This window comes from Laspinema olomoucense D3b, from assembly GCF_025370785.1.
Taxonomy (GTDB): Bacteria; Cyanobacteriota; Cyanobacteriia; order Cyanobacteriales; family Laspinemataceae; genus Laspinema; species Laspinema olomoucense.
The window spans coordinates 1-56,760 of sequence record NZ_JAMXFA010000008.1 but is presented as its reverse complement, the minus strand read 5'-3'; the positions used below and the strand labels follow the sequence as shown (position 1 = coordinate 56,760).

Annotated in this window: 64 protein-coding genes, 1 tRNA gene and 1 CRISPR repeat array (1 of these 66 only partly in view); of the genes, 18 read left to right on the top strand and 47 right to left on the bottom strand. The window is 42.8% G+C overall.

All coding sequences use genetic code 11. The annotated features are described in order from the left end of the window. The 4 genes from NG792_RS07830 to NG792_RS07815 form a co-directional block, all read left to right on the top strand. Positions 1–87 carry the final stretch of a hypothetical protein gene (locus NG792_RS07830; RefSeq protein WP_261235050.1) on the top strand. Its footprint begins 234 nt before the window's first position, so only the last 87 of its 321 coding nucleotides appear in the window; the start codon falls outside the window, past its left edge; the stop codon is at positions 85–87. Further along, the gene (locus NG792_RS07825; protein ID WP_261235049.1) at positions 72–449 is read left to right on the top strand and encodes an aspartyl protease; all 378 of its coding nucleotides are present in this window, start codon (positions 72–74) and stop codon (positions 447–449) included. Before NG792_RS07830 ends, NG792_RS07825 begins: the two co-directional genes overlap by 16 nt. 349 nt (positions 450–798) lie before the next feature. After that, the gene (locus NG792_RS07820; protein ID WP_261235048.1) at positions 799–4,260 is read left to right on the top strand and encodes a helix-turn-helix domain-containing protein; all 3,462 of its coding nucleotides are present in this window, start codon (positions 799–801) and stop codon (positions 4,258–4,260) included. Between the two features lie 296 nt (positions 4,261–4,556). Then, a CRISPR array of direct repeats spans positions 4,557–6,535; the repeat unit is 35 nt; unit sequence GTTTGACCCTTATTAAAGGGAAAAGGTGCTGAAAC. A 330-nt stretch (positions 6,536–6,865) separates the two neighbouring features. Further along, positions 6,866–8,221: an IS200/IS605 family accessory protein TnpB-related protein gene (locus tag NG792_RS07815; RefSeq protein ID WP_261235047.1), complete on the top strand. Its 1,356-nt coding sequence runs from the start codon at positions 6,866–6,868 to the stop codon at positions 8,219–8,221. Between the two features lie 391 nt (positions 8,222–8,612). Here NG792_RS07815 and NG792_RS07810 read toward each other — a convergent pair whose 3' ends face one another. The 31 genes from NG792_RS07810 to NG792_RS07660 all read right to left on the bottom strand — a co-directional run bounded on the left by NG792_RS07810 (position 8,613) and on the right by NG792_RS07660 (position 25,162). Further along, positions 8,613–9,551 carry an AcrVA2 family anti-CRISPR protein gene (locus NG792_RS07810; protein WP_261235046.1) on the bottom strand — a complete coding sequence of 313 codons (939 nt, stop codon included), beginning with the start codon at positions 9,549–9,551 and terminating at the stop codon, positions 8,613–8,615. A 42-nt stretch (positions 9,552–9,593) separates the two neighbouring features. Next, positions 9,594–10,331: an antirestriction protein ArdA gene (locus tag NG792_RS07805; protein WP_261235045.1), complete on the bottom strand. Its 738-nt coding sequence runs from the start codon at positions 10,329–10,331 to the stop codon at positions 9,594–9,596. 301 nt (positions 10,332–10,632) lie between these two features. Then, a complete protein-coding gene (locus NG792_RS07800) occupies positions 10,633–10,956 on the bottom strand; it encodes a hypothetical protein (protein ID WP_261235044.1) in 324 nt (107 codons plus the stop codon). Positions 10,957–10,993: 37 nt separating this feature from the next. Beyond that, positions 10,994–11,209 carry a DUF2997 domain-containing protein gene (locus NG792_RS07795; protein WP_261235043.1) on the bottom strand — a complete coding sequence of 72 codons (216 nt, stop codon included), beginning with the start codon at positions 11,207–11,209 and terminating at the stop codon, positions 10,994–10,996. Between the two features lie 81 nt (positions 11,210–11,290). Further along, positions 11,291–11,569 carry a hypothetical protein gene (locus NG792_RS07790; protein ID WP_261235042.1) on the bottom strand — a complete coding sequence of 93 codons (279 nt, stop codon included), beginning with the start codon at positions 11,567–11,569 and terminating at the stop codon, positions 11,291–11,293. 146 nt (positions 11,570–11,715) lie between these two features. Then, on the bottom strand, positions 11,716–11,931 hold the full coding sequence (locus NG792_RS07785; RefSeq protein WP_261235041.1) for a hypothetical protein: 216 nt from the start codon (positions 11,929–11,931) through the stop codon (positions 11,716–11,718). A 3-nt stretch (positions 11,932–11,934) separates the two neighbouring features. Further along, the gene (locus NG792_RS07780) at positions 11,935–12,528 is read right to left on the bottom strand and encodes a GIY-YIG nuclease family protein (protein ID WP_261235040.1); all 594 of its coding nucleotides are present in this window, start codon (positions 12,526–12,528) and stop codon (positions 11,935–11,937) included. Positions 12,529–12,580: 52 nt separating this feature from the next. Beyond that, positions 12,581–12,937 carry a hypothetical protein gene (locus tag NG792_RS07775; protein WP_261235039.1) on the bottom strand — a complete coding sequence of 119 codons (357 nt, stop codon included), beginning with the start codon at positions 12,935–12,937 and terminating at the stop codon, positions 12,581–12,583. 52 nt (positions 12,938–12,989) lie between these two features. Beyond that, positions 12,990–13,442 carry an ASCH domain-containing protein gene (locus NG792_RS07770; RefSeq protein WP_261235038.1) on the bottom strand — a complete coding sequence of 151 codons (453 nt, stop codon included), beginning with the start codon at positions 13,440–13,442 and terminating at the stop codon, positions 12,990–12,992. Between the two features lie 46 nt (positions 13,443–13,488). Next, complete coding sequence (locus tag NG792_RS07765) at positions 13,489–13,785, bottom strand: hypothetical protein (RefSeq protein ID WP_261235037.1); 297 nt, start codon at positions 13,783–13,785, stop codon at positions 13,489–13,491. Between the two features lie 89 nt (positions 13,786–13,874). After that, the gene (locus NG792_RS07760; protein ID WP_261235036.1) at positions 13,875–14,195 is read right to left on the bottom strand and encodes a hypothetical protein; all 321 of its coding nucleotides are present in this window, start codon (positions 14,193–14,195) and stop codon (positions 13,875–13,877) included. Continuing rightward, on the bottom strand, positions 14,176–14,472 hold the full coding sequence (locus NG792_RS07755) for a hypothetical protein (RefSeq protein ID WP_261235035.1): 297 nt from the start codon (positions 14,470–14,472) through the stop codon (positions 14,176–14,178). The genes NG792_RS07760 and NG792_RS07755 overlap by 20 nt, the downstream gene beginning before the upstream one ends. A 40-nt stretch (positions 14,473–14,512) precedes the next feature. After that, a complete protein-coding gene (locus tag NG792_RS07750) occupies positions 14,513–14,785 on the bottom strand; it encodes a hypothetical protein (protein WP_261235034.1) in 273 nt (90 codons plus the stop codon). After that, positions 14,782–15,012, bottom strand: coding sequence for a hypothetical protein (locus NG792_RS07745; RefSeq protein WP_261235033.1), 231 nt, complete (start codon positions 15,010–15,012; stop codon positions 14,782–14,784). Before NG792_RS07745 ends, NG792_RS07750 begins: the two co-directional genes overlap by 4 nt. Positions 15,013–15,059: 47 nt before the next feature. Further along, on the bottom strand, positions 15,060–15,449 hold the full coding sequence (locus tag NG792_RS07740) for a DUF3846 domain-containing protein (protein ID WP_261235032.1): 390 nt from the start codon (positions 15,447–15,449) through the stop codon (positions 15,060–15,062). Between the two features lie 44 nt (positions 15,450–15,493). Further along, a complete protein-coding gene (locus NG792_RS07735) occupies positions 15,494–15,676 on the bottom strand; it encodes a hypothetical protein (RefSeq protein WP_261235031.1) in 183 nt (60 codons plus the stop codon). Between the two features lie 33 nt (positions 15,677–15,709). Further along, positions 15,710–15,988, bottom strand: coding sequence for a hypothetical protein (locus tag NG792_RS07730; protein WP_261235030.1), 279 nt, complete (start codon positions 15,986–15,988; stop codon positions 15,710–15,712). A gap of 54 nt (positions 15,989–16,042) precedes the next feature. Beyond that, on the bottom strand, positions 16,043–16,261 hold the full coding sequence (locus NG792_RS07725) for a hypothetical protein (protein ID WP_261235029.1): 219 nt from the start codon (positions 16,259–16,261) through the stop codon (positions 16,043–16,045). Positions 16,262–16,271: 10 nt separating this feature from the next. Next, complete coding sequence (locus NG792_RS07720; protein WP_261235028.1) at positions 16,272–16,742, bottom strand: hypothetical protein; 471 nt, start codon at positions 16,740–16,742, stop codon at positions 16,272–16,274. Positions 16,743–16,793: 51 nt separating this feature from the next. Then, complete coding sequence (locus NG792_RS07715; RefSeq protein ID WP_261235027.1) at positions 16,794–17,120, bottom strand: hypothetical protein; 327 nt, start codon at positions 17,118–17,120, stop codon at positions 16,794–16,796. A 55-nt stretch (positions 17,121–17,175) separates the two neighbouring features. After that, positions 17,176–17,436: a hypothetical protein gene (locus NG792_RS07710; RefSeq protein WP_261235026.1), complete on the bottom strand. Its 261-nt coding sequence runs from the start codon at positions 17,434–17,436 to the stop codon at positions 17,176–17,178. 71 nt (positions 17,437–17,507) lie between these two features. Next, entirely contained in the window at positions 17,508–17,879 is a 372-nt protein-coding gene (locus NG792_RS07705) for a DUF1257 domain-containing protein (RefSeq protein WP_261235025.1), read from the bottom strand. Between the two features lie 150 nt (positions 17,880–18,029). Beyond that, complete coding sequence (locus NG792_RS07700; protein WP_261235024.1) at positions 18,030–18,431, bottom strand: hypothetical protein; 402 nt, start codon at positions 18,429–18,431, stop codon at positions 18,030–18,032. A gap of 173 nt (positions 18,432–18,604) precedes the next feature. After that, the gene (gene iscB, locus NG792_RS07695) at positions 18,605–19,891 is read right to left on the bottom strand and encodes an RNA-guided endonuclease IscB (protein WP_261235023.1); all 1,287 of its coding nucleotides are present in this window, start codon (positions 19,889–19,891) and stop codon (positions 18,605–18,607) included. 297 nt (positions 19,892–20,188) lie between these two features. Next, positions 20,189–20,413, bottom strand: coding sequence for a hypothetical protein (locus tag NG792_RS07690; RefSeq protein ID WP_261235022.1), 225 nt, complete (start codon positions 20,411–20,413; stop codon positions 20,189–20,191). An 81-nt stretch (positions 20,414–20,494) separates the two neighbouring features. After that, positions 20,495–20,872: a hypothetical protein gene (locus tag NG792_RS07685; protein ID WP_261235021.1), complete on the bottom strand. Its 378-nt coding sequence runs from the start codon at positions 20,870–20,872 to the stop codon at positions 20,495–20,497. Positions 20,873–20,913: 41 nt separating this feature from the next. Further along, on the bottom strand, positions 20,914–21,168 hold the full coding sequence (locus NG792_RS07680) for a hypothetical protein (protein ID WP_261235020.1): 255 nt from the start codon (positions 21,166–21,168) through the stop codon (positions 20,914–20,916). 73 nt (positions 21,169–21,241) lie between these two features. Further along, complete coding sequence (locus tag NG792_RS07675) at positions 21,242–22,768, bottom strand: AAA family ATPase (RefSeq protein ID WP_261235019.1); 1,527 nt, start codon at positions 22,766–22,768, stop codon at positions 21,242–21,244. A gap of 56 nt (positions 22,769–22,824) precedes the next feature. Next, entirely contained in the window at positions 22,825–23,112 is a 288-nt protein-coding gene (locus NG792_RS07670; RefSeq protein ID WP_261235018.1) for a hypothetical protein, read from the bottom strand. Positions 23,113–23,182: 70 nt separating this feature from the next. Beyond that, a complete protein-coding gene (locus NG792_RS07665) occupies positions 23,183–24,298 on the bottom strand; it encodes a hypothetical protein (RefSeq protein ID WP_261235017.1) in 1,116 nt (371 codons plus the stop codon). A 444-nt stretch (positions 24,299–24,742) separates the two neighbouring features. Next, positions 24,743–25,162 (bottom strand): helix-turn-helix domain-containing protein, encoded by a 420-nt coding sequence (locus NG792_RS07660; RefSeq protein ID WP_261235016.1) that lies wholly within the window; start codon positions 25,160–25,162, stop codon positions 24,743–24,745. A 131-nt stretch (positions 25,163–25,293) separates the two neighbouring features. Between NG792_RS07660 and NG792_RS07655 the strand changes: the two genes are divergently transcribed. The 7 genes from NG792_RS07655 to NG792_RS07625 all read left to right on the top strand — a co-directional run bounded on the left by NG792_RS07655 (position 25,294) and on the right by NG792_RS07625 (position 31,349). Next, complete coding sequence (locus tag NG792_RS07655; RefSeq protein ID WP_261235015.1) at positions 25,294–25,482, top strand: hypothetical protein; 189 nt, start codon at positions 25,294–25,296, stop codon at positions 25,480–25,482. A gap of 144 nt (positions 25,483–25,626) precedes the next feature. After that, a complete protein-coding gene (locus NG792_RS07650) occupies positions 25,627–25,920 on the top strand; it encodes a hypothetical protein (RefSeq protein ID WP_261235014.1) in 294 nt (97 codons plus the stop codon). After that, positions 25,874–29,347 (top strand): DNA primase family protein, encoded by a 3,474-nt coding sequence (locus NG792_RS07645; protein WP_261235013.1) that lies wholly within the window; start codon positions 25,874–25,876, stop codon positions 29,345–29,347. The genes NG792_RS07650 and NG792_RS07645 overlap by 47 nt, the downstream gene beginning before the upstream one ends. Positions 29,348–29,353: 6 nt before the next feature. Next, positions 29,354–29,650, top strand: coding sequence for a helix-turn-helix domain-containing protein (locus NG792_RS07640; protein ID WP_261235012.1), 297 nt, complete (start codon positions 29,354–29,356; stop codon positions 29,648–29,650). Continuing rightward, complete coding sequence (locus tag NG792_RS07635) at positions 29,643–29,966, top strand: hypothetical protein (RefSeq protein WP_261235011.1); 324 nt, start codon at positions 29,643–29,645, stop codon at positions 29,964–29,966. Before NG792_RS07640 ends, NG792_RS07635 begins: the two co-directional genes overlap by 8 nt. After that, positions 29,966–30,631 carry a hypothetical protein gene (locus tag NG792_RS07630; protein ID WP_261235010.1) on the top strand — a complete coding sequence of 222 codons (666 nt, stop codon included), beginning with the start codon at positions 29,966–29,968 and terminating at the stop codon, positions 30,629–30,631. The genes NG792_RS07635 and NG792_RS07630 overlap by 1 nt, the downstream gene beginning before the upstream one ends. 418 nt (positions 30,632–31,049) lie before the next feature. Continuing rightward, a complete protein-coding gene (locus NG792_RS07625) occupies positions 31,050–31,349 on the top strand; it encodes a hypothetical protein (protein WP_261235009.1) in 300 nt (99 codons plus the stop codon). Here NG792_RS07625 and NG792_RS07620 read toward each other — a convergent pair. After that, the gene (locus tag NG792_RS07620; protein ID WP_261235008.1) at positions 31,346–31,741 is read right to left on the bottom strand and encodes a hypothetical protein; all 396 of its coding nucleotides are present in this window, start codon (positions 31,739–31,741) and stop codon (positions 31,346–31,348) included. The two genes, NG792_RS07625 and NG792_RS07620, sit on opposite strands and share 4 nt — an antisense overlap. 130 nt (positions 31,742–31,871) lie before the next feature. Here NG792_RS07620 and thyX point away from each other — a divergent pair, with 130 nt between their 5' ends. Next, complete coding sequence (gene thyX, locus NG792_RS07615) at positions 31,872–32,594, top strand: FAD-dependent thymidylate synthase (protein WP_261235007.1); 723 nt, start codon at positions 31,872–31,874, stop codon at positions 32,592–32,594. Here the strand turns inward: thyX and dut are convergent. Next, entirely contained in the window at positions 32,583–32,966 is a 384-nt protein-coding gene (gene dut / locus NG792_RS07610; RefSeq protein ID WP_261235006.1) for a dUTP diphosphatase, read from the bottom strand. The two genes, thyX and dut, sit on opposite strands and share 12 nt — an antisense overlap. Positions 32,967–33,034: 68 nt before the next feature. Between dut and NG792_RS07605 the strand changes: the two genes are divergently transcribed. Further along, positions 33,035–33,487: a deoxycytidylate deaminase gene (locus tag NG792_RS07605; RefSeq protein ID WP_435387568.1), complete on the top strand. Its 453-nt coding sequence runs from the start codon at positions 33,035–33,037 to the stop codon at positions 33,485–33,487. Between the two features lie 36 nt (positions 33,488–33,523). Here NG792_RS07605 and NG792_RS07600 read toward each other — a convergent pair whose 3' ends face one another. The 5 genes from NG792_RS07600 to NG792_RS07580 form a co-directional block, all read right to left on the bottom strand. Next, positions 33,524–34,660, bottom strand: coding sequence for a site-specific integrase (locus tag NG792_RS07600; RefSeq protein WP_261235005.1), 1,137 nt, complete (start codon positions 34,658–34,660; stop codon positions 33,524–33,526). A gap of 127 nt (positions 34,661–34,787) precedes the next feature. Continuing rightward, positions 34,788–34,861 (bottom strand) — tRNA-Met (locus NG792_RS07595). A 227-nt stretch (positions 34,862–35,088) separates the two neighbouring features. Further along, positions 35,089–35,817 carry a TIGR00266 family protein gene (locus NG792_RS07590; RefSeq protein ID WP_261235004.1) on the bottom strand — a complete coding sequence of 243 codons (729 nt, stop codon included), beginning with the start codon at positions 35,815–35,817 and terminating at the stop codon, positions 35,089–35,091. A gap of 36 nt (positions 35,818–35,853) precedes the next feature. Beyond that, positions 35,854–36,540: a TIGR00266 family protein gene (locus NG792_RS07585; protein ID WP_261199268.1), complete on the bottom strand. Its 687-nt coding sequence runs from the start codon at positions 36,538–36,540 to the stop codon at positions 35,854–35,856. 25 nt (positions 36,541–36,565) lie between these two features. Further along, positions 36,566–37,291: a TIGR00266 family protein gene (locus tag NG792_RS07580; RefSeq protein WP_317619409.1), complete on the bottom strand. Its 726-nt coding sequence runs from the start codon at positions 37,289–37,291 to the stop codon at positions 36,566–36,568. A 144-nt stretch (positions 37,292–37,435) separates the two neighbouring features. Between NG792_RS07580 and NG792_RS07575 the strand changes: the two genes are divergently transcribed. Further along, the gene (locus tag NG792_RS07575; protein ID WP_261235003.1) at positions 37,436–39,475 is read left to right on the top strand and encodes an NACHT domain-containing protein; all 2,040 of its coding nucleotides are present in this window, start codon (positions 37,436–37,438) and stop codon (positions 39,473–39,475) included. Between the two features lie 319 nt (positions 39,476–39,794). Next, entirely contained in the window at positions 39,795–40,196 is a 402-nt protein-coding gene (locus NG792_RS07570; protein ID WP_261199270.1) for a fasciclin domain-containing protein, read from the top strand. Positions 40,197–40,290: 94 nt separating this feature from the next. On the opposite strand, the gene NG792_RS07565 is transcribed toward NG792_RS07570, so the two are convergent. From NG792_RS07565 to NG792_RS07550, 4 genes are all read right to left on the bottom strand, one after another. Next, complete coding sequence (locus NG792_RS07565; protein WP_261199271.1) at positions 40,291–41,586, bottom strand: CO2 hydration protein; 1,296 nt, start codon at positions 41,584–41,586, stop codon at positions 40,291–40,293. 173 nt (positions 41,587–41,759) lie between these two features. Beyond that, positions 41,760–43,268, bottom strand: a complete 1,509-nt coding sequence (locus NG792_RS07560) for an NADH-quinone oxidoreductase subunit M (RefSeq protein ID WP_261235002.1) — start codon at positions 43,266–43,268, stop codon at positions 41,760–41,762. A gap of 63 nt (positions 43,269–43,331) precedes the next feature. Continuing rightward, positions 43,332–44,057: a carbonic anhydrase gene (locus NG792_RS07555; protein WP_261235001.1), complete on the bottom strand. Its 726-nt coding sequence runs from the start codon at positions 44,055–44,057 to the stop codon at positions 43,332–43,334. 161 nt (positions 44,058–44,218) lie between these two features. Further along, positions 44,219–46,078: an NAD(P)H-quinone oxidoreductase subunit F gene (locus NG792_RS07550; protein WP_261235000.1), complete on the bottom strand. Its 1,860-nt coding sequence runs from the start codon at positions 46,076–46,078 to the stop codon at positions 44,219–44,221. Positions 46,079–46,946: 868 nt separating this feature from the next. Between NG792_RS07550 and NG792_RS07545 the strand changes: the two genes are divergently transcribed. Beyond that, positions 46,947–48,455: a WD40 repeat domain-containing protein gene (locus tag NG792_RS07545; protein ID WP_261234999.1), complete on the top strand. Its 1,509-nt coding sequence runs from the start codon at positions 46,947–46,949 to the stop codon at positions 48,453–48,455. Between the two features lie 40 nt (positions 48,456–48,495). Here the strand turns inward: NG792_RS07545 and NG792_RS07540 are convergent, their stop codons facing one another. The 4 genes from NG792_RS07540 to NG792_RS07525 form a co-directional block, all read right to left on the bottom strand. Beyond that, the gene (locus NG792_RS07540) at positions 48,496–49,500 is read right to left on the bottom strand and encodes a tetratricopeptide repeat protein (RefSeq protein ID WP_261234998.1); all 1,005 of its coding nucleotides are present in this window, start codon (positions 49,498–49,500) and stop codon (positions 48,496–48,498) included. A 285-nt stretch (positions 49,501–49,785) separates the two neighbouring features. After that, a complete protein-coding gene (locus NG792_RS07535) occupies positions 49,786–50,253 on the bottom strand; it encodes a DUF2141 domain-containing protein (protein ID WP_261199277.1) in 468 nt (155 codons plus the stop codon). 650 nt (positions 50,254–50,903) lie between these two features. Then, positions 50,904–52,115 (bottom strand): hybrid sensor histidine kinase/response regulator, encoded by a 1,212-nt coding sequence (locus NG792_RS07530; protein ID WP_261234997.1) that lies wholly within the window; start codon positions 52,113–52,115, stop codon positions 50,904–50,906. A gap of 591 nt (positions 52,116–52,706) precedes the next feature. Further along, positions 52,707–52,952, bottom strand: a complete 246-nt coding sequence (locus NG792_RS07525; RefSeq protein WP_261234996.1) for a hypothetical protein — start codon at positions 52,950–52,952, stop codon at positions 52,707–52,709. A gap of 954 nt (positions 52,953–53,906) precedes the next feature. On the opposite strand from NG792_RS07525, the gene NG792_RS07520 reads away from it, so the two are divergent. After that, complete coding sequence (locus NG792_RS07520; protein ID WP_261199280.1) at positions 53,907–54,629, top strand: response regulator transcription factor; 723 nt, start codon at positions 53,907–53,909, stop codon at positions 54,627–54,629. A gap of 615 nt (positions 54,630–55,244) precedes the next feature. On the opposite strand, the gene NG792_RS07515 is transcribed toward NG792_RS07520, so the two are convergent. Next, entirely contained in the window at positions 55,245–55,469 is a 225-nt protein-coding gene (locus tag NG792_RS07515) for a DUF2811 domain-containing protein (protein WP_015150167.1), read from the bottom strand. A 941-nt stretch (positions 55,470–56,410) separates the two neighbouring features. Here NG792_RS07515 and NG792_RS07510 point away from each other — a divergent pair. Continuing rightward, positions 56,411–56,665 carry a hypothetical protein gene (locus NG792_RS07510; protein ID WP_261199281.1) on the top strand — a complete coding sequence of 85 codons (255 nt, stop codon included), beginning with the start codon at positions 56,411–56,413 and terminating at the stop codon, positions 56,663–56,665. The last annotated feature ends 95 nt before the right edge of the window (positions 56,666–56,760 follow it).

Sequence of the window (56,760 nt, the reverse complement as noted above, 5' to 3'; positions counted from 1 at the left end):
GCAGAGAGAAAAGCTCGGGAAAAACATCCAGAGGCAGCCTGTCTCATTCTCTGCATTAATGAGACGGGAGTTTGTGGACGAGCATGATTGATGGGAGATTCAACCACAAGGGGGAGTTAATTTTTGAAATTGGATTAATTGCAGCAGATGAAGCATTAATCTCTGTACCCGCACTTTTAGATACAGGATTCACCGATTGGTTATTACTTAATAATGAAATGGCTCTGGATTTGGGGTGGGTGCAAACTCAGAGTCAAAAGCGAATGCAGACGGCTGGAGGCATTATAAATTTTAGCATTTATCAGGGTATTATTCTCTTTGATACAGAGGAGTTGATTATTAGAGCGTTAGGGGGAGATGAAATTCTAGATATTCTGTTAGGGGTGAAATGGCTCCAAATCAAACGGCTAGTCGCAGATTATTCCCACAACATTTTAACATTAGGGTAATCAAAATTCGATTTTCGTGACATGACTGAAGCCATGTCACGAGAAGGGTAGGGATTTTCATAAAAAAAATCAGGTATTAGGAGGTTTTAAGAAATTATTAAAGCCCGCCTTAATAACGCCAATCGGTTGGGGGTATCTCTGATTGAAGATTCTATTTTTTGGAGTTCCCTTACTCAATCATGAAATGGTTTTGGAATTATTAAAGCCGCCCTTAATAACGCCAATCGGTTGGGGGTATCTCTGATTGAAGATTTTATTTTTTGGAGTTCCCTTATGATTTTTTATATGACTTTTGGTACAATCCAGCTATGACTTAATCGGCAGACTCAGATTTTCATTGGGGGTGCTCATGCCAAGACGCAGTTTGCAAGCCTCGATCGCTGGATTACAACTCGTGCGATCGGCACTGGAGCGCAAAAATTTAACCCAATCCATGTTGGCGGACCGCAAAGAATACGATTTGGCGTCTTGGTCTACGATTAACAACTTCTTTACTGGCAAAAGGGTCGATCGCAAAATCTTTATCAAAATCTGTGAAGCGTTAGACCTGGAATGGGAGGATGTGGTCAATATGGGTCCCCCTCCAGAACCCATTGACGATTTAAAAGCGGCAGTCTTGCGACAAGCACAGTTACGACGAGAAGCGTTGAATCCTCGCATTTTAGAACGCATTGACCGCGAGATAGTTGACTCAAAATTCACGGGAGCAATCCAACGGGGACTCGAAGGAATTCAACGCATTATCCCCATTGTCGCACCTGCCGGTTATGGAAAAAGCACGATTATTGGCAGCCTCTATGACAAATTGCTTGTCCATCCAAACTGTTGGACTGGCTTGATTTTATGCAATTCTCTGACGCTGCCAGATTCTCCGACTGCGGAAAACTTAGCAGTCGCCTTGGGAGAGAGTGTTGCCGGTATGCAGCGTTCCATTGTGGAAATTGCCACCCAGTTGAATGCCAGCGAGCGCGGATTGTTGCTCATCGACACCTTAGATTTAATCCTGGACCGCACCCTGGTTCCGCCCTTGAGTCGGGTTTTTGCCTCACTCCTGGAAGCGGGTACAACCCTGGTCTTTACCTGTCGCGATCGCGAATATCATGATTTCCTAGAACCCACGGCGGAAAAACTGCCTGGATTGGCCCCTGCTGTGGACCGCTATCACCTGCCAGAGTTTACCCGAACCGAAGTCTACCAAGCTGCCACGGCTTTTGTCCAGAAGCAACCGGCAGTAGAAAATCACAATTTTGCGGATAAAATTTTAGCTTTATCTGCGGATAATCGGTCTTTAGGAGAAATCGTCTGCAATCCTTTACTTTTGGCCTTGTTGTGTGATTTATTTGCCAAAGATGGCCGGGTCCCCCAAGATTTAACCGTCAGCAAACTGTACAAAAAATATTGGCAGGAGAAAGTCGCCTATAGCCGGGTCGATCGCAGTCATTCCGCTTTACTGGCGATTGAGAAAGAAAAGTTTTGTTTGAACATTGCCAAAGCCTTATTTGACCTCTCCGGTGAACGGCTGTGCGAATCGGCTTATTTGGATGAGTTGGGGATAGACTTTACCGAAACCACTGCCTCCGCTTATCGGGATTTGCTCAGTGAGGGAGTCTTGGAACGACTGCCTTCTCAAAAAATCCACTTCTTTCACCAAACTTTACTGGAATATGCGATCGCCTACTGGTTACTGCGACAATCCAGCTTACCCCAACGGCAACAGTTAATCGCCACCCTCACTCAACCGGAAACTGGGCGATCGTTGTGGAGTTGGTGGTCTGTCATGCGACAATTGTTAACCATTGCCGACGATGGGGAATTTGAAACGGTCGCGCAACAACTCAACACCGACAGCTTGGAAGCGTTTCGCGCCGTTATCTTTGCAGCGGCTTCCCGGGACACCCCAGCCATGCTGCGCCAACAACTACCACTCGCCTTGACGAAAACTGGAATCTATCAAAAAATTCTCCGTCAAGCCTTGGAATCGGCATCCACAGCTTTAGCGGAAACTGCCTGGGATGCCACAGTTGAGCAGTTAAAGTCGAGCGATCGCACCACCGCCTCAACCCTAGCGCAACATCTCGGGTCGTTACTCACTCCTTGGCCAACTCAGCTTGGCAGTCGCCTCCGGCAAGTCTTGAGGGCAGTCGGGCAACGTACCGCAGAATCAGAAGAGAGAGAACAAGCATTTTTATGGGGTGCGGTGGTCGAATCTTGTACGCCATTGCTCCGGGAATCCGCCGATGACGAGGCATTCTCGATACTTTGTGAGTATTATCCCAGCTTTGCCGAAGGAACGCAAACCACAGTAATCCGCTTACATCTGGAGCGAGGATTGCCCGATGCAGCCTATTTAAAATTGTGGGAAACCTGTATCCAATTTCCCTTACCCAAACGTCCCAGTAATTCATTGAAACAGCAACTCATCCAACTCACTGTCCGCGTGTTTCCCCAGTTACTCACTAACGAAAATCATCCTTGGTTTGGCTCAGTTTTGGCAGTGATTCACTACCCTATTCAAACGGGATGGGACCGGGTTTGTGCCGCTGCGGTTGGACGATATGCTTGCCAGTCTCCTGAAATTCTGGATGAACTCTTGACCGATTTATTGACGGGAGACCCCCGGCATACCAGCAGCAATTTAATCGCTTTAGACGAAGCCAGTTTATCCGGTGTCGCTGCTGATATTGCTAAGAAACTGGTGCAATTTCAGGGGACTCACTTGGAGCGCCTTTCTGCTTTGGCGGCTGTCATCAAATCAATAGGCAATGAACTAACCGAAACCCAGAAAGAGCAACTGATTGACTGGTGTAATCAACCCGCCTCCCAAGAACCGGAACGTTGGTTACCCATCCTGATTCCCCTTGCCAAAAATGCGCCAACGGTGCAAGAAAAATTGGTCAATCTGCTCGAACAAATTTCTGAACTTTCAGTGGCAGACGCGCAACTGCAACAACTGCTCCGAGTGGCTCCCGAGGTCAAAAGTCGATGGGAATTGAACTCAGAAATTGTCAAAGATGAGTTAGCCACAGTGGAAATCAATCGCCTGGAAGCAGTTACTTCCAATCTGGCTTTATCGCGATTAATTGTACTGGCACAGTCCCCGGAGCGAAAACCAGCCCTTGAAGCGTCCAAAGCCTTGCTAAGTCTAGCCTCTCAGCAAGATTTTCCCCAACTGTTAGACAGTTTAGCCTTAGTCAAATCCCCCTATCCCGGTGTTCGACTCAATGCCTTAGAAATAATTCAAATTCAAATTCAGAAACATCAGCGTCTTCTGTCCGAGAAAGAGTTAGCTGAAATCTGCACAACCTTTGAAGTAGAAACTCAGCCTAAAGTCATTCAAAAGTTGTGTGAAATCGTGACAGCATGGATTGACGATTCTCGAACTATTCCGTCTTGCATTTCGGATCAAGTTGATAAATTAGTCAGACGCGCCACTACCCATCCCAACTTAGAGGGGGGAGTCGCTGGAGCATTACTTGATACCCTCAATGTTATCGCCCAGTTAGAAGATAACACCCAAACTGAACGACTCAGCCAATGGACGAAGTTATTGCTGCATTCTATTGATTTTAAACGAGTACAGGAATCGAAAGCGATTGATTTAGTCGCGGCGATCGCCCGAGTTGAGGGACAATTTTTTCCTCAACTCCTCACCAGCGAATTCTACCGCCTGCCTTGGCGAAACCAGCGCACCATCATTCTGTCCATCCGGCGAGTAGAGGGCGTCGATTCACCTTGGTTGAATCATATCCTGCAACAGAGTGGCGATCGGGACGAAATTGCCAGTTTGATTTTAGAGATGAGAGGGGCCTAAGCAAAACCCGCCTTGAACAAGGTAAAATTAAGGAGTAATCTGAAGTGAAGCCCTCCCAATAGTTATTACTAAAAATTATAACTTTCTATCCAATGATAAGCATCTGAGGGGGGTAGGCTAGTCCTGAAACCCGCATTCTTTCGTTACCCCCCTCAGATTAAGCTCAGGAAAAGGCTTTGAACCAATGATTTTCCCCAATTTCAGACCCAAATCATGAAACTGTTGCTACGAAAACTTGACCCCCTCAGATTCAATGGTGTAGAATTAGCTCTATGCCCGGGTCTCAGGACTTAAGGGTTTGACCCTTATTAAAGGGAAAAGGTGCTGAAACATGGACTGCGTGAAATCCGTCATTTGTACGAGCTAGAAGTTTGACCCTTATTAAAGGGAAAAGGTGCTGAAACAAGCAGTAGATGCGCCAAGAACGAGCAAAGCAACAGTGTTTGACCCTTATTAAAGGGAAAAGGTGCTGAAACTAACAATTCTTCAGCCATTTCTTGGTTCAAAATATGGGTTTGACCCTTATTAAAGGGAAAAGGTGCTGAAACCGTCAAAAATACGGTAAAAATTTTGTCCGAAGAAGTTTGACCCTTATTAAAGGGAAAAGGTGCTGAAACAATAAATGACTCCAAATCCATATCCGCAAACTCATTGTTTGACCCTTATTAAAGGGAAAAGGTGCTGAAACAATTCATGCCGTTAATGGCGTTAATGGTTAGATTATCAGGTTTGACCCTTATTAAAGGGAAAAGGTGCTGAAACTTAGCACCTTCAATGGTTTCAGATCCTGTGGGAACGGTTTGACCCTTATTAAAGGGAAAAGGTGCTGAAACTTGCACCAGTTGCACCTTTAGCCTCGAACTCTACACTGTTTGACCCTTATTAAAGGGAAAAGGTGCTGAAACACTTGGGCACCCGAACTGTTAACAGAACCGACCGCAGTTTGACCCTTATTAAAGGGAAAAGGTGCTGAAACTCTACTTCGAGAGCTGCACTCCAAATGCGTCCGTCAACTGTGTTTGACCCTTATTAAAGGGAAAAGGTGCTGAAACTTTTCCAACGAAAGAATACAGCACATCACGGTTCAAACCGGTTTGACCCTTATTAAAGGGAAAAGGTGCTGAAACTGGCAATATCAATTGCTATTGGTACACCGACAACTGTTTGACCCTTATTAAAGGGAAAAGGTGCTGAAACTTTCCGGTCTCAAGGAATAAATTTCCGATATTGCGTTTGACCCTTATTAAAGGGAAAAGGTGCTGAAACTGTCAGGGAACCGTTGTTCCCGGTTACTCGAACAGTGTTTGACCCTTATTAAAGGGAAAAGGTGCTGAAACTTGGGGCTTGAGCGGATAACGTTTCGATCCGTATTCCAAAAGTTTGACCCTTATTAAAGGGAAAAGGTGCTGAAACTACTTGCGAACGAACTGGGGTAGCAGTAAAAAAAGTTTGACCCTTATTAAAGGGAAAAGGTGCTGAAACAACTACCTAGAGCTACAAGAGCCCCTAGCAAAAATGGAAGAGTTTGACCCTTATTAAAGGGAAAAGGTGCTGAAACCATCTAGAAACCGTTACATTGGCATCGATTTGACCACTGTTTGACCCTTATTAAAGGGAAAAGGTGCTGAAACACTTTTATGATGGCATAAACGGCATCAGTGTCAGGTTTGACCCTTATTAAAGGGAAAAGGTGCTGAAACCATACACATTAAGCTGTGCAGCTTGGACGGTAACGCCAGTTTGACCCTTATTAAAGGGAAAAGGTGCTGAAACACGACCTCCTCACCGCCTTCCCCGATGGGAAGGACGTTTGACCCTTATTAAAGGGAAAAGGTGCTGAAACTTCGTGTTGCCAATGTAAATAGAGGCATTCGCATTTGTTTGACCCTTATTAAAGGGAAAAGGTGCTGAAACAAGACAAAAGAATGTTGGTAGCAGTCCGAAAAGAAATGTTTGACCCTTATTAAAGGGAAAAGGTGCTGAAACACTAAGTAGCTATGAAAAAAGGAAAAGGCTAATCAATTGTTTGACCCTTATTAAAGGGAAAAGGTGCTGAAACTGGATTAAAAACTCCAGCAGCAATAGATAAAGACAAGTTTGACCCTTATTAAAGGGAAAAGGTGCTGAAACAATAACAATAATTTTTACTGTGAAGATAGCATCTGGTGTTTGACCCTTATTAAAGGGAAAAGGTGCTGAAACCCAGGAGAAACAGGTAACAGAGAAAAAGTAACAGAAGGGTTTGACCCTTATTAAAGGGAAAAGGTGCTGAAACAAAGTAGTTGATTGTATTTTGACTACTTTTTTAATGCGGTTTTTTTGAAAAACTTGAAGGAATTTAATCGGATTAGCTAACTCCTATAAAAATCATATAAAACTAACCCAAACTCATACAATAAATCTAATGGTTTCTTGCCAGAATAGAAACAATTAATCCGTTGTAATTTTCAATTAAGTGAGCCTATGACTGCGATTTATTTGATGTGACCGCTTTCGATTCTGAAGGCTAAACGGCAAGTATTTGAAGAAAAATAACCAGGTATTCCCACTTGAAAATATATGGACTTTTAGGAATATTAATGTACCAATGTGTTATAATTTCACCATGAAGCACAAACAACCATCTCCAATTATTCGCACCGACAAATGGACTCTCAACCCAACTGCTGAACAGCGTCATCTATTCAGTGAAACGGTTAAGGTCTATCGTCGGCTTTGTCGATATTTGGTTGGTATTATCTTCACTCATTGGCCCGAGTTAGGGGGTTTATCGTCCAATGAACAAATCCCTGCCGTAGAGCGATTGATGCACTCTACGGGAAAGCGGCCTGTGGTGAAATACCCACAATTCAATCGGGTGTTTTACAAGTTTCCTAGCTACTACCGCAGAGCCGCCATCAGCTTTGCCATTGGGCAGGTTAATAGCTACATGACCCGGTATGTAGATTGGCAGACGGGGCTATCCCGTAATCGTCGGGATGCCAAACCACATAAGCTCAATGCTGATGCAGGTTGCTATCCAGTTCTCTATAAAGGGCAGTGCTACAAGCTGCATGACTATAATGCGGTTGAGATTAAGGTGTTTACGGGGGCTGACTGGATTTGGACAACCGTTCAGATTAGTGGGCTTAGGGAACGCCATAAGTTACCGGACAACAAGATGTTGTCTCCGACTCTAATTTTTAACAGCCAAGTCTGTCATCTGTCGGTACCGTTTCATTGTGTGCCACCGAAACAGAACCCTGAGCAAAATGTAGTGGCTGTTGACTTGGGAATTAATACGACAGCAACAGTCACGGTCGTAACTTTCGACGGCACTGTAATCCATCGTGAATTTGTGAACACGGGAAGAGACATAGACCGCCGAGATAAACGACTCAAATCCGTCTCCATGCGGGCATCTAAGACAATGGGTAAAGGGGGAAAACTACATAAAGGTTTCTGCTCTAAAACTTACCAAAAATGCGCGAACATCAACAAGCAGATTAGCCACATCGTTTCTAAGCGGATTGTCCAAATAGCCAGCCAGTTTAACTCAGAGGCAATTGTCTTTGAGAATCTGAAAGGTTGGACGCCCAAGGGTGGACGGAAACGTTCAAACTTGCGGCAACGGTTTCATGGCTGGCTCAAGGCCAAAATCCGCGACTACACCGAAATGAAGTGGCAAGAAAAGGGTGGGAAGGTAATTGATGTTGTTGCCGCCTACACCTCAAAACTGGCTTACGATGGCTCGGGCCGAGTCAAGCGAGACTCCAAAAATTATGCCCTGGCAGTATTCCAAAACGGTCGGCAGTATAACTGTGACCTGAATGGGAACCAAAATATTGCAGCCCGGGGCATCCTTAAACTCACTCGCAGAAATGACAGTGAGGACCTCTCCAGCAAACGTTCTGGTGGGTCGCCTAGAAGCTGGGCTTGTTTATGTGATCTCTGGACTCACGAGAGATTGAGATTAGCATAGAACACCCCCACCTCGCTTTCTGCAAGGGGGGAGAGCTTCATGGGAAAAGGTGCTGAAAGGTGGTGAAATAACACCTATATTGTTTTTTTGAGAGGGAGAAAAATGCTTTTCTAATTTGAGGAGATTGGTTCAATGGCAGTTGAGCGATCACCTAACTAAATCGCCAACCCAACTGCACGAGTAATTGTCCTGCCGACATTAGGACATTGGAGCGGAGCACCTCACTGAATCCCAAACACAACTACTTGTTATTAAATGAAGATGAAGCAATGTAAAAAAACTTATTTCTTGACCAATTATTTGAATTAATAGTTGAAAAATTTTTGGCAACTCTTGCATGACAATGAATGGGCGGTAGTGGAAAGTTCATTTACCCTCCACTATTATATCGTTAAAGTCCTACCCAATAAGGTTGAATCCAAATCTTTTTACGTTGTTGTTTGCCCGGACCACAAGGAATTTCTTTCCAATGCCCTTTGCGGACATGGGTGCGTTGTTTGATTCCAGTAGGAGTGTGAGATTTCAGACTGGGATTTTGATAATGTTTCCCTAACATTCTAGGATAACGTTTTGGTGAAGTAAAATTTTTCGGGGGATGTTTTTTCCCAAAATCTTTGGTTACATCATCAACATCAGTAGAATCGAGTAATTCAGGTTTATAGGCTAACAACATGAATATTTGAATGGTCAGACTACGCAATTGTTCAATGAACGTTTTTTCATCTTCGGTAATTGTTGCATTACCAAAAGCATAATCGTTATTAATTTTGATTTGACCATCCTCTAATCCAGTTCCAGAGAACCAAACAACATCACCCAAGTTACAACAAAAACATATATGAATATTGACCTGATATTCTTGGGGTAAATATTCTAATGTTTTCCCATAACCTGATGCTATTGATTGTTCTGGTTTGGCTTTATCGCCCCAATGTAAAATTGCATATTTGATAGGATAACCATCTGGTGTTTTGAACCAAGATGGAAAGACCAGCATCAAAGTGTGCAAGGGAACTGTGTCAACTAATCCAGCAATTGCTGATAATTTATTGACATCAGTTTCTAATAAATCTTTGAGTAAATTACTCGACAAACAATAGACTGGTGAATCACTTAAAAACCAGAGAAATGTTCGGTTAGTAGTTAATTGCGAAGCTGCATCTAACCGAGTTTTTCCCAAATCGTCAACATCCATACACAAGGCCAATTCTGTAGCAATAGCACTCCATTTTCCAAATTCTTTAGGTAAATTATAATTCCGGTCTTTGAGAATAATGGGGAGCCATTTACTCTGAGATGCCCATTGTTTTAGCATTTTACTTTCTTTCAAGATAACCTCCTTGTAGGGTTGGATAGACCAACCCTAAAATAATTAGTTGTGGAAAACGTAGATACCATTGGGAGTTTCATCGATATAGAAACCCCCACCCAAATCCAATTCTCTACCTAAATATTCCCAATCGACGTACTTGGACCAAAATTCTTCTCTTTTCTCAAAACCTGGGTAATCATAAACTTCAGCAATATAATCTGATTGAGCAAAAGTTGTTAAATCATCCCAAAATCCAATATAACTTTCCCGAAAATGTTCATAATTTGGCTCTACTTCTTTTTCTCGACAATATCCTAAATAATGACAAATTGCTTCTTCTTCATTAGGATTTTCACCAATTAACTTTCCCCAACGGGAAACAGTTTCGAGGCTTTCATGTTCACTGATTCGGATTGAGCCAAAATTGTCAAAGTCATGAATACTCCATTCTTCAGCATCGTTTACTGGTGAAGTTTGCAGCATCTCCTCGATGTCACTCAGAATTCCATCAGCATCTTGAACTGCATCAATCCACCATCCATGTAAAATATTTTGGTTATAGGCTGCTAAACAAGCAACGTATATTGCCGGTGTTGTGACTGGTGGTGGTGTAATTCGACAACGACTATATATTTTACAACTTTCTTCTGCCCCGGCTAACTTCACTGCTAACGAAATTGCTCGTTCGTCCTCGGTCTTTAAAATTACGGCATTGCCATCAGATTTTGACTGGAGAGCAAAAGCAATTTCTCCTGCTGTTTCTGTTTCTGGAACCATCAAAACATTCTTGTTTTTCATGAGTTTGAAGTAAAAACACCCAAACCAGAAGCGAGAGCAGGATAAATTACAGAGATTTAGATTGAGTTTCTAAATATATTTTGCAAGAATCACAATAACATTTCCAACAACGTCCTTCTTTTTTCATCCAAATAGCTTTTTGGTGACTTTTGCAGAAAGTATTTAAACGAGAACAAATTGCATAAAAACCTGAATTATTAACTGATAAAAGAGAAGCATCAAGTGGTCTAAATGAGTTCATAACTTTTTCGGGGAGGTAAAGGTAGGGGTCATTGATTGATGACCCCAAAAGTGAAATTAATTATTGTTCGGATTCAGTTTCAAGTTCATGAGGAAATAGTTGCTGAGTGATAGCTTTGTTGAATGCTTCATCAGTTGGTTCAGAAATAGCACCTTTACAGTACAACAGCCTGAGTTGAATATCTCGACCACCTCGACAAACTTTTTTATCATCCGCCGAATGACAAAGATGTTGAGAAATTCCGTTAACTAAAGGCATTAAATATTGAGCATATCTTTCAGGTTCTAAAGGAATAGGTTCTTTTCCAGCAAAAGGACAAGTTCGACAAGGAGCCGATTGTACTGGCATTTGTCGTAAATCTTTGAAATATTTTTGTTGTATCATCAGACTTTCTCCTTTCAATTTATTCAGTTTAACTAAATTATTGAGTTAAATCCTCAAACATTTGGACATAATCGGATTCAGAATCAAGCGATTCTAAGTAATCATCTGTTAATTGGCGATCGCCAACTTGTCCCAAATGTTGTTCAATATCTTGACTGGCTTTAACACAATTCAAACCATGACCAGTTGAAAGAACCTTTTCCTCAACAGTTCCATCAGGTTTAATCGTCATTAAAATTTGAATACGTTGCATGGTAGAATCCACCGGGAATGACATTTATCCGGTAAAACCATTGCATTCCGACGCTGAGGTGATGCAATGGCAAAATTACAGCTACAGTCCAAGTTTTTGCTTGAGATTATCTTGGAGTTGATTAGTAAATGATACCCAATCTGTTACTCCCAAGATAATTGCTCGTCTAAATTCCCACCTAACAATGCTTGGTATTGAATTAGGTATCAAATCCCCATTACAATAAGGTTCAATGAACTTGGAACTATAATACTGATATGAGGTTAAAACTGACTTAAATACCTCATTTTCCTCTAAAACCTGGATATCACCCACTTCGGCCAACAAATAGTTTTCCAGATTATTGCGTAATTCATCCATTGTTTTGCTCATAGGGATTGATTAATTCCAAACAACGATATAGATGTTCGCCTTGATAATATTCTGCCTTGGCTGCATAATGTGCATTCAACCAACCAATCAAATTGCTATATCCTTTAAAAGGACCATAACAATGGGTTAAATAATTATTTTTTTCCAATTAAAACAATCATCTCCTCCTTACTTTCAGATGATAAAGGTAATGGTTTTGATTCAGAATAATCAGGTGTAATTAAGTCAAAAATCTCATGTTTTACCTGAATATCTGACTGAAGATTTAACCAAACTACTACCTTGTCCATTTCAGGAAATGGACCAAAACATTTGGAGAATTTGTCAGAATAAGCTAAAACTGTAAACATTACTCAAATCCTTTGTGCTAGAGATTTTAACCATTGAATAGAATCAGCCGGTAAATCAAACCATTCACCATGTTGACGAAACAGTTTGAATTGTTGATGAAGTTTTTTCTCAAGGGTGGCAGAATCCCCAGTTGAAATAGAGCAAATCAACTCCACCTGTTTAGAATTCATCGTTGAAAGTTGCCGTAATCGACGTTGTAAATTATTAGTTCGACCAATTTTAAAGAGATGACCGCTGCGGACAACATAGACGAAACCGCGAGTAGAGGAATCTGTAGTAGTGGGAAATTGGCCGGTAGTGATTTTCTGGAGTTTATCCAGATTTAGTTTAATATTCAACTCACCGGCCAGTAATTGAGAAGGATTTGAAGGATATGTGAGGGCCAGTAAATCTTGTTGTTTCAGTAAATCCAAACTGGATTGAATCTGAGACCGAGACGAACGCATTAATTTCTCTAAGACGTTGATACTCGTATTGACTTCACCATCGGTCGATTCACTTACCAAAATATCTAAGAGACAGCAGGCTTGAAAATCAGGATAGATTTCACCAGCATCTAATCTGTAAATGTGCCAAAACCAATTAGAACAAACCATGATATTTCAGAAAACATCAAAGGTTTAAGCGAGAGCTAGAGTAGCAAGATTCTCAATTTCTCAAAGAATCTGGAGCATAATAATCAAAATCCATTTGAATCCAGCTTTGATTATTTAGATGAATTTGAAGAGACGGATTATAGCAATTTTCTACTCTGACTGGATATGGACTATGTTCAAGACAATATTGCAAAAACTGTTTACATAATCCTTGGAATTGATATTCTGGATAAACTTCAATAGTTGCAATATCTAAACATTGTTGAAGTTTATGATTATAATTTTTCAAGGATTTTCTGAGATAAACCTGCATTCGTTCATCACCAATCCACCACCGTAATACTCTAACTTTTTGAGATTCTGACCAAAACTCAATTAATGAGGATTTAATTTGTTCTGATAGTTCCATTTTTTTGCTGGTAAAAAAAGAGGTAGAGCGGAATAGACCGCTCCAGAATAGGTTAAATAAGTTGGTCAAGGATTAGTTTAGCAATGAGTTCTTTTGGAGGAATCCAGAGACCTTGTTTACCCGGACAAGGAATCGGGTCAATTTTCTGAATCTGAGATAGTTGCCAAGCATATCGACCCGGTTGCCAATTTCCACAGAGTTTTTCTAATTCTGATTGTTGTTCAATAAATTCATCAGTCATCAAAACACAATCAGTTAATTTGGCGATCGCCACTATCTTACCCAAATCTTGAACAAAATCAAAATTAGAAACATATTCACTAAACGGTTCAAGTTCTGATGGATAGACTGGACGTTTAGCGGAATGAATTAGGATAATTCCCCTGTAATCAGTTGACCAACTTCTGGTTTCAATTTGTTTGAATTTATGAGCAATTAATCCAGCCCAAGGTTGCCAGAGAGTAATGGCGCGAAGTCCTTGTAATTGTTCTAGTGTTGGTGACATAAAATTCTCCTGATAAAATAGAGGCAGGTTTTCCCTGCCCCAAAATCTACTGTTCTTCAGCTAAATGTTCCGTTGCATCGTCATCTGATTTATTAGAATCAGAATCTTTGACAATGATACCGAAATTGAGGTCACCTTGTTGAAAATCGTAGTCAAAGCCAATAACTTGGTTTTGTTCATGACAAAGTAACAGAAAGTCTCTCATTTGAGGAGAAATGCGAAAGTATGCAGTTTTAGCCTTTTTGACGAAAACGGTGAATTCAACAGAGTGGTTTGAATCAATAGGCGCATTATTGATTGATTCAATTTGGACATCAATAGCTTCAGGGTCAAATAATTTCATCAATTACTCCTAGGTGTGTTTGAGTTGGTTTTGGGTTGTTGGGTTCATCATCGTCTCTTCTGCTCCGGGATGGAACAGAAATTATCAGACTAACCAGAAAAATGATTAGAATAGGTTTCAGGAAAAATCTCATTTTGGTAAATGCAAGTCAGTTTTTCGTGAATGTACTCAATTTGATAAGGTTGAAGATGAATTGCATTGCCATTATGAACGTTACATTTACGAAAATCATGATTGGGGTTATTTTTCTGAAACTCTTGACAAACCTTGATGTATTCATTCAGCAAACCTGTGAACTCAATAAATGCGTGACAATTAGTGGCGATCGCCGCGTGATAAAATTGAGTAGCAGTTTTCCGCATCAAATCTAAAGATTCTTCAGGAGTTAATTCAGTCAAGTGTTGCTTCATGGATTTTAAGTGCTTCTAGGTAATCTTTAATTGCTTCGGTGGTTCGATTATCATGGTATTCTTCAAATTCATGAAGGGCCTGATAATCAATTGGTTCATAGAACTCACACTGGCTTGCTAATTCTTCTGGGTCTTCCAAATTCTCTAATGGGTCATAATCGTTACTTGAAACGACTTTTGAATGATTGCATTCCCATCCTTCGTCTCCCGGTTCCCACAAAGTTTGATTTTGATGCCATTGGTGACAGTGTTGACAATCTAAACAAGATTTAGTCATTTTTTCTCTGTGTTTTTAGGTATCTGTGTTTTTAGGCAAATTACGCATATAAGGCATCGGTAACTAATTGTCTAATTAGTTCATCAGCCCTATCATTATCATGTTTTTCTGTGAGCCAAAACAGAGCGTCTGATAAATCAGTGTAGAGCACTCTTTCCTGGTGCAATTCACTGTTGGTATCGAAGATTGCTTGTTTCAACTGTTGAACAGTAATCTCAAGTCCCTTTGCCAAAGGACCGAGGTCGTAACAGAACCCAATAGGGGTATCTTCTCCTGTAATTTCAATGTTGTGAAAGGTGAAAATTGTACTCATTGTGAATATTTTAAGGTTTCGTAAGCACGAGTTGTCGGATATTGAACTTGAAAGGCTTCTTCAAAACCGGGACAATAATCAGCGGCATGGTCGAGTCCAAATTCCTCCCAAATTTGACTGACTTCTGGCCAGCCTTCGCACCACCAGATATTGCAGTCCTGGGAGGATTGAATAAAATGAAAACAACGTCTACAATCCCTGATTCTTTTGAGATAGGGTAAGGTCATTGAACTCGGCAGGAACGACCTGCCAAAACGTTATGTCTGCCAAAACGTTATGATTGATAAACTTCTCTGGCTTTAACCACGGTTAATTTGTTGTCAACTTCTTTAACCACCACCAATAATTCATTCAAAACAATATCAAGTTGTTGTTGAGTTAAACCAATTGTTTTTCCCTCGTTAGTGGTTGCTACAGCCATAACATTTCCACACAAAATAATTGGTGGAGAAAACTTGTTGGACACACAGGTAGCATCAAATGATTTGAAAATGAACTCATCATCGCAAACCAAGTCTATAGTGGGGTCTGAAAAGAGTTGATAAACGTATTCAACTGAAGCCGAATCACCTTCTTCCCCAACGAGATTTTGCATAGGTTTTAATTCCAGTTCGTCGTCGTTGGTGCGTAAGGTGACTTTGCCGGGTTGAATTAGTAGAAACATAATCAAGTTTTAGAAACATCAAACAATCAAGCGAGAGCAATAGACTAATTATTTTGAACAGCTAACCAAATATGGTTATAAACAAAAGCAGTAAATTGGTCCAAAATTTTGACATCCCGGGGATTGTTCAAGTTTAGGTGATAGAGATTGCAACGGTTGAGACGATTAAATTCTGATACCAATTCGTCATTTTTAGCACATTCCATTAAAAATTCTGGAAATTCCATAGTCAAAGCAGGAGCGACCTGCTAAATACGCTATTAATCGACTTTAGTTAATACAGATGCTCTAGGAGCATAATAGACCTCTTTTTCCCCTCCGCGTTTTAAAGGAATAACTACTTTGACAAGATATCGTTCGTTTTTGGAACATTCGGAGGGATTGAATTTTAGTTGACTTGGTTTCAACTCAGCCAACCAAGGTTCTTGCAGAATCGGGACACAATAACTTGGTAGCAATGAATAAATTGTCCCAGTTTTCTCAATCATTGACCCTTGACTGGCGGATTCCCAAGTTACTTTAGTTTGTTCAGAATACATAAAAACCTCCATTGTTGCAGGAGCGACCTGCTTGTACGCTATTCGGGGCTGGTGTTAATTCTTCAAATCTTGATATTCAGACCAAGATATTGCTGAAGAATAAGGATGTTTTTGTTTAAATTGTTCAATGGCCGTTTGCCACATTACATCGCCGATATAAGGTTGACGAACCAGAGTTGAGCAATTGCATCCGTCTGAATAACAGGTTAATCGGGTAATACTTGAAGAGAAACCAGCATAGTCAAAGACAACTTTGTGGGTATTTTCAACCAACTCAAATCTCCTATTCTGTGAATATTTCGATTGCTGTTGAATAGGCATCACCATCTTTTCTTAGAGCCTTTAACCCTAATTGGAATATTTTTACTCTCAGAGCTACAGACTCCTCATCATCTTTATCAAGGAAATCATTCAATTCTTTTGAATCCTTGAAGTTTGCTAATTCTGGTAATTCATCTTCATCCAAATCAAAATCACTAAACCTGAATGCACAAACTTTTTTCTCAACAACTACATCAGGAACTGGAACATCATCAACAGAATCAACCCCAACTTTCTTGGCAACATCATCAGGAATCTCAACATTTAGGGAAAAAATTTGCTGAATAATATGCTGAACCCTTTCTTTTTCCAGGAATCCAGATAAGACTTCTGCAACACAAATCTCTAATGATTGATATTCGGGAAACTTACCCTTATCATACAAAATTTCAATCAATTGTACAAAGGCTTCATCGGCAGTAAAGTATGTCATGGGTTTTTGGGAATGTAAATGAACAGGTTTTCGTCGCTAATAGATGTAGACTTATTGATGAAAAGTTGTTGTGGCTTTATCTTGACACCATGCAACAAGGGACAACCAATTTTTTGCGGACATATTAGAATTATCGATTTCAGAAACAGATTTTATCATTGGGTCTGCCAATACTCTCTTAAAAATCGCATTTCGTGTTGAAAGTACATGATTATATTCATTGTTTGAACACTCTGCCCATAAAAGAATGGATGCTTGATTTGCAGAAAATTCTATAAGAAGAGTCCAGGATTTCGGTGGAATCTTACTGGCAATTTCTTCTATTTTTGCTAATTCTGGAGGAATTGTATCCAAATAAAATCCTAATGCTTTAGTCATTGGTTTTCCTTTTAATGAACGATTGAAACGATTGAAAAACCCGATTAAACAGTTATCAATTATTTTCAGGTATTTCGACTATGTAAATATCGAATAACTGATAAATAGCATTCAATAAATCATCAATAGACATTTTAGCGATTTGTCCTTCAATATATGATTGGGTATCGACATCATTATCATCAAGAGAGAAATTATCTGATATCATAACCAATTCTTGCAGAGTAATTTCTCCAGTTTTGACATAATCAACCAACCATTGTCTAATTTCATCTGCTTGAACTTGACGTTTTTCAGGATGTCGTAATTGGAGCATTGACCGAATCTCTCTTGAGTTTATGGAGTTGATAGGCCGGAAATAGACCGGCCTGAAAGATTTATTGGGAATCAGACCCAACCTGCCATTACCAAACGAACCGAACCATCTTCAAGAGTTTCTTGAGATTCAATCTCATACCCCTTTTGTTGAGCATAGTCTTTTACAACATTACTTGCATAAGTTTGATTAATTTGCTGGATAAATTCTTTTTGAAGGTCAACTCCCCAGAAGTCAGCAACGGCCTCATAGACCTCTCCATTTTTGATATAACCAATATCGTAACCATTTTGGCGTTTGATAACATAATCCCCCTTAGTTTGGATTCCTTGATAGCCTCGGACAATGCTATTGGTTTCTACAACATAATTTAGTTGCTGTAGAGTTTGGTGTAAAATCTTTCCATTGCGGATTTGGGTTTTGATTGTTGTAAAGTGTGACATACTTACCTTTTCTCCGTGGATAATTTTGTTTCTGTTTCCGAGAATGTTTCTGATTCTGTTTCCGGTTTTTGGAAATTCAGATAAAGATGGGGTGAAATAACGAAAACTTTGTTGGGGTTGAATAAGCCGGAATCACACCGGCCTAAGTGATTATGAGATATCAGGGAAGCCAAAATGTAGTCGGACAACTTTTGATTTATCCGGTTCTGATGTCGGTTGAGAATCTTGAAAATTATGAGGCTGAGAATTCAATTCCGGGATTTGTTGGAGAAACTTTTCTGAAAAAAGTTTAAGGTTTGTGAGTTCAATGATATTTTGGGCAATATAATCTGAATCATATCCCCCAGCACAACCTTCGTCAGGACATAACATTTCTCCAAAAATCTGGTTTCCTTTATGAAATACAAAAAGTTTGTAGTCATCTAATTTTAACTCACTGTTTCCATCGTTTCCAGCCACTAAAGCATCAAGAAGATAATTCCACTCTTCAAAGAAGAATGTTCCTAAACTTGAACAGAGTTTAATTCCGGTTTCAGGGTTCAGATTTAACATAATTTCCTCCAATTATCACAAAGATTCAGCGAGAGCTAGAGAGAGCTAGAGTAATTTTTTGAAAGTATCTTTTGCCAGTTTCAGAATCTCCAACAATTCTTGTCGTTGTTTATTAGACTTTTCAGCCTCAATCATTTGGAGACCCCTACCATATCTGTAAAAAGGGGCAGGGTTTAGTAGGCATAAGCGTAACCATCCTTTTTGTGAATGTGTTTACAGTATTTGTGGCTAATTCCTTGAACTAATCCATCTTTTGTTGAGATATTGAAACGTAGAGTGGCACGAGTAGCTACTCGACCAACATAAGTTCCAACTTTTTTACCAGAGGTGACAACAGCTTTAACGATGTCGCCTGTCTGGAAACCTTTGTGAAACTTAGTTCGCGAACAGTAGCGAACAGGGAAACCCAACTTGTTGGTGCGACACTGTTGACGGGTTCCATGCCCTTTAGCACTAATCAATAGCGGTTTAATTCCTGATGTGATTAACCGCTCTGGGGTTGATGCACCTACACAAGCAGCATCCCAATAGTGGGTTTTGTCTAAACCTCTAATGGTGCGGTTGTACTTAGTAAGACCTCCTGTGCCAACTTCCACAGGTAAGCTCGTTTGTCTCAGGTTATCGTACAGATTCCATCGGGTTGCATTGACGGCGGATGTATCAGCCAGAGGTCTTTTAGCTTGTCCCAAGATTCGTTTGAGCAGGTCAGGCTTACCTTTGAGGAAGTCTTTAATATCCTGGTTACCCTTTTCTCGGTTGCAAGGGACGCAAGCTAAACACAGGTTACTGACTCGGTTTGACCCTCCTTTCGACCGAGGCTGGATATGCTCAATCTCAAGTTTGGTGTCTTTTGCACCACAGTAGGCACAGGTTCTATTCCATTTCTCAAGAAGAAACTCACGAATTTCATATCCGGCTAAAGTTCCTTGTTGATAACCAGTGCCGCTAATTTCAGGATTTTCCATCTGCTGGGTATCAAATCTGACCAGTTCTTGAGAAATAGCGTTGATTTGGCATAGAGATGACAACCGCTTAACCCAAGTCAGAATGTTGGCAACTCGACTATTTAGGGAGGGTGGCAACCATCCTTTTGGTCGGGTACGGTTCAGGAAACGAGGCTTGCGGTAACGGGTTTTACGGCTACGACGGAACCGCCTTAACTGACGACGCGAAGTTAAAGCATCCCGAATTTGGAAATCCCGATGTTGTAGTTCAGCGACCCAAACAACTTCACCAGTTTTGTCGTTGACCAGAGCTAATCCAGTTGTTTTGGCTCCTGGGTCAATCTTGATACGGAGTGGCTTTACATCAGGACTTGATACCTCTTCTTTCAAAATTAGGGTAAAGGGGAAGCCGCGGAAAACCGCAGCCTTTCCTTGAGAGAGCAACATTCTAGCCCGACCCGAATGGATGGGATTAAGAGGTTGTTTGTTGGTGTCTAAAACGAAAACTTTACTCACGAGTGAGTCTCCTTACGGGTAATGGTAGCCTTGACAATGTTTTAGAAGTTTGTCGCGCTAACGACACTGGTTTCGACCCGATATACCTGTTTAATCGTTAACCACAGAGCTACAGACTGGCTTCGTATCCGTAGGTGTGATGGCTTCCAAAACGTAGTACGCGAGGTACTTAGTCGGGTAAACTCTAGGCTTCTTTAAAAGCCCCCATTATAGCTGTACTCAGCTTAGTGTCGGGTAGTTTACTTTAAATTCCTCGATTGATGAAGTCAAGTAATCAGGTTAAGGTTTAGTGAATATTTAAAACCTTTTATCGAATTCATTTAGCCAAATATTTTCTTTCAGGAATTGAGTTGATTGTTTGATAATTTTACCAGAGTTGCCATCAGCATAAAAACAATCTGGGCAGAAAAGTCTTCTGAAATCACCTCGGTCACGAGCTTGATGCAATTGTTCAATATCAGTACAAACAACTGCATCAGGAACCGATAAAGTTCCGTTTTTAAATATTGAGACTATGTACACTTTAATACCTCCTCTATATTTTATTTAAAGTTAGTCAAATGGTAGAACAAGTGAGATTTTACCACTTGACTAAAATGAGAGTTAATCGAGTTCTTGCAATTTCTGATTAAGTTGAATTAACTGTTCTTGTAGTTCATGTTTTTGTGCAAGTATCTTTTGTTTTTCAATCAGGTCTAGTTGTTTCTGTTCCCATTCTCGTACTGCAAATTTTTCTTTAGCAATACGAGTTTCTAATTCAGCTTCGTTTTCGAGTCGGTCATAAGAGATTTGGTAGACGTAATCCTCATAAGTAACCGCAACATAATCCAACTGGACATTGGAATATTTAGAATATTCCTCTTTAATTTGGAGGATATATTGAACGACTTCATCCAGAGAACCTATAGGGTCTTCGATTTCAGAACAAACACGAATAATTTGAGGTTCAGTGTTAATTTGTGGTTTGGAGTTGTTAGACATGGTTAAAATGAATAAATATCAACAGAAAAAGCGAAAGCGAATTATTTGGAATTAATTTCATTATCCAAAGATTGAAATTGTTGTTGAAGACTATCAATATCATGTTGAAAGTCAATTAACACCCGAATGACTTTACTGATTAGTTGTTTTTGTCTTTGTTTAGCAGCACTGATATCAGATTCAGATACAGATGGAGTAATGATGGATGATGAAGTAGTTGTAAATTCAGTCATAATATTGGGTTCAGTTGTAATGGGTTCAGTTGTAGTTGGTTTAGTTGTAGTTGGTTTAGTCATAGTTTTGCCGTTGTATTAGGAGTGGAGTCAAGTAGTTTTTATGCTACTTGACCTAGTTTTTGATTAGTCAAATTCAATCAACTTCAAGCCAACATTGTTCAGTTAAAGTTTGGACAGAATTATCCAAAAAAGAAGCAGGACGAGCGCCAGAACGAGAAGCCCAATCACGGAGATGATTAATTTGATTGGCAGCGATTTGGCTTAAAGGAACAGTAGTGGCGATCGCATTCAATAAATCAGTTTCAGTAAATTCCTCATTCCGAGAAAATCCTAATTGCATCCCATCATAAATAGCTTGTTCAATCTCTGCACCCGAAAAATCTTTAGACCGAGATGCCAATAAATCTAAATCAAACTGGCGCTCGGAACGTAATCGACTCAGATGCACATTGAAAATTGATTTCCGTTCATCATGGCTGGGCAAATCCACCCAGAAAATCTCATTCAGCCGTCCTTTACGAAGAAACTCAGCCGGGAGCAGTTCCACTTGATTAGCAGTGAGTACGATAAACACCAAGGCAGTTTTTTCTTGCATCCAAGTGAGAAATGTCCCAAACACGCGCTTAGATGTACCACTGTCACCGTCACCGCCACCATTGCTAAACGCTTTATCAATTTCATCAATCCAAAGGACACATGGAGAGATGGCTTCAGCAATTTGAATGGCCTGCCGGGTACGAGATTCAGATTCCCCAACAATTCCACCAAACAGCCGACCAACATCCAAACGTAATAGAGGCAGCTTCCATTCGTGAGCAATGGTTTTGGCGCTCAGAGATTTCCCAGTTCCCTGAATCCCTGCCAACAGAACACCCTTGGGCATAGGTAAACCATAATCACGGGCTTTTTCCGAAAAACTACCGCTTCTTGACCGGACCCATAGTTTGAGATTGTCTAAGCCCCCAACTGATTCTAAGCCCTTATCAGAACTAATGAATTCGAGAATTTCTGTTTTGCGTATTGTTGAGCGTTTTTCGTCAATGACTTCATCAATAGCGGACGATGTGATTGAATGATGTTTAACCAAACTTTTGGCTAATATCCGCTGGATTCGGATTCGAGTCAATCCCTGACAAGCCTTACCTAATCGTTCCCGGTCATCTGGAGATAGTTTAATTTTTTTCCCAACCAATGTATCAATGATTTGGTGAATCTCACTCAGACTGGGCAGACTAAAATCTAGGATTAATGCTTCTTCTTCTAATTCCTTGGGCAAAACCACATCATTTGACAGGAGAATTAGACAGCGCCTATCCCGACTCATTTCCCGAGCCAAATTCTTAATTTCCCGCACTATCGGAATCTGTGGTGGTGTGATTCTTCCATTGATTGGAGCTATAACATTTGCTAAATCCTTCATTACGAACAAAGTTGCTTGTTCTGGTGGTGCGGATGCTATGCGATTTAGTGCTTGCATAGGATTTCCTTTATCTTTTCCTGAATCCAACCAGCCTCTTGAGAAATCCCAAAAATATATTTGTCTTTTTTTATCAGTTGCTTCTATTAATACCTCTTCCCCCATTTCTTCATCTTTTGTTACTGCATAGACTAATGAATATCTAGCTTGTAAAATTGTCTTCAACTCTGCAATTATTTCCATAATCTTTTCTCCTGATTTAGCTCCTGATTTAGTTGAGAATTTTGAGTTAATTTTCTTTATTCTTTTTCGGGTGTACTTGGAGAGATTGTTGGTAATTCAAAACACCGTTCAAGCATTTGAATCGATTGAGTAGATTTTTTACTTATCTGATTATTGTCCAGATAATTTATCAATTTTTCCAACTGTTGTAATATTTGAATTTTGGTTTGAGCTTTGACAATTTTTTCTTGATAAACCCAATCATTTTGGGGATTTTTCAGCCAGAAATGAAGATTTGACTGGATTTTTTTTAGTTCCGCTAGAATTTCTGCTTTCAAAAACAAGTATTTTTCGGCTTCTTTCATCTTTATCTTGTGATTATGATGTTGATTGGTTTAAAGGGCAGTTTTTTACTGCCCCGATTTTTACTGAATTTTATGCTGTTTGTTTTTCCTTTTTACCTTTTGACCCCTTTGACTCCATTTCTGTAAAATCATCCTCCTCAGAAACAGAATTAATAACAGAATCAGAATCAATAACAGAATCAGAATCAATCAGTTGTTGATAATGAGAGATTTGGTCGTTGAGAACTTGGACGAGATGATTGAGTTCTTGATTATCGGCAACAAGTTGGTCAACATCCACATCAACTTCAAGACCCGCAGATTGACGAGATTGACTTTGAAGTTGAGTAATTGTTTCATGTGCTGTAGCCAATTGTTGTTTAACTTCAATCAACTGTTGTTCAATCACCTCTTTTTCACCTTGAGACTGTTGCAGGGATTGAATTTGGGATTGTAGTTGACTGACTTCTTGTTCACGAGCGGATAGAGAACCACTAAGTTTAGCCAGAGATAATTCGGTTTCAGTCAATGAATTGAGGCGTTCAGTAGCGATCGCCAATTGTTCGACTAAATTATTCCGCTCCGACATCAAACTATCCAAACGTTGAGAGAACTCTTCAGAATCAGCCAATTGCTGTTTATTCAACTGAATATAAACAGACTTAAGTTCACTTTGTTGACGTTCGTACTGTTTTTGATAGAAGTCTAGTTCCATCTGGATTTGGGGAAACTCTTTGAGTTGTTGACGCAGAGTATCATTCTCGATGCTGAGTTGACGTAAGCGCTCACCACTAATATTGGTATCTGCGGTTTGATAAGCCAGCCGGTACGTTGCCTGAGCGATTTGCTTTGAGATAGTCAGGAATTCTTCAGGAATTTCCTCATCAGCCAATAGTCCATCATCTACTGAGTCCAGGATGGCCGTTACTAAATCCTTGTCGTTTTTCCCTTCTTTCAGCGCGTCTGTATTTTCCTTCCGCCACTCTTTCAATAAATTGCATACATCGGTGGCGCTCCCCCCGACGCCGTAGATTTCTTTGAGAGCCTGTTGCACTGTGCGGTTGCGGATTGCGATTTTATTCGCTTGGAGTACGTCACAAGCCATATCCACCATTTGCCGGTTGATTCCTTTAGCTGGCACCTGGTCTTGATTTATCTCGAACCCGCTTAAGTCCAGCTTTGTCCATGTCGTTGGTAGTTTAGCCATTTCTTTTTTTTCTCCGTTCTGTTCTTACCACTCTAACACTAGCTTACCATAACTAACCATTTCTGGTAAGTAAATTTTTGTAAAGAAAATCATTCAGTTTTTTGATGAATGATTTGGGAGAGGGTCTACAGGTTTGGAGGAGCGAGTTGGGTATTGCACATCTGGATTGCATAAAACTGAAGACTCTGAAGACCTTGCTGAAGACCTTGCTGAAGACCTAAAAGCTAGATTAGACAAGGAATCTGAAGACTCTGAAGACTCTGAGCTATAAAACTTAGCTCAGAAATTAAATGAATAAAAGATTCTGAAAAAATATTCAGAAGGAAAAAAGAGCTTATATTTGAAGTCAAAGGCAGACAAAAAGCCAAAAACCTTGCTGAACAAGAATTAGAGGTGTTCAGCAAGGTGTTCAGCAAGGTATTCAGTTAAGTGGAGGTGTTTAGATTAGGAATTTGAGTTAGGGGGCTGGGGGGGGTCCAGCATATCGGCCAGAATCCGGAGGATTCGAGCAATTTGATTAAGGGAATAGGTGGTTTCAAGATTAAAATCAGAACGAAATGAGGTCTCGGTGGGGACCCCCGTGGGGATATTGGGCTCATCCTTCAATATCACAAAGGTTTCAGGGCTGTGATTAGATTGGAGATAGGCTTTTAAATCGCCTAATGTGGCCCCAGATAACGCAGCAATTTTCTGGAGATATTTCTCAGAGGGTTCCCATTGGCAATTTTCCCAAGCAGATATTGTTGGGTGGGATACCCCTATCTTTTTCCCGAATTCCCGCTGGCTTTGGCTTCCCCGAAGATATTTCAATAATTCGCCTAATCGTTGTTGTTCATCTAAATCCACAATTGATACGGCTCTCATCGTTATTCCTCAATACATTACAAAACTTTACTAAAATCTCTCTTACCAGGATTGACAGATAAATGGAAAATTTGGTAAGGTGTGGTTAATATCCAAAAAATAGGTCCTCCACCGGGAGAGAAAGAGGCCCCATGAAACGAAATAGAAGCACTGGAGAAATGCAATTGAAAAAAACGAGCTTCAATATTTCTCCAGAAACCAAACGAAAAATTGAAGTGATTTCAGCATTAGAGCAAACAAGTCAGTCCTTGGTCCTGGCTAACATAGTGGATTTCTACTTGACTAATCAAGAAAATCTATTTGATGGCTTAGTTTCTTAATGGCTTAACACACAATTAAGCGTGTTGACAATGATTCTGATGAAAATATCATCAGAATTTACAACACCAAAATTACACTATCTTGATAAGTGTAGCTACAAATAGAATGACAAAAGAGGAGCCTAAAAGAGAAAGGAGGAGTATTTGACTAACCTCATAAAATGGGCATCCAAAAATCGCCGTCTAGGTAAACAACGATGTAATCAAATCTTAGAGATTCTCAATGACGGCAATTGGCGAACTACTAAAGAAATTGCAGAACAACTTCCTTGTTGTTATCAACAAACAATTTCTCACTTAAATCGTTTAATCAGTGAAGGAAAAATTCTGTGCAGTAGAAAAGCCAAAACTTCACGCTACGGTCAACCTTCAAAAATCTGGAAAATAAACAATGACTTTCAATATCCTGGATTATGCCGAAACCTTGACTCCAACTAAAAGAAAAGGGAAAAACCGCTACCATTGTCCAGTGTGTTCGGGAAACGATTTCACAATCAATCCCAAAACAGGAGCTTATCAATGTTGGCATGGTTGTGATGTAGAAGATATTCGCGAAGTTCTTAGTCCATCAAACATGAGTAAAACAGTCTCCGAACCCAAAAAATATATTAAATCTCGGAAAATTTCAGCCAAAACTACAGTCAAACCTATTGGACAACTAAACTTATTAAAACAACAAGTCTCAGATTATCCAATTCGTCAATCTCCTCCTTTTATTCCAAATGGCATACCAGATGATGCTATCGGAATTCGTTACGATTATGGCAATGGTCGCTGTAATTGGCGTATTCAATGGAATGATGAATCAAACCCAAAAGGTTATAGCAAAACTTTCAGACAATGTTCCCTTAATGAAGATGGTGCTCCAGTTTGGTCAAAAGGTGAGTCTATTTGGCCTGCTTATCGTGAAAATGAAGCAATTGCCGCTATAGAATCAATTCAAGAAAATCCTGATACAGTTCCAGTTCTACTTTTCCTTGAAGGTGAAGGATGTGTGGAAATTGCCCGGTCTCTGAGTTTAGTTGCTATTACTCTGAGTGGTGGCGCTTGGAGTCATGCTTCCATTCTTGATGTGATTTCTCGAATCAAAACTTATAACAAAAATATTCTGGTAGCTATGTTACCAGATAATGATAAAACTGGAGAAACTAAATCTCAAGCCATAAATGATGCTTGTAGAGAAGCCGGTCTTCCTTTTATCAAAATATCTCCGTTAGCAATTGTTCCTGATTTACCAGAAAAAGGAGATATTGCCGAAATTTTAGCAGTTTTGTCTCCTGAAGAATTTATTGAAAAATTAGAAGCAGAAATTCATAATGCTGTGGCGATCGCCAATCAAGAAAACCAAAATTATTCACCAACTAAACCAACTAAACCAACTCCAGCCTCTGAAATAGCTAAAGAAATAGCAGAGGATTATCGCGACCGTATTCTATGGAACGATGAACATAATACTTGGATGATGTATGGCTTAGTTTCTGATGGGGTATGGTCACCCGTTTCAGAAATATTTGTGGAAACATCAATCAATGATATTGTCTGTTCCCGAAATATTACAAATTACACCCCCAAATATATCAAAAATATTGTGGGAATTTTGCGCTATTCATTATTCTCCAGATTATGGAATGAACGCAGTAATAGAGAAATTCTGCCTTTTAGTAATGGAGTTCTGGAATTATCAACAGGCCAATTTACAGAACATTCACCAGGAAATCGCTTAACTTGGGCATTACCTCGCCCTTATTCAGTTGTTTCAACAGATTGGGGAAAAATAGATAATTGGTTAGATATTGCTACAAATACTCCTCAAGCTAAACACCTTCTTCTATGCTATGCCGCAGCAGTATTACGCGGACGTAGTGACCTGCAAAAATTCCTCCACCTCATCGGAGTTGGTGGGACAGGTAAAACAACAATGACAAATTTATTAGCTGCATTAATTGGAGAACAAAATGTGGTTACTTTGTCATTGCCAGATTTAGAAGATAAACACGCAGTCGCTCAAGTATTTGGAAAAAGATTACTGCTGTTACCTGACCAAGATAAGGTACTGGGTAGACTGGGAAACTTTAAAAGACTCACCGGCCAAGACCCACTCAATGCCCGTCGTCTATACAAAGATGGCTTCCAATTTAGGTTTTCAGGTATGGCAGTAGTTACAAGTAATTTTCCTATATTCCATGCAGATGCTGGGTCTTGGTTAACTAGACGGGTATTAATGGCCGAATTTCTCCATAAACCGGCTCCGTCTGAGTTACGGGATTTAGAAGCTGAATTTTCACCTGAATTACCTGCATTTACCAATTATTTACTCAGTATCCCTGAATGTATCATTGAAAGAACTTTACGCGGAATTGGTAATGATAACTTATCCCCAGTGCTTTGGGAATCGAAAATCCGTACTGATTCCATTGCTGCTTGGGTCTCTGAATGGATTATTTCTGATGAAGAAGCCAAAACTCAAATTGGTTCCGATAAAGATGAATGGAAAGATGAATCTTATCATCCTGAATTATCTACATTATTTGGTTCTTATAATTTATTCTGTCGTCAATCGGGTTTACAACCCAAGTCAATTAATAATTTTAGTGCAGATTTAATTGAACTTTGTTCTCAAACTTTGAAATGGGATTGTTCCAGAACCCGAGACTCTAAAGGGCGAAAATCTATTAGCAGAATTAGATTAAGAACTGATGCAGATAAAACTCCTACTATTGACCAACAACTTGATTCAATCAATAATTTATCATCTGATACTGTTCCTAATTCTCAGTCTGATAATGGGTCTGATTCTGGGTTTGATTATGGGTCTGAATCAAGGTCTAATAATCGGTCTGATTCTGGGTCTAATAACGTTTGGTATCAAGAGTCTGATAATTCTTCTACAGAAATAGGTGAAGAAGTTTTGATGACTACAACCACAACCTTTGCCAAAGATAATACATTAACTCTTCCTGAGTGGTGTCAATTACTAATAGATGTAGCTAATTTTGAAGAAGCTGATAATGCGTTATTGGCTGAAATTACTGGTCCTATGCCTGATGATGTTAAACGTCAAGTCTGGCAATCTCTTGATTCATCAATTCGCGCTCGTCTCAAAATTATCTCCTCTATCTCCCCTCAACCCTCTGTTTCTGAAAACATTTCTCAATCTGATTCTGTTTCTGAAAACGTTTCTGATTCTGTTTCTGAAAACGTTTCTGATTCTGTTTCTGATTCTGTTTCTGATTCTGTTTCTGATTCTGTTTCTGATTCTGAAGGTGAAGGTGAATTAAGAGAATTAAGGAAACAGACGCATGAATTATTTATGGGATTGGCAAATAAAGGAGTATCAAAAGCGGATTTAAGAGCTTTTATGGAGCAGAGATATTCTAAATTATCTCAAGCTCTGATGACCCGAAATGAACTGATTGATTTTGGGAACCAAATGAGATTACATGGAACAGCAATCAGCCAAATAGTGGTAACCAGTTTTCGTAAACAATTCTCCATAGGTGAACAAGTACAGTGGAATAATCAGACCGGGATTATTCGCTCTTTCTCTGAAAATCAAAACATGGTCTTTCTCTGCATTGGAAACCAACCTCGTAGTAATGGTAAAAAATGGGAAACTGAAGAAATTATTCAATCCGTTCCCGTTTCAGAATTGAATAAAAAATCGGCTGATGTTGATGTAAAACTGCTTAAAGAAACAACAATTTTAATTAAATCAGTTGTTAGTTTGGGATTTGATGAGACCAAACTAAAACAACTACTGGTTAAACGATATGGTGTTAATAACCGTCGTTTAATGAACAATCAACAACTGTCAGATTTAGTTCAATCTTTAACTAAATTGGAAGAAGATTTAAAAAGTTGGTAGTGAGTTATGGAAACCCAAATCACATTAGGGCACGCCATTAGAAGCGGTCGCCGAGAATTAGACTTAAGTCAAAAAGAATTGGCGACTCAGTTACAGATTGATTATTGTTGGTTGTCTCAATTAGAGAATAATCGACTAGAACCCTCATCAGATGAAGTCAAAGAGATTTTGCCAAGATTAGCGTCCATATTTCAGATTGAGGTGGAATATCTGGAATTGTTGAGGAGTCAAACAACCAAACAAGAATTAGATTTATCTAAAGCCCTGTTTCCAGTTTATTATCGGGAGAAAATTGATGTCTAAAGAATTGACTGAGGCACTAGAAACCGTAGCCGAAGCTAGTAATGAATTAGTTAAGGCGATCGCTAATTTACAATCATGTTTACAGGAAATTTCTAAGTCAGAACAATCCTCACCCGAATGGATGACTTTGACTGAAGCCTCTCCAAAAGTAGGATTATCGATTCGACAAATGCGCGATCGAATCAATGATGGAAGGTGGAAGCATGGAAAACACTATATCAATGTCAGCGACGGGATGGCTCCCAGATATCGAGTCAATTGCCGAGCCATAGATAATGTTCAAGCACTGCCCCCTGAAAAACGGAGATATCGCTAATGTCAACTACTATTTTGCAGAATATTCGACACCTTGGTTTTCATAAAGGTTTTGATAATTGGAGACAAATCAGAATCGAATTACACAATCTTGAATTACAAGGAGGTTTCAAATCAGTTGGCTATTCATCTTGGCAAGAATTATTTTTGAAGGAATTTGCTCAAGATTATTTTGTTGAATTACGTTCGGCTGAAATTGAACAACTTTTAAATATTCCAGTTTCAACATATTCAGCATTGGAGTTACAAGTTTTGGCTGCTTTCAATAATCGACAAATCAAGAAAATTTGGGCAATTGCTCAAAAAAAAGGAGTTTTACCATCTAAGGATTCAGCTAAAGATGTTCAACTTCTAATTGAAGCTAGTCAAGAATATGTGAAAAGTCTTCAGTCTAAAATAACCAAACTTCAAGAAAAACTTAAGAAGTATTCTGAAACTGAAGATGTTATCCCAAAGAATCCAGTTAAATTAAATTCAACCACTCTTGATTTAAGTAGATTACCTAAAGTGGTTCGTCAACAATTTTATCATTTATTATCTCAATGTTCAGTTGAGGTGGCCGTTCGTTATGCTCAACAAGAACTTAAGTTTTTGCCCAATCATCAAAACAATCAGGCTTATGAATCGACAACAGTTCATGAAAAAAATAGGACTAAATTCCACTAGCCAAAAAACTAAAATAATAAGTGAACTACCGGCTGCTTTTTGGAGAGAATTCAACTAACTATTAAGCTGAAAATCGATAAAGTAGTTAAAATTAGTCTAACTTCTATCAGGGTAAACTATAATGCCAAAACTAATCAATTAGCAGTTGAAGTAAATAAAAAATTTACGGGAAGATAAAAATGCTTGCAAGTCTTGATATAAATGAAGCAAAAACCAGAAGGAAGCGTAGAGGGACTAATACAGTTCAATGGACAGGAGCCGATGGAATTGTAGAGTGGAGATATATCAGAGCAACTGAAGCAAGAAATTGGGATGGCTCCTCTAGTTTAAATTGGAATGGAGACCCCCACAAAAAAATTCTCTCCAGAAAAGTGGTAATCGATGGTCGTGCGATGTTCTCTAATTGGTGGTAAAAAACATGATTACTAAAATAAATAGACAAATAATTCAAATTCAAACCCCAAGTTTTATCATTACAAGTTACCAGTTTCAGGGTTCAGTTTATGCTTATCAAGCCTTATCAGTAGTTCAAGCAATAAATCAAGATTTATCCAGTTTAAAAGAATGTTTATTGAGTTGTGTTTCTGGTAAAATAACATCAGTAGAGGAAGATGATGAAATTTCACCAGAAGTAGCACAATATTATTGGTTTAGTCAATGGCAACAAGGAAATAAATTAGCTAAAGAACTCTTGAGAGAATTAGCTGAATTAACTTAATCTGATAGCTGACTTAATCTGATATCATGAGATTTAGCAATAGCAGCAATATATCTTAAAGCTAAAGCTAAATTATTTTGTAAATTATCAGAACTAGCATTCAGATTCTGAGCAAGAATCAATAATTGATACCGACAATCATCAGCAGGTACAGTGGATTGATAATCATCTAAGGAGGGACCCGAAAGAATGTCAGTTTTAAGGTAAGCGGCTGAATCCAAGATTTCCTCGTAGAGATATAGCTTGGACTTAAAACTACCAACTTTGACGGGTTCCCCATAAATTTCGATTCCTAACTCCCGACGTTTTTCCATGTCGGCGATTACTTGCTTCAAAACATCATCATAATGTTGCCCATGAATTTTGATTCCTAACTTACGACGTTCTTCCATGTCGGCGATTACTTCCAACCAAACATCATCATAATTTGGAGATGAATTAGATGAATTTGATGAATTTGATGAATTTGATGGATTCGTAGTCATAAAGATTTACCCAACACCTTCTAAAATTGTAGCAGAAATGGAAAAATTTCGAGTAGAATTAATTGTCAAAACTCCCAATCCTCAGCAAGTAATTTATGCAGCAATGCACCAAGATTATAGTGAAGGATTTGTCTACGATGAAAAAGATAAATGGCCGTCTGAGGAGAAATGTGGAGAAATTATTGTTAAACGTCTTCTATCTGGCGATCGTGGACACTATGGATGTTTAGAACACGTTGGAATAGTATTAAACTGTGGATTATTTCCTCATTCTGTGATGCAACAAATAAGGACTCACAGGGTGGGAATTTCAATGGATGTTCAATCTGGTAGGTACTCAGGTCGGAGGATTGTTGAAGCAGCAAAAGGATTGAAAGATATTGAAGAGGTGTTTTATTTACGCCCAGTTGATTATTACACAGATAGACAAGGAAAAACATATTTATATAGTCCAGAACAACGGAAACAAGATTTAGATTGGTGTCTGGAGGCAGCTAAATACTATCAAAAATTGATAGACCAAGGTTATTCAGAAGAACACGCCAGGGGAATTATTCCGTTTGATATTCGGCAAAACTTCATTATTTCATTGAACGCCCGAAGTTTTATGCACATACTAGATTTAAGGTCAAAACCTAATGCTCAGTTGGAATGCCAGGAATTTTGTCAGTTGATTTGGCCCCATTTTCGGGAATGGGTTCCGGCTATAGCAGCATGGTACAAGAAAAATCGTCTTGGGAAAGGTCGGTTAGCTCCTTAATTGAGGGAATATTTCAGGTCGGATAACAGGAGTAATTGCCATTTGAGCAATTCTCATCCCCTTAAGTACCTGAAATATCTCTTGTCCACGATTAATTAAAATCACCTTGAGTTCTCCTGTGTAACCTTCATCAATCGTTCCGGGAGTATTTAAAACTGTAATCCCATATTTATAAGCTAACCCGCTTCGGGGTCGAATTTGTGCTTCAGTCAAGGGGGGGAGTTGAATGGCAATTCCTGTTCCAATCGCTAAATGTTTTCCAGGATGTAGTAAGACGTATTCCACCGATGATAAATCCATAGCGGAATCATCATGATGAGCATAAGTGGGAAGAATTGCATCCGGATGTAACAGATAAACTTTGATTTTCATACAAATCTCCACGCTCTGATAAATATTTTACCGAAATTATTAGACCAAGTTGGGATGAATATTTTCTGATGTTGACAAAGTTAGTGTCTATGCGGTCAACTTGTTTATCTGTTCCAGTAGGTGCAGTAATTGTGAAAAATAAACAAGTTTTGGCAACAGGTTATAATGGTTCCCCCTCCGGTACAGCCCATTGCACTGAACAAGGATTCTGTTATCCAGAGTTAAAGAGTTGTACTGAAAGCAAAGTTTTACCATCCCGGGCAGTTCATGCAGAAGCGAATGCGATCGCCCAAGCAGCTAAACATGGCATTGCAACAGAAGGCTCTAGCATTTATGTCACACGGGAACCTTGTCTGAATTATCTGAAATTGATTATTTCAGCAGGAATAACGAAAATTTATTATGAAAAGTCATCAAATAAACCTGAAGATTCAGACAGGAAATCATTTGATGAGTTAGTTACAGTTAAACAAATTTCCATGACTCCAGAAATTAAAGAAATTATTAGGACAATCCTTTAGAAATCTACTGTCTCGCGGTCTATTGGGAAGCCGTGTCTATGATTCACGTTTCGTTCGTTCACGTTGGTGCATATTTTCCCAAGCCTGTTGAAAATGCTGGTCCCCAATCCAGCGATGGTACAGTTTCGTATGCACGTCAACACTATGGTCCATCATTCGAGCGGCGATCGCAGCATCCAATCCATAAACAGCAGTTCGGATAGCCCAACTATGTCTCAAATCATAGGGACTGAATGGAATATTATATCGTCCAAAGGCTCGGGTCACTCGTTGTCCTAAATCGGTGTTACTTTTGCCGGTACAGTTGGGCAAGTCAGTTTCCCAAAGTTTCCACTCAGACCACCATTCAGCCAAACAAGGCCAGACTTTCCTGAGTTTATTGGTCTTACCTCCAGGAAGGACAATCAGAATCCCAGGGGGTTCATGCAATAAACTGGTGTCGAGATAGAAAAGTTCATGGTTGCGGATACCGTAAGTTGCCATGATTCCATAAGCCCATTGCCATGCAGGGTTGGGAATCATGTTGCGCCACTCAACAATCAACTCATCATTGGGTAAATTTTTAGAATTTATTGCCGTGTAGGGTGAGTATTTTCCTTGGTAAGGTTTTAGGTCAATGTCGATTCCAGCAAATTTAGCCAATGCCCCCAGCGCAATACAGGCGCGTTTCCGGTGTCGGGAATCTGGGTCAGACTTAATAACCGCAGCCAATATCGAATCTTTGGTTAGTGGCGATCGCTTATTACTGAACAGTTCCCAGGCTTTGAGATAGTCTTGGAAACTGGTTATTGTCTTAGGGGTCCTGGCGCGTTTGTTGAAATAGTCTTGCTCGAAGCGGTCCAACCAATCTGAGATAGGTCTATTATCAGGGTCGAGTTCAGGCTCCAACCATTCTGACCAAGTAAATTCCTTACAAGCGATGAGACCTGAGATTCGTAACGCTTCAGATTTAGCTCGTTTGAAACCAGCGGGATTGGCAAATATCCCTAGGGCCAGATATTGCTGATGATTTTTGGTTCGACCACTGTTGGGTTTGGGAGGTAAGGAGCCACGAAGGCTCAGGCGATCGCCACGAAGACAAACCATGACCCCACATTTAGCTGCTTTTAGTTCAGCATTTACTTGAGCAAGGGTAGCCAACTGACTATCTGACTCGGAAACTGGTTTTTTCATTGAACTAAATTTGAACTACTTTTTGCCGTTACATAGAGTAAGTTAACGCTACAACCCCTATGCTGTCGAGTGACGTTAAATAGCCTCCACCCTTATGGGATGGAGGCTGAAACGCTTATATAGTAAATGGCTCAGGCGGGATTTGAACCTGCGACCTTGGGCTTATGAGTCCCCTGCTCTAACCTACTGAGCTACTGAGCCTTGGTGTTTTTTCACCTTTATTACTGTAGCACAATTTTTAGATTTGTCTAGTCTTTTTTTCAAAAATTTTTATTATTCCCGAATCCCTTGATTTTCCGTGGGTTGGAGGGGTTTGAGGGAAGGGGGATGGGGCCTAGGGACGGAGGGGCGATCGCCGAGAATCCTCAGACCCCCCAGCGGAATAGCCCATCCAGGACCCTAAATTTCCCCCCCCCCGAGTGAAAAGGCTAATCGTCACCACTGCTGTTACTGCCACTATTACTATTACTTTGCAACGGGCGAAACGGATTTAAAAAATTTAGGAAGGGGAATAAACTGCGGGATTGCACCCACAAGCGCCCAGTGCCTTGAAAGCGACAAACTAACCCTTCCCCACCCAGAATACCCGTTTTTAATCCTCGGAAGGATAATCCGCCTAAGACTTCAACGCGATAGTTCAGGGTATCTTCAAAGGCAACAATATAACTGGTGTCCACAATATAGTCCCCGGCGATGGGAATTTCTACAATGGCACCATAGGAGTTGAACCATAAATCTCCCTCGCCGGTTGCTCGGACTAAAAATAAAGATTCCCCACTAAAAAAACCTTTAAATCCTTGAAATTTTGTATCAATGAGTACCGTCGGACTGGAAGCCAAAAATCCCGATGATTGGATGAATAAACTATTGTTTTGTAACCTATAATGTTGAATATCTCCCGGAATTGCTGGAGAGATAAATAATTGACCGGCTTTTTTTTGAGCGGTAAATTCGCTAATAAATAAAGATTCGCCACTCACCATGCGGCCTAAGCCTTTTAGGAGTCCCCCTTTTATTTTGAATTTCATCTTAATACAGGTATCCATTGCCGCCATTGCTCCGGCTTCTACTAATACTGTTTGGTCCGGCTGCAAGTCAAAACGTAAGGAGGCATAGGAGGGGGAATGTTCAATTTGATAGGCAATAGGATGGCTCATGTTTATCTCCTTGAGGACACTTTTCAAAATCTCTGGCTATTCGCTACGTGGGGATAATTGAGACCCGATAAATTGACCGAAAGCTTGGGGATTATGGGTTTGACAAAAGAGACGACCTCTACCTTTAAATCGGCAAACAAACCCTTCTCCACTGAGCCACGCGCTCACCCAGTTGCTTCCCGGCGGTTTGGTGATTTCAAAGGTTAAGGTTTTTTCAAAGGCGACAATATGGCCGGTATCTACGATATATTCCCCTTCTACAAAAATTTCATAAATGGCCCCAAAGGAACTTAAAAGTAGGTCACCGCGACCACTGATATCGAGCCAAAAGAAACTTTCTCCAGAAAAGAAGGATTTAAAGCCTTGAACGCCGATATCTAGGATGACTTGAGCGCTACAGGCGAGGTAAGAGGTGGCTTGGACTATTAAGCCGGTTTCTGGGAGTTGATAGTGGAAAATATCCCCTAACATTTTCGGGGATAAGAAGATTTCGCCGCCGGTGGAGGAGGCGCGAAATACACTTAAAAATAAGGATTCCCCGGCGATGGCGCGTTTGAGTCCGCCGAAGATGCCACCACCTTTGCCTCGGCGCAGGGTGGTGCTGACTTGCATATCGCCCTGCATGGCAATCATAGAACCGGCTTCGGCTAAGATATCTTCACCGGGTTTGAGGATGAGATGGGCGATCGCACAGTCCGGTTGATGTAAAATATTAACCTTCATAGTTGTCCAAGCATTCCCGCTGAAATTACCGAAATTGGGGGTTTAAAAATTTGACTAAGCCTTCCACGCTTCGGGATTGTAAGTAGATAATTCCCTCTCCTTTTAAACGGTTGACAAATCCTTCCCCGGATGAAGCCGAACTAAACAAGCCACCAGAAAGAGAAATTCCCATTTTAATCGTCGGTTCATAGGCAACTAAATGACCATTATCAATGATAAACTCGCCGTTAATTCGTTTGGGAGTCAAGCCTCCATAAGCCCCGAAAAATACGCGTCCAGTGCCAGTTAATTTGAGCTTAAACAGTCCCTCGCGGGCAAACCAACTGGCAAATCCCGCCCAACCGAGGGTGATTTTTATCCCCGGGGTATGAGCAATATAAGCCCCGGGTTGCAAGCAGATACTAGACTGGGTGAGTTCCATGCAAGCCATATCCCCAATCTGGGCTTGACTGAGGACCAATTCTAAAGGGTGAGTGGTGGGATTGCGAAAGACGTTAACGAGTAAACTCTCTCCCCCAAACCATTTTTTTAATAAACCGGAGAAGAATCCGCCGGAAAATTGGGTTTTGATGGCAATCCGGCTATCCATCGAGATGGCTGCACCGGGTTCGGCGGTGATGGATTCCCCGGGACTGAGGGTGACAAACAGGGTGGCAAAGGAGGGTTTATAACGAATCTCATATTCCACGGTAGAGCTCGGTTGTTTCTCAGGGTGATGATTATTTACCAGTGTGGCAAGATTTAGTTGCAAGTTTCGATTCCTTAACAAAAAGCAAAATATCTCCGAAAGGGGAGGTTAGGAAAGGTTAAGGGTGACGATCGCCTTGCTTCGGGAGGACTATTGGACAAGAAGAGGGTAAATTGAGAATCGATAACCTGCACAGAGGCATCTACCATGCCAAAAATTAGTCCTGCGTTCATTTTGATTTTGACGGTATTGGTGAATGGGTTCTTCTGTATGGCGATCGCCATCACGGCGGCGTCCCCACCGAGTCTAGGCATTTTGCTGGGGGTTTTAACCCTCGGATGTGGACTGTTATGCGCCTTAACCTGTTGGTTACCCGGTGGCAGGGTGGAACGGGGTTTTTGGCTGTTTGGGGTTCTGCCTCTGATTGCGGCAGTGTCGGTGTATTTCCTCCTCGTCAGTGAGTCCCTCAATCCGGCTTTTCAGGGAAATTTAAGTGCTGCATCGGTGTTTTTGTGGGCGTTGGGGACGGGATTGCCGACGGTGTTGAGTATATGGCAACGGTGGCAGGGCTGGCAATCCTCGCCGATCGCCCAGCGTTCCGCGTTACTGGCAGCGGTTGAAAGTGAAGCGATCGCCAGACAGCAGCAGTCGTTACATTATGCTGTACACCGATATTTGGTGCGCGAACCCCTCACAGAGGATATCCCCCGCTTGTGGGATGTGGAGGTGAAAATTGGGAAGCACCCCAGGCGGAAAATAGAAGCGGAACAACGGATTCTGGAGGGGTTAAAGGTGGCAGCACCCCAGCAAGCAGGGATAGAGGCGCTGAATGCGGTGGGAGTGCGTGCGGACCCGGAAACGGGTGCTTTGGAAGTCGGTGCGATCGCTGGGATTGTCTTAATCCTGGGTGCACCGGGTTCGGGTAAGACAACAACGTTATTAGAATTAGCCGGGGACTTATGCGATCGCGCCCGACAAAAGGAGCTAGAACCCGTGCCGGTTGTCCTCGATCTAGCACATTGGCGGGATCAGATCCCGTTGCTCACTTGGATCGAGGAAGAAGTCTGTCGCAAGTATAATGTTAACCCGAAGCTCGTCCGCGAATTGTTGGCAGAGGATCGCTTGTTACCCCTCCTGGATGGACTAGACGAACTGGAGGGTGAGCGTCAAGAACATTGTTTAAAAGAGATTGCCCAATCCAGACGCCAAAATGGACAGGCACTGCCCTTGGTACTCTGTACCCGGATGGATACTTACCAACTTCGCCAAACTCGTCTACGCTTGTATGCGGCAGTCGGAGTGCAACCCTTGACAATGAATCAAATTGAGAGATATTTGCTTGCCTCTCGCAGTCGGGAACTTTGGGAAAATCTCCAAACTGATCCGACATTATTCCGATTAGCCAAAACTCCTTTATTCTTAAATCTGATGACGGTTGCCTACGAGGAAATTTTAATTCATTCCTGGAAACGCCTGAAGACAAGAGATGAACGTCAGCGCTATGTGTTTAATGCTTATATTCGGCGGCAACTGTCTCGGGAGATGGAGAAACCTATCTATTCCCGAAAAGCGGAACCCCCGGCGGAACAAACCAAACTATGGTTGCGCTGGCTCTCAGGGGTGATGGGTGAGGGGAATCAACGAATATTTTCCCCGGAATCTCTTCCGGCGTTACGGTTGCAACCCACGGGGAAACAGTTACAGTATCCCCTTGCCTTGTTGGGGCTTTTTATTATCCTATATGCTGGGTTATTTGCCTTGATTTATGGATGGGAAGTGGGAGGAATTTATGGGATATTATTTGGAATTATTGCTTTAAGCTGTGGAGGAATTATTGCCTTAAAAGCGTCAGATATTGAACTGACTACCACATCCCCCCGTACCCTGTGGCAGTCGGCGATCGCCTCGGTGAGTTGTTGCCTCCTGGGTTTCCTGAGTTTTCAACTGATTGGGGCAATTTTATCCGCTGTCACCCCTTCGGGAGGTTGGGTAATGTATTTGCTCTCGGTGCTGTTTTTCATGGGAGCAACTGCCCCTATTTTAGGATTAGTTGCGGGACTAATTACGGGCATTCCCTGGATGAAGCACTTAATTGTGCGGTTGATATTGTGGCGCCGAGGGGATATTCCGTGGAACTATAGCCGGTTTTTGGAATATGTCAGCCAACGATTATTTTTACAGCGAGTGGGATGGCAGCAGTATCGATTTATTCATGAGTTATTGCGCGATCGCCTGAGTGAGAGTTAGGACCCGTTTTTTCCCCTTGCTGCAAATGCCCTCTTCTCAGCCGTGGAGGGCGATCGCCCCCGGGGTTTCCCAACTGTCACGCCAATGTCATCCGGCTGTCATCTCGACTCCATAACCCCTGGTTACAGTATTTTTTAGCTATTGAAGAACCCTCGCTGTTTTCCGGTAGCTCCTGCACTCCTCCATTCCTCTCAGTCCCCACTGAGAGGTTTTTTTTATTCCTAACTCCCCCTTCCCTAACTTTTCTATTCCTTCCCTACAATTTCACCCTTTATCATACAATTAATTTAAAGCATTTTGTACAAACCCAGGTGAATTTATGCCCGATATTGTGGATATTGCCGTCAGCAATGACTCCTTTAAAACCCTTGTGGCTGCGGTGCAGGCGGCAAGTTTAGTCGAAACCTTAAAAAGCCCCGGTCCCTTCACAGTTTTTGCTCCCACCGATGCCGCCTTTGCCAAATTGCCTCCGGGAACGATTCACACCCTGTTACAAAATATTCCTCAATTAGCCCGAATTTTAACCTATCATGTCGTCCCCGGTAAATTGATGCAAGCCGATTTAGCAAAATTAAAGTCCGTTACCTCGGTGGAAGGGTCTCCCATTTCCATAGATTGTTCCAGCGGATTTGAAGTCAAAAATGCCACGGTTGTTATGGCTGATGTGGAAGCAGATAATGGGGTAATTCATGTGATTGATAACGTGATTTTAATGGGATAAAATTAAGGGTGCGTCAAATGACGCACCCTTAATTTTATCGGCAGTTTAAATCATCCTGAGAATTTTAACACTCTCACAATGTGACTTTGGAGCTTTATCGATAATCCTGACTTTGAATCTCCCGGATCCGGGATTCAGGACGTTTAAAGCGATCGAGTTGGCTTTCAAAAAACTGACGATTTGCCATCAAATGCTTCGGATTTGGATCATCTAAGGGATAGAGTAAGGCAGTCCGTAAGGCTTGAATGACAGCGGAAGTGACACAATACATTGATCGCTGGAAACTAATTCCCAACTGAATCAACATATCATCCTCACCCCGGCAATATTGGCGATAATAATCCACCAAATAGGGGGGGAGGAAATGCAGCATATCCTGCATTAATAAGGTGGGGGGAATTCCTGCCGTTCCCACGGGAAAGACATCGGCATATAAAATGCCATAATGGAAGTCTTTCTGCTCATCTGGGACTTGTTTAGCTTGGGCGTTATAGGATTTAGTGCCTCGGAAAGGTGCAGTGCGATAAAACACGGCTTCCACGTAGGGTAAGGCGGCTTCATATAACCAGGTAAAGCCTTTAGATTTGGGGATAATTTCGTAAACTTTGCCGCGAATATGCACGTGATGGTAAATGGGACGTCCCGCGATCGCAAAGATGCCATTGACAAGGAAATTCATCGCTTCCGGAACGGTGGTGAGTTTGCCTTCATCATAGAGATCAGACATTTCAAAAAAGACGGGGGCCATCACTTCCCAGAACAATCCCAAATTACTATAATAGGACAGTTGTCTCACCTGTTCTAAAAACATTTCGGGAAACAGTTTATAGAGTCCCAACATCACGGGATTGCCTTGAAAATAGGCTTTAATCGCGACATCCGCATTGGCTTTGTACTCGTCACTATCGAGATAGCCATCAAATTTCCCCCAACCCATATCTCTGCCATGCCACAACATCGCTCGCATACAGGCTTCGGCAAATTCCATATTAACGCGATCGTGGAACCAATGATGGAATAAGCGGGGGAGTTTTTTGTTTAATTCCCCTTTTTCCATAAATGCTAAGAGTTCCGGATGTGCTGTTGCTTCTCCCCGCCAAATTCGCAAGTCTGCATCATCGCCAGCATAGTGATTATGCAGTTCTAAATACTCTTTCGGGAGGAAGTATTTGAAAAAGTTAAAAGGTTCTAAAAAAACTTCTTGGGCAATATAAAGCAAATCGCGCCAGTAAAAGTCCATCGGTACAGCGTAGGCTTTATAAATGCCGATAATTTGCTTCAAATTTTCTGGATTATCCGGCAACATTGCGCCACCGGCTTCTAACCGATGAATAATATCGGCAAATTCATGGGTAGAGGGGGGAAGTTTTGTGGAAGTTGCAGTTGTCATAGTTTAGAGGTTTTCTGGAATAACAGTCAAAAAAAGGCAATTAAGGCGGCTTTTTCACTAAATTATAGCGCGTCTAAATCATGATGAGTCCAGAACGCCGGAGTGGGAGCGTCTCCCTCCCGAGTGCAGCAAGGGAGCGAGATGCTCCCACTCCTGCAAGTTTCTAATTGATTTTAGGGTGCGAAATAGTTCACTTTTTGAGCAATTTGCGCGGGATGAGAGGGAGTAATATTAGCTACCATTGCTGTAGTTGTCGGTTCACTCCACCGCACTAACCAAGCTGGTTGAATACCTAATATAAAAATAGTAATCGCCAATACCAAAGCGGGAACTCGTTCGACTGCCAATACTTTCGGATAATATGCCAACTGATTATCCAGCTTCCCGAAACAGGTGCGATTGATTAAAATCGCGAAATAAACGGCAGTTAAACCCGAGGCAATAATACAAAGTAAAGTTTGCACGGGAAACACGGAAAAACTGCCTTGAAATACCATGAATTCCGCAATAAATCCGACTAATCCGGGAATTCCCGCACTTGCCATCCCCCCTAAAATTAGGAAGGCACTGGTGAGCGGTAATCCGCGATTAGGATTCATTAATCCATTCAAAACATCGAGTTCGCGAGTACCAATTTTGAGCTCAATGATGCCTACGATATAAAAGAGAATGGCTAGGATTAATCCATGACTGACCATTTGGGTAACTGCACCAAGCAAGCTGAGGGGAGTTCCGGCGGCGGCAGCAACTAAAATATAGCCCATGTGTCCAATGGAACTATAGGCAACCATGCGCTTGATGTCCTTTTGAGCGATCGCACTAAAAGCACCATACATGACACTAACCACCCCAACAATGGCCAACACAGGGCCAACGAGTGACCAGGTTTCCGGGAACAGTTGCAACCCAAATCGGATTAATCCATAAGTCCCTAATTTAGACACAATTCCCCCCAGGAGAATCGCCACCGACGGGGACGCTTCGACATAAGCATCGGGCAACCAAGTATGCAAGGGAACCAGGGGAATTTTAATCCCAAATCCCACTACCAGAATAGACAGTAAAATTAGTTGGGTGGTTAAGGATAAATTTTGGGTGGAAATCGCTCCAATATCAAAGCTGCTGGACCCGCTTAACCAGGCTATTCCCAAAAATCCAGCTAATATTAAAATCCCAGACAATGCGGTATAAATCAGGAATTTCATCGCCGCATACCCGCGCTTTTGCCCCCCCCAAATTCCAATTAAGAGGTAAATAGGAATCAGCTCTAATTCATAAAACAGCACAAATAATAACAAATTTTGTGCTATAAATGCCCCGGTGATTCCGGCATTCACGAGGAAAATCAGGGGATAATATAGCCGAGGGCGCTCCACAGTTTCACCCCGACCATAAATCGCAATGCAGGTGAGAAATGCGCTTAAGGCAAGCAGGGGGAAAGATAACCCATCAATGCCTAATTTATAGTTGAGCCCTAACTGGGGAATCCAAGGTAAATTTTCTTGGAATTGCATTCCCGGGGAGGCTAAATCAAACTGAGTGGCGATCGCCACCGTCCAAGCTAAAATCCCCAAGGCGACTGCCAGGGCAATATTGCGTAATTGCGTAGGCGACCCCTTGGACGGCCAAAATCCAATGATCGCTGCACCCAAAAGGGGTAATCCAATTAATAGACTTAGCATGGCGTTATCCTTTGTAGCTCCTCAAACGTGAATGAACAATAGAAGCACCGAGGCAAGTAGAGTTTAACTGAGTACCTCAACCTCTCCGGTATCTAAATCATAGTAACCGCCCACTATTTTTAATTTCCCGGCGGCGATTAATTCAGAAATTACTGGAGATTTTTTCAATTGATTGACTTGCCAAGAAACATTAGCTTTGATCCCATTTTCTAGGGGGTCACCATTCTGTCCTTCAATACTTGTCAATGCAGGGGCGATCGCTGCCACTAAGCTGCCAATTTTACCCGGAAATTCACCCCCTTTAATTGCCGCCTTGACCGCACCACAGCGTTCATGACCTAATACCATGATGACCTTTGAACCCAAAACAGCCGTCCCAAATTCCAAACTCCCAGTTTCCTCGGGAGTCACCACATTTCCCGCTTGGCGGACCACAAATAAATCCCCAAATCCTTGATCAAAGACAATCTCAACCGGGACTCGCGAATCCGCACAACTCAAAAGCGCCGCAAAGGGAGTTTGATGTTCTGCTACTTCTGCCATTCGGCCAAAACTTTGGTGGGGATTGATGCGTTTTTCGCTGACAAACCGTTGATTGCCTTCCATTAATAGATTTAAGGCATCATCTGGGGATAAATTGGCCGGAACCGCCGAGGGTTGATTCACCTGCATTTTAGAGGTAGAAACGCAGGAAAGGGTCGCCGTAACTGCGCTAGTCCCCAGCGCTGCTGCTCCGAATTTGAGTAAATTGCGGCGGGAAATTTGAGTCGGGCTGATGGAATTGCTCATGAACTTGCGGGTTTGGGTTTTAGGCGCTAAATTTGCGAATTGTACCAGGATAGATTAGCTAGAAATATGAGGCGATGCCCCGGCTTAAAGTTAAATAACTAAGCATGAGGGCTGATCCATATATCGAACTTATGACATTCATCCTATTGTACCAGAGGGCGCTAGTTAAAAATCAAGAAAATCTTTAACAAAGACGGCCAAGCGAGTAAAATCCCTAACACAGCAATTCCCGACAGAATAGTCAGGGCATAAAATTGGGTTTGGCCGGAAACATTGTATTTTAACCCCTGGCCACTAAAGAGGGTAAATAAGCCGACTAAATTGACCAATCCATCGACAATGTAGCGGTCAAACCAGGAGACAATCTGGGAAACAAATCCCACTGCAAATACAATGGTCAGTTTGTACAACTTAGCGGTGTAAAAATCGTAAGCAAAAAAGTCTTGGACGGATTGGGGACCAAATTTGACGGGTTTGGGAATGCGATCGCTCATGTAAACGAATGCACCCAATCCACCCCCGACTACCGTTGACCCAACCAGAACTCCCGCCACAGGAATATTCAGGTTCGCCCAGTCCGGCAGCAGATTCCATTGCATCAAAATTAACGGAATATGTAGGGTTACCCCCATTAAAACCACCATTGGTAAGACCATCGGCCAATGTACTTCAGGCGATCGCACCGTCATCGGTTTCGGTTTCCCCCCGAAAATCAATCCGAACTCGCGAATCACACTAAATGCCGTTAAGCCATTCACCACCACCAACACCCCCACCAACTCCGGGTGAGTGGGCCACAGATTCTCCGCCATTGTGAGCAACGCCCAGAATCCGCCAAATGGAGGTAATGCGACTAAACCCGCGACTCCCACCAGAAATGCCAAACCCGAAATCGGACGGCGAGACCACAGTCCCCCATACTGAGTGAGGTCTTGTGTAATCGTATTCCAGATAATCCCCCCGTTAGCCATAATCAACAGTGCCATCGCCACCGCGTGAGCAAGTAGCAACATCAGCGCGGTTTTAGTTTCGCCCGTACCCACGGCGATAAACACTAAACCCATGTATGCACTCACCGAGTAAGAGAGCGATCGCTTAATATCAATTTGGGCAATGGAGATCGCGGAAGCCCCTACTGCTGTCACAGCCCCAATATAAATCGCCGTCGTCGTGGCAATCTCCGACATTGCCAACACCGGCTGTAATTTAACCAACACCCAGGCCCCAGTCGCCACCACCACGGAATTCCGCAAAATCGTACTGGGAATGGGCCCCTCCATCGCCTCATCCAACCACAGATGCAACGGAAACTGAGCACATTTCCCCAAGGGTCCCGCAATTAATGCTAACCCCAACAAAGTAGCGACTTTTGGATCTAAATGAGCCGTTTGCGCCCATTGCGCTAATTTATCAAAATTCCAGGTTCCTGCTAACGGTAATAAAGCCACTACCCCCATCAGTAGGATTAAATCTCCCACCCGTTTTGTTAGAAAAGCATCTCTTGCACCCGTCACTACTAACGGTTGCGAGAACCACAATCCCACTAATAAATAAGTGCCCAGGGTAAGGATTTCTAAAATGACATAGGTGAAAAATAAGGAATTGCACAAAATCAGGGCGCATAGTCCCGCTTCAAATACTCCCAACATGGCATAGAAGCGACCCCAACCCCAATCCATTTCCATATATCCCACGGCAAAAATCTGCGCCAGCAGATTCAATCCCGTGACTAATGCCATTGCACCTACCGTCAAGGCAGATATTTTTAAATCTAGGGTTAGGTTTAAACCAGCAGCATTCAACCAAGTCCAAGATATCTGTTGCGCCGGTTGATTCCAGGTTGCCGTTAACGCTAACAAACTATGACTGAAAGCGAAAAATGTTAGGACTAAATTAATATAGCCCGAGGGTCTCGGTCCTGTTTTTCGGATCATTCCCGGTGACCAAGCGCTCGCCAGAAGTGTGCCGAGTAAGGCATAGCCCGGTACTAACCAAACGGTTGTCAAAAGTAAATCAGCCATCCGCATTTCCTAATATGAGCCGTTAATGAACAGTCTGCCCTTGATGCTTACCTGATAAGTTTCAGGACTGCTCTGGGGTAGTGCTGGAACAGATTCATGTTTTCTTAATCTTCTTGGGAGTAGAGTATCGTTATTCCGTCCCAAAAGGAAGAGAGTGCTACACAACACTTAATAATTTGTGATCTAATTTCTTCTTATAACCTCATCTACACAGGGCTTTGGGGGGTGCAGGGGTTGAGCGAGGGAACTATTGATTTTAATGATGGATATCATCGAGTTTACTCTATGATAGGGTCACAGTGACCGCTTACCCGGGTCAACATCCCCGGACTCCGGGTAAAATTTGAGGTTAAATTAAAATTTGGGTCTTCCTAAATAAGTAATGATACTTAGGGATGTCCCCTGATTAAACTCCCTTTTCTGCTTAACTTCAGCAGACTCTCAAGTATTTATACTTTAACTCCCACTTTTAAAAATTAATCTTTCGGACGAGTTGAGACCTAGGCTATCAACAACCGCCACTTTGTAGGGGTAATTCCCTTAACCACAAACCCTCACGCTCTCGTCAGTCCCTCCCTACGGGAAAAACGGGTTCCCACGATTTGTAGAGGGATAATCTGGAGGGAGTCAGATGGGAATGCTAAATTAAAACAGTTGAATTTGCATTCCAAATCCGATGGGTAGGCATTGATTCCCCGGGGTTTAAACCCGAAGACTTACGCAAGAGGGGGGATTTGAGTCCATCGGATAGGTGGATTTCATCTACTGCTGTGCTTACTCAATAGAGAAAGATAGAAAAGAGGCGTAAGTCCGACAACCGGCTCCCTCAAGTCAGACCTTCTAAACTCTAAACATTAAAGCTTAACCGATGTTCAGTGCCGACCAACTCCAGAAAAATTTCTCCCAACCGCTGGATCGTGCGGCGATCGCCCTGATTGCGGTGCTGACGGTGGCGATCGCCCTGCTCTTATTTGGAGGGGATAGTACCGCTCCACGAGTACGGGAATTTAGCTGGCAAAATAAACAAGTCAGTGCCAGCGATCGCGCCTTTATCATGACCTTCAGCCGTCCGATGGATCGCCAGAGTGTGGAAGATAACTTGAGAATCGAACCGCCAGTGCCGGGTAAAATCAGTTGGGCGGGGAGGCGGATGGCATACACCGTCACCCAAGGAGTGCCTTATGGGATGGAATTTAAACTGGAACTTAGCCAAGCGCGGGAACGGTTCGCCGAAGCGGGAAAAGAGGGAACCCTGATTGAGCCATTTGTGGGGGAGTTTAAAAGCCGCGATCGCGCCTTAGTCTATATCGGAATCTCCCCGGAAGAACGGGGACGGTTAATTCTTTACAACTTCAGCAAAAGCCAAAAAACCATTCTGACCCCGAAAGAAATTACAGTTTTGGATTATCAACCCTATCCCGAGGGCGATCGCCTCTTATTTTCGGCGATCGACTCCCGTTCTACCCAGCAAGGACTTTTAGAGCAACGACTCTTCACCGTCACCACCGGCATCGTCCCAGAAACCCCAGGCAGAAAATCCAGCCGCCGTGACAACTCACCGGGTCAAATCGAACAGATATTAGACTCCCAGAACTATCAAAACCTCAGCTTTGACCTCTCCCCCGATGGTAAAACCATTCTGGTGCAGCGGATCAACAAACAGGACCCGGGACAATTTGGGCTCTGGAAAATAGAGGAAGGAAAGCAACCCAAACCCCTCCAAAACGAACCGGGTGGGGATTTTATTATTACTCCTGATAGTCAAACCGTGGCGATCGCCCAGGGACAGGGATTAGCCATTTTGCCTCTAGAACCGGAAGCCGAACCCGTAGATTTTCTACCCCAATTTGGGCGAGTCTTGAGCTTTTCGGCTGATGGTAGTGCGGCGGCGATGGTGAAATTCAACACCGACTACACGCGATCGCTCTATTTAGTCACCACCACGGGAGTCAGCAAAGAACTACTCCGCATTAAAGGTTCATTTCTGAGCGCCCAATTTGGGCCCCAAGGAAACACCCTCTATTGTTTGCTTACGAAATTGGTAGAAGGGGAAATTTATAGAGAAGAACCTTACATCGCCGCCATTAATTTAGAAACCGGGGACCTGCAACCCCTGGTTTTGTTACCGGAGCAACGAGAGATTCATCTCAGTTTGGCCCCGGATGGGTTAGGGTTGCTGTTTGATCAAATTGTCAGCGCCGCCCCCCAAGCCAATCAAGCCCCAGTGGATGCAGTTCGCACCAGTTCCGGGGAGGTGATCGCCAGAAGTCGGCTCTGGCTGCTGCCCTTGGATCCCAGCGCCCCCCCCAACCAGCCCTTAGATTACAAACCGGAAGAGTTACCCTTTGAGGGCCTCCGTCCGGGCTGGCTTCCTTAAAAAACGGGCGGGGATTCCAACCCCCGCCCGTTTGTTTAGCCTACTGTGCCTGCTGACGCAAGCGAGCCAACTGCTGTCTAGCCTTCGTATGGTTCGGGGTAATTCGCAGAGCTTGGTCATAGGAGGCGATCGCATCATCGTACCGCTCTAACTGCTCTAGTGCCAAACCGCGATTGTACCAGGCACTGGCGGGACCCGTGGATAAACCCCACTCACCATTACTGCTAATGGCGCTATCATAGGCGCTCACGGCTGCTTCCAATTCACCCAGGAGCAGGAGTGCAGTAGCTTTGTTGTACCAAGCGAGGGAAAATAGAGGATCCAGTTCGAGCGCCCGATCAAAAGAAGCCAGAGCATCATCCCGGCGATCGAGTTGCCAGAGGACCGAACCCCGGTTGAGGGCGGCATCTGCGGCGCGGTTGTCCCCCCACTGTCCATTCCCATCCAAAGCGCGATCGAACGCCGTTAACGCATCCTCAAAGCGTTCCGCCTGTTTGAGCACCATCCCCCGACTGAGCCAAGCCAGAGAATAATTCGGACTAATTTCCGTCGCCCGGTCAATCGAGGCGATCGCATCATCATAACGCGCCAACTGCTCTAACACCATGCCTCGTCCAATCCAGGCATCAGCATTATTAGAATTTAACTCCAGCGCACTGTCATAAGTTTTGAGCGCCTCTTCATATTGCTTGGACGACAACAAAAATTGACCCCGGGAGAGTAACGTCTCCACCTCACTCGTCGCCTGTTGTGCCGGTCTGGGCTCCACCGTTTCCCCCTGCACTGTCGGGGTTGCTGCCGGTTCTTGGCTTCTTTCGGGAGTCGCCCCCGGGGTCGATGTAGGGCTTTCAGGGGGTCTCTCGGGAGTTGCCCTAGGGGTAACCGGCGGCTGTAGCGATTCTAGGATGTCGGGAGAAGTAGTCACCTCTCCAGAATCCATGCCCCCTGTGGGATCATTGGGAATCGCCAATCCGGGTAACGGCATGGATATCCCCCATATTCCCATTGCTGTCACAATACCGAGCCATTTAAACATAGGCTGCATAAATTTAGCCTCCAACAACTGCTGATTTTTTCCTAACTTTTGCCTGAGATGCCCCTCATGATAGATCGCTTCACCCTCCTGCGACTCCTGGAAATTGCCTTGCCTCCATTCCCGGGAAAACTTTTACGGTTCCCCACGCGGAACTAAAACTGACAATTTTGCGCTCAAGAGCTTGCCTTGTTGTGATTGAAAGGCCACTTCATGGAGTGAAGAAACCGCCAGAGTGGCATTCAGGGTTAGGGTAAGCTCCCCCGGTTATCTTTTGAATGTATTTTACAATTGAGCCTAGATTCGGAGCAAATATTTCATCGTAATCCGAACCGTTGTAGTTTGTCCGGCGACGAAAAAGGTAGCTTCGCTAAATTTGGGAGCACCAGTCAGGATGGGGGGATTATTGGAAAATCCAAATCCTTCGCGGGGAATACCCACCGCATTCGCATTCAGTTGTCCATCGGCGTTCTCATCGTGAAAGACTGCTAGGGCATAGTTGCCCGCATTTAATCCATCGATGCGTAGGGTCACAGGCAGGTTTTCAAGGGGGGAACATTCGGCTTTGAGCGCCTTCGTCCCATCCCGAGGAAATCCCTCGCTGCGGGAAAAAATGGTGTAACAAATATTGCCTCGGGGATTGGTGATACCTTCTATTTGAATGTTGAGCTGGCTGGCGGGCACAGCTCGGACTGTTTGAATTAGGGTAAAACTGCTAAAGATTGAGGCGATCGCTAAAATAATTTTTCCAGGTGTTTTCATCATTTTGAGCCAGGTTATGTAAGTGTAAATAAAGGTCCCACTCATCCTCGGATCCAGGGGTTTTAATTGGGGCTTTTTAGGGAATTCTTCTTGACCGGAACCCCCTGACTAGATTGAGTTTTCGCCTGGGGGAGGGGTTCAGAAACCTTCGAGCTAAAAGTATTCGCCCTTCTTCCCTACCGCTGCTCGGTTAGCGATCGGCTGGGTTCTCTTCCAGATGCACTGGACTCAAGAACCCCCTAATTTTTGGACTGATTTAATTGTAGGAATTTTTATCCCCAAATCAATAAATTTTTGATAAAGATAGAAAGAATAGCCTAAAAAAGTCAAATTTAGGGGAGGGAAAGAGACTGTTAAACAGGATATCATCCCCCCAGATTGCCAACCCCCTCATCCCCACAAGGCAGAAGTCACAGAGCAGGGTTTAGGAAAAATAGCATCCTCACCGGGAATAATAGCCTTTTCTGAAATGGTTTGAGCAGAAATGATATCCACTCCCCAGGGTAGGAGGTGGCTTGGAAAACGGGAAGTTAGGACTAACTGATTGATTTATATTCGGCTAGAAACCGGGTTGCTGTAAAAGAACAGCGATTGATTTCAGGCCAAAAGAGGGTAGAAAACCCGGTTTCTCCTCTGCTTAGAAGGTGCGATCGCTAACCGGGGTTCAAGGGTGATGCAGAAGTCCTAGAAGGAAGAGTAACGGTAACCGTCGTCCCCACACCCACTTCACTGACAATGGTAATCTCTCCGCGATGTAATTCCACACATTTTTTGGCGATCGCCAAGCCCAAACCCGTCCCCTGAATGGTCCCCACATTGCTACCCCGGTGAAACGCATTAAAAACTTGGCCCTGTTCGTGGGGTAAAATCCCAAGTCCTTGGTCTTTTACGCGAAAAATGGTTACAGGTGAATCGATATCTTTAAATTCGGCCTCCGTAAATGATAACCCTTTCTCCTCAGTCAAATTACTCGGATTATAGTAAATTAATTCTAGTTCTATTTCCCCTCCTTTAGGAGAATATTTAATAGAATTAGAAAGAAGATTAATTAGCATTTGTTGTACTAACTTTTCATCGATAACAACCTCCAAATCATCCCCGTAATGGCTTACCCTAATTTGATGTAGAGAACCAGGAGCAAGCCGCAATTCGGCAATCACTTCTTGACAGAGGTTTTTAAGATTCACCGGAGCCGGATTAAACTCAATCTGTCCTGATTCAACCTCATTGATAGACAACACATCTGCAACCAACTGCGTTAAATGAGTCGCCGCCAATTGAATCCGTTCGAGATGTTTAAGCCGTTTTTGCTCATCCCATTTGTGCCAATAACATTCAAGCAATTCTGCCGAAGATAAAATCGCCGTCAGGGGAGTACGGTACTCGTGGGAGACCATTGTCACAATTCGGGACCTCAATTCATTGAGTTCTCGTTCTTGCTCCAGTGCTTTGAGGATTTCACGTTCAGCTTGTTTTTCTTGTAAAAGCCGCTGAACGCGCCGTCGCAAGACTGCCCAATGAATGGGTTTGGTAATATAGTCTGTCGCACCGGCTTCAAATGCGCGATCAACCGAATCCTCGTCTTCTAAGCTGGTAATCATTAACACCGGGATACCTAACCCACCGGCGATCGCCTTAATTTGAGTACAGCAGGTAAAACCATCCATCCCCGGCATTTTGGCGTCCAGCAGCACGATATCCGGGTTGAGTTGCTTGTACAGTTCCAACCCTTCAATACCATCGGCTGCCTCTACCACTCGATACCCTTCATTATGCATGGCCCGCCGCAGCATCATCCGCGTTGTCCGGTCATCATCTACCAACAGAATCAAAGGAGAATTGTTTTGGGAATCATTACTATTCATCTAATCTTTTACTAGGATATTAGGAGAACCGCACTCCACGAGAGGCGTGAGTATTGGGAAGAACAAAACTCTGTCAACAGCGGGATTCGGTGTCACAGTCAGTCAGGAAACCAGGGTTGCACCTAGACTTGCTCAAACTGTTTCTGTCCCTCTGAATGTAGACCCTTTAAAGCCTGCATTCATCCAGTTAAGTGGGCGGATTAAACTGCCGCAGTTTTCTGTGGGGTCAGATCATCCCTTGCCTTTTAAGATTGAGTGAGAATGCGAGGGTTGTCGTTTTTAACTACAACAGGACTGTGCAGTGGACATCATCCCTGGCCCTTCCCAGAGTGATGAGGTCCAAATCCAAAAATTTGACCTTCCCAAGGGAGGCACTGAATCCAGCTACAATCTGTACCTCAGCCGACTCAAAAGCGCTATAAGTTGCGTTGGATGAGCGGGATAGGACAAAGAGTGCCAGGATATTTTGTCATGAATCACACCAGATGACTTGACTTTTTTGAGACTGGACAAAACTATAGGAAAATACGGCTGTCCGTAAAAAGCTGAGTCAGTGGTCAGATTCAACGGTTCAATCTGGGGGATAATTCCCTAAATCTGGCATCGAATTCCAACGGTTCGCGTTGGGTCTTTCACTTCTGAATCAGGGTTTGGAGTCGTGGATTGATGAGGGGGGACGTGAGTCCGCTGTACCCCATCGGGTCCCTCCGGTTCTACTTCCTGTTTCCCCCCGGCTTCCAGAGGCAGCCACGGGGCTTCCAGGATGCTTCCCCTAAGGCGGATTGGACTGAGCCTGCGCGATCGCCCTCCTGTCCCGGAAGGGGCTTTTGAGAACACCCCACTCACGACTCCAACCAAGGCAGAGGTCCCAGGACTGGGTTCAAGGGATACTGGTTAGCGAAGTCTTGGGCGGTGATTGACTAGGAATGAGAAAAACTCCCCTCTATTATCTCTGGAATTAGCGGGATTTGCGAAACTCATACCCCGCAGGCCATACAGCCTAGGCGATCGCTCGCCTATCCCATTGTGGCGCGATCGGCCAGAGGTACTTTTTTAAGGGTTAAATTCCCAGCATCCCGTTTGGATACCTCCACCCTTTTGCCTCAAAACTGCACCGCAACCAGGGTGAAGCAATGGACGGGAGAAATTTGAGGGGGGAACCCCGGTTCCCCCCTCATGTTTGGCAAATCTCCGGATCCCAAGGCCAACTGATAGCGCAACAGAATCACCGGGGAGGGGTTACCCGGTTGCACTTCTTCCTCAAAATGCTACGCCCTGACCCTGTTGTGTGTTATAACGTAATCCCCCAATCGTAAATTTTAAGCTATCGTAAGGTTTGAATATCATCTTGACTGTTTTTAAGTCAATTTTTCTTGGGGGAGTGGTCTGGTTGTCGAATTGCGCACAAATGGCTTTATTCCCTAACTACCCCTCTATCTATTTTATCGAGAACTCCTTGCTCCCATTGCTACTGAGCAACTCCCTCTAGTAGCAATGGGTGGATCTGTTGTATAGTCAGCGATACCCTTCGCGATTCAAGATCCGCTAAATCAGTGGAGGTGGAGGGAGTGACAACAGCACTCTAGGCAGGGTCTAAAGGAGGACGTCCCGTTTCCTTTGAATTTGCCTCATTTGTTGCCAATCAATCATTTGGGCAATACTCTATAAAGGGATTATAGTGGATCCTTGAATTCACCCTGATTGGCTTAATCAAGTTAGACCCTCTATCTGACTCATCATGTCAGGCTGAATGATAACTCTTGACCTGTTCACACCAGCACAGTTGTAGCTATGGCCTCTGCCAAGATTCTTGTGGTTGATGACGATCCGGCGATCCGGAATTTAATCCATCGCTTTTTAAGTAAGCAAGACTATCAAATGGAGTCGGCTGAAGATGGAAAAAAAGCGCTCGAACTCTTCGAGCAATTTAATCCAGACTTGGTGATTCTGGATGTTAACTTACCCGATACTACGGGCTATCAGCTTTGCCAAGCGATGCAAAAGCGCACGGGTGTTTTCGTTTTAATGCTGACCAGTCGCACGGATGAAGCTGATAAAATCCGGGGATTTAATTTAGGTGCAGATGATTATATTACCAAACCCTTTAGTCTCGTCGAACTCGGTGCTAGGGTCGGGGCGCTGTTGAAGCGTCAACGGGTTGTCCAGGTTGCAGAACAACCCTCCGTTGATTTCGGAACGATGAGCATCGATCCGGTGCGTCGCGAGGTGACTATCTCGGCTCGTCCCATTCTCCTAACTGCCCTGGAATTTGATCTACTCTATTTTTTAGCCTCTCATCCAGGCCGAGTTTGGCGTAGATCTGAACTGCTTCAAGAAGTTTGGGATTATGACTATGTGGGGGATCAGCGTGTGGTGGACGTGCATATCGGCCAAATCCGCCGCAAAATTGAAGGGGATGGCATCTATCCCAAGCTGATTCATACGGTGCGCGGAGTGGGATACAAGTTTGAAGCTCAAAGTGGTGATTCCGAAGATGCACCGGAGGAAATCTAGTCCAAATTTAGATGTGATCGTCGCTACGTTTCAATTCATTCTCATTCGGGACTCAATGGCGTCTGTACGAAAAACAAACGCCTTTTTCCCAGGGACCCCCATGTTGATGAATCGGCTGTTTGAGTTGCTATAGAGGGGCCTAGGCAATCTCTCCAGCTCACCTCATCTGTGTCTGGTGTTATGACTGCACCCCCACCTGGGGGGAAACCACCGCAAGCATCCATTGCATCCATTTCTGATTTGACGGGGAGCTCATTCCGATGCAGGCATGGACCCTCTACAATCCTAGATCCACCCCCCGGCAGCTACTCTTTGTCAATTTCAGTGGGTTGAGATGGGATGCGGTGCGATCGCCTTGCTACATCATGATAGATTCACCCTAGGGCTTGAACGGTGGAAGGGCTCACCCCTGGCGAGGTAGCACGATGACTCATCCTTGCACTGATGCGGTTTGACCTTTCCAAGTAATGCTCTTTTCTCTTCATTTGCTCTTGATCGGCCTGGTAATCTGGCATCACCCCTCTCCCCAACGGTTTGCCCGGATTCAGGAGATCCCTGCCTCGGCGGCAGTTTCCTCTCCCGATCCCTCAACCCAAATTCCCTCACCTTTGTAGGTTAAACCGGATGCTGAAACAGGGTTTCCAGATACACTCTAGCCGCTTGGTGATAGTTTTTTGAGGCTTCGGGCGTTCGATTATCCCCATTTTGTAACAAAAACAGAGACAGGGCTGCCGCAAACACCCGGTCTTGATCCCAGTCGGGGTGAGAGTCTAAATACCCTTTAAGGGATTGATGCAGTTCTTCTGGAATTTCTGCAAGGATGCTGACGTTTGCGTTCATTCTGGAAACCTCCGTGCGCGTTCCGCGTAGCTGTTGACGTTTTACCAATCCCCACCCGCTTTGATTCAAGCCGGTGTTACTCTCATTCGGGTTGCGGCACTCCGCTTTAGCTGGAACGAGCGAGCTAAAGCTTTTCGATAAGAATGCTGGCTGCTTATTTTTAAAAGCTGCAATGACGAGAAACCCTTTTGTTTTAGGTTGGCGGTTTCATTGTGCGCTCAGAAGGGGTGGAGTTGTCAACGTTGCGAAATGTTAAGATTTTCGTTCTAGGTCCCTTGAAGCTACGAAAGAATCAGGATTATAGCTATTTATTGTTACACAACTTTACAAAATTTCCTCCCTCGATCGCCGTCCGTCATTTTTTGACCTTAATCCCCAGTTCAACCAAAAGATGAGAACTCGACGGCGATCGCCTGGGGAAAACTCTCCCTAACCTGTGGAAAACCCCCGATAACCTGTGGAAATCGTTGTGGAATCTGTGGGGAAAACCCGCTGAAAAAATAAGAATTGCAAAATTTTAGCAATTTTAGGGAAGTTAGAGATTGGTAACTGAAAATTATCAATCTCCAGAATATAGAGTTAGTGATTAAAAATAAAGTGATTATTAACTGTTTATTTTTTTCTCAAATTTTCATCGGGATTTATGCCTAGGCATTGCCTCAATTTAGGGACAAGGAAAGGTTCTTTGTCCCCGATAATCATCCCATTCCTGACTTCCTGTGCCTTTAAACCCATCTCCCCTGGAGTGAACCAGGGGATTTTTCAGCGCGATATCCAGCGCTTAGGGCCAGGATTGTTAAGTTCTACTAACTTTGCTTGACGCCTAAAAATCATATCTGTAACAATTGTTACAGACAAAAATATTACATAACCCATGTAGGCACACCCCAGATCTAGCTTTTGGATCCAGGGTCACCGTGATCATAAAAAGGTAAAAAATTATGAAACTCGACCTAGTTAAACAAGAATTGGAAAAAGTCTATTTGCGATCGCCCGAATGGATCCCCACATCCCAGCGGGAAATTCTATGGCAGGAACCGGAACCCAATACCTGGGTGCAGTTACTCGAACAACCCAGCGAATACAGTGCAGATCAAGCCTTGCTACTGTGTAAATGCGGCGAGCACGAGTGGGTAGCTTGGGTCCCCGAACATGGTGAGGTGATCTTGCATGAAGGCCAATTTTACGGACTGTGAGGGGAGGTGGGGAGATAAGGGAGATAGGGGAGATAGGGGAGATAGGGGAGATAGGGGAGATAGGGGAGATAGGGGAGATAGGGGAGATAGGGGAG

Bases quoted from the DNA above. Each gene is read 5' to 3' on its own strand.
- NG792_RS07820 (WP_261235048.1), top strand. From the start codon at position 799: ATGCCAAGACGCAGTTTGCAAGCCTCGATCGCTGGATTACAACTCGTG.
- NG792_RS07815 (WP_261235047.1), top strand. From the start codon at position 6,866: ATGAAGCACAAACAACCATCTCCAATTATTCGCACCGACAAATGGACT.
- NG792_RS07805 (WP_261235045.1), bottom strand. From the start codon at position 10,331: ATGAAAAACAAGAATGTTTTGATGGTTCCAGAAACAGAAACAGCAGGA.
- NG792_RS07800 (WP_261235044.1), bottom strand. From the start codon at position 10,956: ATGATACAACAAAAATATTTCAAAGATTTACGACAAATGCCAGTACAA.
- NG792_RS07795 (WP_261235043.1), bottom strand. From the start codon at position 11,209: ATGCAACGTATTCAAATTTTAATGACGATTAAACCTGATGGAACTGTT.
- NG792_RS07790 (WP_261235042.1), bottom strand. From the start codon at position 11,569: ATGGATGAATTACGCAATAATCTGGAAAACTATTTGTTGGCCGAAGTG.
- NG792_RS07785 (WP_261235041.1), bottom strand. From the start codon at position 11,931: ATGTTTACAGTTTTAGCTTATTCTGACAAATTCTCCAAATGTTTTGGT.
- NG792_RS07780 (WP_261235040.1), bottom strand. From the start codon at position 12,528: ATGGTTTGTTCTAATTGGTTTTGGCACATTTACAGATTAGATGCTGGT.
- NG792_RS07775 (WP_261235039.1), bottom strand. From the start codon at position 12,937: ATGGAACTATCAGAACAAATTAAATCCTCATTAATTGAGTTTTGGTCA.
- NG792_RS07770 (WP_261235038.1), bottom strand. From the start codon at position 13,442: ATGTCACCAACACTAGAACAATTACAAGGACTTCGCGCCATTACTCTC.
- NG792_RS07765 (WP_261235037.1), bottom strand. From the start codon at position 13,785: ATGAAATTATTTGACCCTGAAGCTATTGATGTCCAAATTGAATCAATC.
- NG792_RS07760 (WP_261235036.1), bottom strand. From the start codon at position 14,195: ATGAAGCAACACTTGACTGAATTAACTCCTGAAGAATCTTTAGATTTG.
- NG792_RS07755 (WP_261235035.1), bottom strand. From the start codon at position 14,472: ATGACTAAATCTTGTTTAGATTGTCAACACTGTCACCAATGGCATCAA.
- NG792_RS07750 (WP_261235034.1), bottom strand. From the start codon at position 14,785: ATGAGTACAATTTTCACCTTTCACAACATTGAAATTACAGGAGAAGAT.
- NG792_RS07745 (WP_261235033.1), bottom strand. From the start codon at position 15,012: ATGACCTTACCCTATCTCAAAAGAATCAGGGATTGTAGACGTTGTTTT.
- NG792_RS07740 (WP_261235032.1), bottom strand. From the start codon at position 15,449: ATGTTTCTACTAATTCAACCCGGCAAAGTCACCTTACGCACCAACGAC.
- NG792_RS07735 (WP_261235031.1), bottom strand. From the start codon at position 15,676: ATGGAATTTCCAGAATTTTTAATGGAATGTGCTAAAAATGACGAATTG.
- NG792_RS07730 (WP_261235030.1), bottom strand. From the start codon at position 15,988: ATGTATTCTGAACAAACTAAAGTAACTTGGGAATCCGCCAGTCAAGGG.
- NG792_RS07720 (WP_261235028.1), bottom strand. From the start codon at position 16,742: ATGACATACTTTACTGCCGATGAAGCCTTTGTACAATTGATTGAAATT.
- NG792_RS07715 (WP_261235027.1), bottom strand. From the start codon at position 17,120: ATGACTAAAGCATTAGGATTTTATTTGGATACAATTCCTCCAGAATTA.
- NG792_RS07710 (WP_261235026.1), bottom strand. From the start codon at position 17,436: ATGCTCCAATTACGACATCCTGAAAAACGTCAAGTTCAAGCAGATGAA.
- NG792_RS07705 (WP_261235025.1), bottom strand. From the start codon at position 17,879: ATGTCACACTTTACAACAATCAAAACCCAAATCCGCAATGGAAAGATT.
- NG792_RS07700 (WP_261235024.1), bottom strand. From the start codon at position 18,431: ATGTTAAATCTGAACCCTGAAACCGGAATTAAACTCTGTTCAAGTTTA.
- NG792_RS07685 (WP_261235021.1), bottom strand. From the start codon at position 20,872: ATGTCTAACAACTCCAAACCACAAATTAACACTGAACCTCAAATTATT.
- NG792_RS07680 (WP_261235020.1), bottom strand. From the start codon at position 21,168: ATGACTAAACCAACTACAACTAAACCAACTACAACTGAACCCATTACA.
- NG792_RS07675 (WP_261235019.1), bottom strand. From the start codon at position 22,768: ATGGAAATAATTGCAGAGTTGAAGACAATTTTACAAGCTAGATATTCA.
- NG792_RS07670 (WP_261235018.1), bottom strand. From the start codon at position 23,112: ATGAAAGAAGCCGAAAAATACTTGTTTTTGAAAGCAGAAATTCTAGCG.
- NG792_RS07665 (WP_261235017.1), bottom strand. From the start codon at position 24,298: ATGGCTAAACTACCAACGACATGGACAAAGCTGGACTTAAGCGGGTTC.
- NG792_RS07660 (WP_261235016.1), bottom strand. From the start codon at position 25,162: ATGAGAGCCGTATCAATTGTGGATTTAGATGAACAACAACGATTAGGC.
- NG792_RS07655 (WP_261235015.1), top strand. From the start codon at position 25,294: ATGAAACGAAATAGAAGCACTGGAGAAATGCAATTGAAAAAAACGAGC.
- NG792_RS07645 (WP_261235013.1), top strand. From the start codon at position 25,874: ATGACTTTCAATATCCTGGATTATGCCGAAACCTTGACTCCAACTAAA.
- NG792_RS07640 (WP_261235012.1), top strand. From the start codon at position 29,354: ATGGAAACCCAAATCACATTAGGGCACGCCATTAGAAGCGGTCGCCGA.
- NG792_RS07635 (WP_261235011.1), top strand. From the start codon at position 29,643: ATGTCTAAAGAATTGACTGAGGCACTAGAAACCGTAGCCGAAGCTAGT.
- NG792_RS07630 (WP_261235010.1), top strand. From the start codon at position 29,966: ATGTCAACTACTATTTTGCAGAATATTCGACACCTTGGTTTTCATAAA.
- NG792_RS07625 (WP_261235009.1), top strand. From the start codon at position 31,050: ATGATTACTAAAATAAATAGACAAATAATTCAAATTCAAACCCCAAGT.
- NG792_RS07620 (WP_261235008.1), bottom strand. From the start codon at position 31,741: ATGGAAGAACGTCGTAAGTTAGGAATCAAAATTCATGGGCAACATTAT.
- thyX (WP_261235007.1), top strand. From the start codon at position 31,872: ATGGAAAAATTTCGAGTAGAATTAATTGTCAAAACTCCCAATCCTCAG.
- dut (WP_261235006.1), bottom strand. From the start codon at position 32,966: ATGAAAATCAAAGTTTATCTGTTACATCCGGATGCAATTCTTCCCACT.
- NG792_RS07605 (WP_435387568.1), top strand. From the start codon at position 33,035: ATGTTGACAAAGTTAGTGTCTATGCGGTCAACTTGTTTATCTGTTCCA.
- NG792_RS07600 (WP_261235005.1), bottom strand. From the start codon at position 34,660: ATGAAAAAACCAGTTTCCGAGTCAGATAGTCAGTTGGCTACCCTTGCT.
- NG792_RS07590 (WP_261235004.1), bottom strand. From the start codon at position 35,817: ATGAGCCATCCTATTGCCTATCAAATTGAACATTCCCCCTCCTATGCC.
- NG792_RS07585 (WP_261199268.1), bottom strand. From the start codon at position 36,540: ATGAAGGTTAATATTTTACATCAACCGGACTGTGCGATCGCCCATCTC.
- NG792_RS07575 (WP_261235003.1), top strand. From the start codon at position 37,436: ATGCCAAAAATTAGTCCTGCGTTCATTTTGATTTTGACGGTATTGGTG.
- NG792_RS07570 (WP_261199270.1), top strand. From the start codon at position 39,795: ATGCCCGATATTGTGGATATTGCCGTCAGCAATGACTCCTTTAAAACC.
- NG792_RS07565 (WP_261199271.1), bottom strand. From the start codon at position 41,586: ATGACAACTGCAACTTCCACAAAACTTCCCCCCTCTACCCATGAATTT.
- NG792_RS07560 (WP_261235002.1), bottom strand. From the start codon at position 43,268: ATGCTAAGTCTATTAATTGGATTACCCCTTTTGGGTGCAGCGATCATT.
- NG792_RS07555 (WP_261235001.1), bottom strand. From the start codon at position 44,057: ATGAGCAATTCCATCAGCCCGACTCAAATTTCCCGCCGCAATTTACTC.
- NG792_RS07550 (WP_261235000.1), bottom strand. From the start codon at position 46,078: ATGGCTGATTTACTTTTGACAACCGTTTGGTTAGTACCGGGCTATGCC.
- NG792_RS07545 (WP_261234999.1), top strand. From the start codon at position 46,947: ATGTTCAGTGCCGACCAACTCCAGAAAAATTTCTCCCAACCGCTGGAT.
- NG792_RS07540 (WP_261234998.1), bottom strand. From the start codon at position 49,500: ATGCAGCCTATGTTTAAATGGCTCGGTATTGTGACAGCAATGGGAATA.
- NG792_RS07535 (WP_261199277.1), bottom strand. From the start codon at position 50,253: ATGATGAAAACACCTGGAAAAATTATTTTAGCGATCGCCTCAATCTTT.
- NG792_RS07530 (WP_261234997.1), bottom strand. From the start codon at position 52,115: ATGAATAGTAATGATTCCCAAAACAATTCTCCTTTGATTCTGTTGGTA.
- NG792_RS07520 (WP_261199280.1), top strand. From the start codon at position 53,907: ATGGCCTCTGCCAAGATTCTTGTGGTTGATGACGATCCGGCGATCCGG.
- NG792_RS07515 (WP_015150167.1), bottom strand. From the start codon at position 55,469: ATGAACGCAAACGTCAGCATCCTTGCAGAAATTCCAGAAGAACTGCAT.
- NG792_RS07510 (WP_261199281.1), top strand. From the start codon at position 56,411: ATGAAACTCGACCTAGTTAAACAAGAATTGGAAAAAGTCTATTTGCGA.